The organism is Planobispora longispora, from assembly GCF_016863135.1.
Lineage (GTDB): Bacteria > Actinomycetota > Actinomycetes > Streptosporangiales > Streptosporangiaceae > Planobispora > Planobispora longispora.
This window is the reverse complement of sequence record NZ_BOOH01000063.1, coordinates 1-57,671: the sequence shown is the minus strand read 5'-3', so window position 1 is coordinate 57,671 and position 57,671 is coordinate 1. Positions and strand designations below refer to the sequence as shown.

Genomic DNA, 57,671 nt, shown 5'->3' with positions numbered 1-57,671 from the left:
AGTCCGGCCTGCGCCTCGCCTTCGCGGGAGGCGCGCGCGGCGCGAAGGGCGCGGAAGACGCCGCACGCCCGTCCCCCCGCACCGCCGGCTCGCACCGCTCCGGCGGCCGCCGGGCCCCGGGCCGCCGCCGCGCCACCCGGAACACCTCCCGCAACACCTCCGTGCTCCTCACCGCTCTGACCGCTCCCGAGCTCGTGGACGCCGGTTCCGCCGTCACGGAGACGTCCGTCACCCGCGAGTCCCACGCTTCCCAGAGCACTTCCCTCACCCGGGAATCCTTCGCCACCGAGAGCTTCTCCCTCACCGGAGAGGACGTCGCCCCCCGCAAGCCCCTCTCCGCGCCGGAAGCCCTCATCACCTCGGGCCTCTCCACCGCACGGGAGCTCCCGGCCTCCCCGGAACCCTTCCTCAGGGAAGGAGCCTCCGCTGTCCAGAGCCTTCCCGCCGAACGACCCCGGCTCCCCTACCAGGGCAGACGCCGTATCCGGGAGCGGCCGGTCGTGGAGTCCTCGACCTTCACCCAGGACGCGCCCCTGCGCGGCCGACGGCACCGGCGTTCCGAGTCCACGACCTTCGTCCAGGACGCGCCTCTGCGCGGGCGGCGCCACCGGCGGACCGAGCCTGCCGTCAGCACGACCATCCCCTCCGCGCCCGTTCCCGCTCCCTCCCCTCCCGCCTCGTCCCGTCCCACCACATCCGTCGACCTCCCGGCCCTCGGGGACTATCGGGGACGCCGCCGCAGGGAGGCGGTGCCCGCTCAGGCCCGATGACCGATCAGGGCGAGATTCCGGGCGACGCGGACACCGTGTCGGAGAGCTCGAAGCGGTGATCGGGCGCCAGAGGGTGCCACCCGTGTTCGACCGACCGGCGACACCGGTCGGGGTCGTCGCCCGCGCTGACGAACAGGGCGGTCAGCAGGGGCACGCCGTGGGCGAGCGCCTGGTGGGGCAGCGGGCCGGTCGCGACCAGTGACGCCAGTCCATGACCGATGGTCCAGCTCTGCGTGGCCAGTTCCAGCGGGTCGACGTCATCGCGGAAGCGACCGGCGGCCGTGGCCCGTTCGACGCCGCGCACCAGGCGGTGCAGCGTGTCATCCGCGGCCGCGGCGTCCTCGAGCTCGAACGCGGCGTCGAACATAACCCGGTAGAGATCGGGACCGGCCAGGGCGTTGGACAGATACGCGGCGCCGAGGGCGGCCAGATCCCGTACCGGATCCGCCGACGGCGAGACCGCGGCGAGCCGTACCGCCAGGCGGGTGAACCCTTCCTGCCGTACGGCTTTCCACAGCCCGTCCATGCCGCCGAAGTAGGTGTAGACGGCCATGGTCGAGACGCCGGTCCCGGCCACCAGCGAGCGGAGCGTCACCGGCTGCCGGGCGGCGAGCATCTGCGCGGCCTGGTCGATCAGCAGAGAGCGGACCGCCGGATCTTTCACCCTCACCATGGCGCCACAATACATAACGTTGCTATGTTTTCGGGGAGTGCCGAACCGCCTGCGCCGATTCGAGGAGCGGACATGACCGTGACGCTGGTCAACCCCGACGGACTGCCGAAGCCTGACGTCTACCGCCAGCTGTCGATCGCCACCGGGTCGAAACTGGTGTTCCTGGCGGGCCAGGTGGCCCGGGATTCCGAGGGCCGACGCGTCGGCGAAGGAGACCTGGCCGCCCAGGCCGAGCAGGCCTATCTCAATATCGGCACCGCCCTGGCCGCGGTCGGCGGCTCCTTCGACGACGTGGCCAAGCTGACCGTCTACGTCGTCGACTGGACGCCCGACAAGATGCCGCTGCTGGGAGAGGGCGTCGCCCGGGCGGCCGCGAAGCTGGGGATCGACCCGGTCAAGCCGATCACCCTGCTGGGCGTCGCGGCGCTGGGAGAACCCGACCTGCTGGTCGAGGTCGAGGCCACCGCGGTCATCGACTGAGTCGGGCGCCCCAGGATCCAGGCGAGCGCGATTCCCGGGAGCCGGCCGTTCCGTACGGGCGACGGCTCACGGAAGGCCGGAACGAGGAGGCGGGTTCAGGCGTCTCACAGACATGAGATCTTCTCGCCTGGCCGTCCGGTGGGCGGGGGGCGTGATAGCCGGTGTGCTCGCTCTCGCCGCGTGCGGCACGAACGGGGATCCCGTGCCCTCGCCCCAGGCGGGGCGGCCGGGTGGCACCGGCCCGTCGCCGCCCGGCACCAGGCTGCCGAGCCCGCCCGAGGTAACCGGGACGGAGACGATGTCCGTGTCCGCGAAGGGCGTGCCGCGGGGCGAGGGGAGCGCGCTGACGGACGACGTCAACGGGGACGGCTACCCGGACGCGGTGATCACCTCCGGCCATGATGAGGAGATCATCCCTGACCGGCCCGACCACATGAGATCCCTCGTCATCCTGTACGGCTCCCGCGGCGGCCTCGACCCGGAGAGACGGTCCGTCGTGCGGACGGAGGGCCGGACGCTGTGGCCCCACGGTCCCGAATGGCGCGCCCGGCGGCCGGACACCGCCGATCTCGACGGCGACGGGTACGCCGACATCCCGGTCCGGCTCGGATTCCCCCGCGCCGGGCAGCCCGTGCTGCAGATCGTGTGGGGTGGTCCGGACGGTCCCGTGACGGGCGGCCTGTCGACCGTGACGCCCGCCCAGCCCGGGCGCTTCCGCTCGGACTGGCCGGCCACCGGAGACTTCGACGGGGACGGTCACGCCGACCTGGCTCTCACCGCGTCGGGTCCGACGTCGCAGGACCAGGGCGGTTACGCCGTGCTCTACGGACCGTTCGGCCGGGACGGCGTGCCGAGCCGTACGCGCTTCCACGAACTCAAGGTGGCGAACGCGCCCTGGTACGACGTCGGCTGGATCGCCGCGGATCGGATCAGGCCGGGACGGCGGACCGGGCTCATCCTTCACCGCGACGGCGACGGCGAGCAGAGCGAGGGAGTCGTCATGCCGGAGGTCCCCTCCTCGCGGTTCCACCGTCTCGGACCGGGTAACGCGGTCGCCACCGGCGACTTCGACGGGGACGGCCGCAGGGACGTCGCGGTCGGCGACGACGGGAGCCGCAACGACGAACCGGGAGGCGAGACCGCCGGCGCCACCCGGGCGATCACGATCTACTACGGGCGCGCGCCACGGTCTCCGGCGGTGATCCGGATCCCCGGTCTCCGCGGCAAGCTCACCTCCGCAGACGTCGACGGCGACAACCGGGACGACCTGATGTTCCGCAACGGCGGACTGGTCGAGTTACTCAAGGAAGGGCTGTCCGCCAGGCAGGTGATCAGCCCGTTCCGCCGTCCCGACGGCGACTACGACTACGTGACGGGACCCGTGCGGGCCGGCGACTACGACCGGGACGGGCGCGCCGAGGTGCTGCTCGACTCCTGGGAGCACGACAGCTTCGGGCCGGATCCGCACCGCTGGTGGGTATGGGACGCGAACGCGCCCGCGACCGGCTTCGACACCACCGACTTCGTCTCCTGATCGGTGGGGACCCGGCCGCGGCATGACCTGTCCCGAGCGCCGGGCAGACCCGGGTCCGGAGCGACGAGCCGGACGTCAGACCCCGTAGTCGGCGGCGAAGGCGGCCAGGGCGGTGACCGCGTCGCGGCTGCGCCGCCAGGGGCGGACGATCATCCGGTCGACGCCGAGCTTCTCCCACTCGGGGATCTCGGCGGGGCCGGCGAGCTCGTAGGCGTGGACGGTGACCGAGAACGGACGGCCTCCGTCCCGGAGCGCCGCGAGCCGGTCGAGCTGGGGGCGGACGCTGCCGAGCGAGTGGGGCATGCTGATCCAGCCGTCGCACAGCCGCGCCGCGCGGCGCAGCGCGGCCCCCGACTCCCCCCCGGCCAGGATGGGCAGCCGCTCCTGGACCGGCTTGGGCTCGAAGGCCACCTCGGGGAAGGCGTGGAAGCGGCCCGAGTGCGCGACGACCGGCTCCGACCAGAGCCGCCGGGTCACCTCGATCGCCTCGTCCAGGCGGGCCCCCCGGGTGGCGAAGTCCACCCCGGCCGCCCGCCACTCCCCCTCGTACCATCCCGCGCCGACCCCGCAGATCGCCCGGCCGCCGGAGACCCGGTCGAGGGTGGCGAAGGCCCGGGCCGAGATGAACGGGTGCCGCAGGGCGTAGAGGTGGACGGCGGTGCCCAGCCGGACGCGCGAGGTCAGCCCGGCCAGCCAGCAGAGGTAGGCGGGGGCGTCGAACAGGGGGGTGCTCGGCGAGATGCCCGGCTTGTCGGTGCCCGGGTAGACCGCGAGCGACAGGTCCGTGGTGAAGACCAGGTGCTCGGGGAGCCACACCGACTCGAACCCGAGCTCGTCCGCCGCGACCGCGACGTCCTTCCACGCGTCGGGGTGGATCAGCCCGAGCGGTACCCCGAATCTCATCCCGCCTCCGTCTCCCGTGCGGATCCCCGTCCCATCTAACCAACCTAGCGCACGCTTGGTATCCTCGTACAGCACAGCGAGCCCACCCACCACCGGAGGCAGGCCGGATGCTGCACGGAAAGATCGCGGTCATCACCGGGGCGGGGCCCGGCCTGGGCCGGACGCTGGCCCGGACGATGGCCGCCGAGGGCGCCCGCGTGGTGGTCGCCGCCCGGACCGCCGCCACCGTCGAGAAGATCGCCGCCGAGGTCCCCGGCACGGTCGCCGTCCCCGCCGACGTCACCGACCCCACGGACGTCGAGGCCCTCGCCGCCGCCGTCACCGGGCGCTTCGGCCGCCTGGACGTCCTGGTCAACGCGGCCTTCCCGGGCACCCACCGCAAGAACGTACTGGAGATGTCCCCCGCCGACCTGGCCTCCTGGCGCGCGGCGGTCGACATCGGCGCGTACGGCACGCTGCTCGCCTGCCGCTTCCTCGCCCCCCTGATGGTCGAGCGGGGCGAGGGCGCGATCGTGAACGTGACCTCCATGTCGTCCCGGAAGGGCTACGCGGGCCGCAGCGACTTCGCCGCCGGCAAGGCCGCCGCGCACCTGCTCTCCCACTGCCTGGCCGACGAGCTCGGGCCGTACGGCGTGCGGGTCAACTGCGTGGCCCCCGGCTGGATCGCCAGCGAGGTCCTGGACGACTGGATGCGCACCCGGGCCGCCGCCGAGGGCGTCGCCTTCGAGGACGTCCTGGCCCGCGACGTGAGCGCGATGGCGCTGCGCCGGATCGCCACCGAGGAGGACGTCGCCCGCGCGATCGTCTTCCTCGCCTCCGACCGGGCCCGTTCCATCACCGGCGCCACCCTCGACGTCAACGCCGGCCAGCTCTTCACCTGAGCGTCCGCGCGACGGAAACGAAAAGGTAGGGAATCGCCTACGCTTGACAGGTAGGAAACACCCTACGTATCTTCGACCTCATGAACATCACACAGGTGGCACTGGTGACCGTTCCGGTCTCCGATCAGGACGTCGCGAAGGACTTCTACGCCGGCCTCCTCGGCTTCACGGTGCTCGAGGACCGCTCGATGGGGCCGATGCGGTGGCTCCAGGTCGCACCGGAGGGGGCGCAAACCGGCGTGGTCCTCGCCGCCCATCTGCCCGGCACGACCCCGGGCGACGTTCAAGGACTGATGTTGACCACCTCCGACATCGACACGGACTGCGCCCGGCTCCGGGAGGCGGGGGTGGCCGTCGAAGGTCCCCAGGACCTGCCGTGGGGCCGCCAGGCGACCTTCGCCGATCCCGACGGGAACGGAATCGTCCTGGCGTCCGCCGGCTGACGCCCGTGCCGGTGGACGTGTTCGCCGCGCTGGCCAGTCCCGTACGGCGGGACCTCGTCGCGCTGCTGCTGGACGGGCCGCGACCGGTCGGCGACCTGGCCGCCCATTTCGACATGAGCCGGCCGAGCGTCTCGGAGCATCTCAAGGTGCTCAAGGACGCCGGGCTGGTGAGTGAGCGACGCAACGGCCGGCACCGCCTCTACCAACTGGAGCCCGGGCCCTTCCACGAGTTGTCGGACTGGCTCGCGCCGTACGAGCGGTTCTGGCGCGGCAGGCTGGCCGCCCTGCGCGACCTGCTGGAGGAGTTGTGACCACAGAAGCCGGGACCGGGAAACGGTTCGGGAGCGCACCGGCTCCGGCCGGGCCGGACCCGGTCGCCGGTACCGCCGTACGGCGGTCCCATCATGTGCGACGGGAAGGGAGAGCATGACGACGATCGAGGTCGACGAGTTCCTGCCGCATCCACCGGCCAAGGTGTGGCGGGCGCTGACCGACTCGGACCTCCTGGCCCGCTGGCTGATGCCGAACGACTTCAAGCCGGTCGTGGGCCATCGGTTCACCTTCGCCACCCAGCCGGTCCCGCGCGTCGGCTTCGACGGGATCATCCGGTGCGAGGTCCTGGAGATCGACGACGGGCGGCTGCTGCGCATCGGCTGGGCCGGGGGCGCGCTCGACACCACGGTCACCTGGCGGCTGACCGCCGAGGGCCGCGGAACCCGGCTGTTCGTCGAACACGCGGGCTTCGACCTCGACGACCCCGTTCAGGAGTACGCGTTCCGCGGCATGAGCAGCGGCTGGCGCTCGCACGTCTTCCGGTCGCTGCTGGCGACCCTGGCCGGACTCCGGTGACGATCCGTCACGCTTGCGGCCCCCGCGGTGCGGACCCCACGGCACGGATTCGTCCTCAGCCGAGATAGGCCGCGCGCACGGCGGGGTCGTCGCGGATCTCGGCGGGGGTCCCGACGGCGATGACCTCGCCGAGGTCCAGGACGACGAGGCGGTCGCAGACCTCCATGACGAAGCCCATGTCGTGCTCGACCAGCAGCGTCGTGGTGTCCAGCGACCGGACGACCTCCCCGAGGCGGGTGGTCTGATCGGCGTCGAGGCCGGAGGTCGGCTCGTCGAGCAGGAGCAGCGCGGGGTCGTCGGCCAGGGCGCGGGCCAGCTCGACCAGGCGGCGCTGGCCGACGGGCAGGGAGGCCGCGTAGGCGTCGCGCAGCTCGGTCAGCCCGCACAGGGCGAGCACCTCGTCCACCCGCCGCCTGCGCTCACGCTCCAGCCTCCGCCGGGCGGGCCAGCCGGTCAGGTCCGCCAGGAGGCCGCCGCCGCCCCCGCGCCACTCCATCGCGGCCAGCACGTTGTCGGCCACGGTCAGCCGGCCGAACACCTGGGTCCGCTGGAAGGTACGGCGCAGCCCGGCGCGGGCCCGCCGTACCGCCGGGACGGCCGTGGTGTCGCGGCCCGCCACCGAGACGGAGCCGGAGGCCGGCCGGCGCAGCCCGGAGATGACGTCGAACAGCGTGGTCTTGCCCGCGCCGTTGGGCCCGATCACCCCGCACACCTGCCCCGGCGGCACCTCGAAGGAGACGTCGCTGAGCGCGCGGACGCCGCCGAAGGACACCGAGACCGCCTCGACCGCCAGCGCCGCGCCCGCTCCGCCGTCCGCCTTCACGCCCGTCACACCGTCCGCGCCCGCTCCGCCGTCCACACCCGTCCCACCGTTCATTCTCACGACACCCCCAGGTACGCGGCGGTGAGCCGGGTGTCGTCCACCTCGGCACGCGGCCCGCTCCAGGTGACCCGGCCCAGGCGCATGAAGGCCACCCGGTCCGCCAGCTCCAGCGCGGCGGTGGCCTTCTCCTCCACCAGCAGCAGCGCGACGCCGCGCTCCCGCAGCTCGGCGAAGACCTCGAAGATCTCCGCCACGACCAGCGGGGCCAGGCCCAGCGACGGCTCGTCGGCGATCAGCACCCGGGGCGGCCGGACCAGCGCCGGGGCGAGGGTGAGCAGCTGCTGCTCCCCTCCGGACAGGGCGCCCGCGGCGATCCCGCGCCGCCGGGCGAGCTGGGGCAATCGCTCGTAGACGGGGCCGGGGTCCGTCAGCCAGGTCCGCAGGTTCTCCTCGACGGTCAGGCTGGGGAACACGCCGCGCCCTTCGGGGGCGAGCAGCACGCCCTCCCGCGCGCGGCGGTGCGCGGGCCAGGCGGTGACGTCCGCCCCGTCCAGGAGCACCCGCCCGGCCGTCACCGGCAGGTCCCCCGCCGCCACCGCGCAGGTCGTGGACTTGCCCGCGCCGTTGGCCCCGAGCAGCGCCACCACCTCGCCGGGCCGTACGGACAGGTCCACCCCGCGCAGCACCGTCACGTCGCCGTATCCCGCGACCACGTTCTCCAGCCGGAACAGCGCGTCCGACTCCGGCACGGCGGGCTCGCCGGGGTGATCGGGGCCCGATGCCGCCGCGGCTCGCACGGCGGGCGCCGCCTCCGCCTGGATCGCGGCCGCCTTGGTGCGTTCGAGTCTGCGCCGCCGGCGGCGGTAGCGGCCCTCGGCCATCTGGGCGAGCACGCCGTCGGGGTGCCGGGCCAGGATCATGCCGCCGGTGCCGAACAGGATCGCGCCGACGTGCGCGGACACGTGCCACGTGGCCAGCAGCTCGGGGAAGATCGCGGCGATCAGGCCGCCGAGCACGGCCCCGCCGATCCGGCGGACGCCCTGCAGGACGACCACGGCCAGCCAGACGAACCCCGCGAAGGCGGGCAGGTCGGTGGCCGTCACCGATCCCTTGGAGATCGCGAACAGCACCCCGCCCAGGCCCGCGATCCCCGACGCCAGGGCGAACAGCAGGATCTTGGTGCGGGGCGCGGAGACGCCCGAGGTCGTCGCGGCGGCCGGGGCCGAGCGCACGGCCAGGATCGCCCGGCCCGAGGCCGAGCGTTCCAGGTTCCGCACCAGCAGGCCGACGAGCCCGATCAGGGCGAGCAGCAGCACGACCCGCACGCGCGGGTCGGTGGTGTCGGCGAACCCGAGGCCGAGCGCGGGCAGCGGCCAGCCGATGGTGCCGTTGCTGAACGCGTCGATCTGGAAGAGCACCTGGTCGGCGAGGAGGGCCAGGGCGAGCGTGGCCAGGGTCAGGATCCGCCCGCCCAGCCGGAGCGCGGGCAGCGCGACGAGCACGCCCACCGCCGTGGCGCCCAGCACGCCCAGGAGGATCGCCACCGGGAAGGGCAGCCCGGAGGAGAACGCCCACCCGCAGGTCAGCGCGGCCATCGAGGCGAAGGACGCCTGCGCGAGGTTGACCATGCCGCCGATGCCGGTGACCACCACGAACGAGCAGAAGATCAGCGCGAGGACCAGCCCCTGCGCCACCACGCCCACGTAGAAGTCGTCCGCCGGGCGGGTGAACGTCCAGACGAGCAGGGCGACGAGGGACACGGCCCAGGGCAGTCTCCGCCGCCACAGCGGCAGGTCGGCCAGGTAGTCGGGGGGCGGCGCGTCCTCGGCGGCGGAGCCGGCGACCCGGTCCCTGGACCTGTTGAGCACCACCAGCCCGGCGAACAGCAGGATCACCGGGACCGCCGTGCGCAGGCCGGTGACGTCCTCGGCGAAGTCGGCGTACCCGGCGACCAGGTTCTGCACCACGCCGAGGCCGAGCCCGGCGGCGAAGGTCACCGGGATCGAGCGCAGCCGCCCGAACACCGCGGCGGTCGCCGAGACGAACAGCATCACGGTGAACGCGGTGGAGTCCAGCCCCAGGGTCGGCACGGCCAGGACCCCGGCCAGCCCGGCGAGGGTGGAGCTGAGCGTCCAGGCCAGCGCCGAGGAGGCGTCGGCGTCGATCCCGCGCAGGGTCGCCAGCCTGCGGCGGTCGACCGAGGCCCGCATGCGCAGGCCGTACGGCGTGTGCCGCATGAAGGCCCAGAGCCCGGCGGCGGCCAGGAGCGCGAAGACGAACGTGATGATCTGGTCGGAGTCGAGGCGGACGCCCCCGAGGGTGACGTTGACCGCCGGGTACGGCCCCAGCCCGCGCGGGAGCGAGGTCGCGTCGGCGCGCGGCAGCCCGAACGGCTCGGCGATCAGGTCGACGATCCAGAGCCCCAGGGCGGGCAGCGCGATCGTCAGGCCGATCGTCCCGACGATCTGCGCGGTCTCCCCCGCCTGGGCCAGCCCGCGGAACATCGCCCGGTGCAGCACGTATCCGAGCAGGGGCGCGAACACCAGCACCGCGACCACCCCGGCAGGCCAGGCGGGCACGCCGAGGCCGACGGTGAGCTCGAAGAACAGCAGCGCGGACAGGAAGCCGATGGCGCCGTGGGCGAAGTTGAACACGCCCGTCGCCGCGTAGGAGAGGGTCAGGCCCGAGGCCATGACCGCGAAGACGGCCCCGGTGACCAGGCCGCTGATGATGTAGCCGACGAACTCCGACAAGGGTCTCCACCCCGAACTCTCGCGCCTGACGTATCGGCCGGGCCGGGTACGGCGAGGGCCGGGACCGTCTCCACGACGGTCCCGGCCGCCCGCGTCATGCCGCCCGCGTGGCCCGCCAGCTCGCGGGCGGCACGTCCGGCGCCGCTACTTCAGCGGCACGTTCTCGAAGCACTTCATGCTCTTGGCGACCTTGAAGGCGCCGCCCTCCAGCTTGACCAGGGCCCCGCAGCCGTTGGGCTCGCTGTGGTCCTTGGGGTACTGGATCCGGCCGAAGCCGGCGTTCTCGTAGGAGAACGAGCCGTTGGCGGCGGCCAGGAACCTCTCCCGGGTCAGGTCCTTGCCGGTCTGCTCCAGGACCTTCAGGAAGATGTCCGCCGACCAGTAGCCGATGGCCAGGTGCTGGGTCGGCACGGTGCCCGGGGCGACCTTCTCCACGTCGGCCTTGAGCTGCGCGATCTCCGGCGCGGTGGACTCGAACGGCTCGAACATCGGGGCCGCGATCACGCCCTCCAGCGCCTGGGCGGTGGCCGGGTCCTTCAGGATGGCCGCGTCGTAGCTGGTGGCGTCGGACAGCACACCCTCGTACCCGGCCTTCTTCAGCGCCGAGTAGAGCCCGACGTTGAACTTGGTCCCGGCGATGATGGAGACCACCACGTCCGGGGCCTTCCCGCCGTCCGAGGTCATGATCTTGTTGACGTACGGCAGCCAGTCGGGCGGCGGGGCCGCGGCGGGCAGGCCGGAGTTGATACCGACGATCTTGAAGCCCGCGGCCTCGAAGGACTGCGAGATGGTCTTGCCGCCGTACTTGCTGCCGCTGGAGTCGGTCGTCTGGACGTAGACCGTCTTGCCCTCGGAGCCGCCGAGCAGCTCGGCCATCTGGTTGCCCCACCAGGTCTGCGAGCCCGCGCCCGGCTTGGGGGCCAGGCAGCCGTTGTAGCCGAAGCCCGTCTTCGTCCCGCACCACTGCGGGCCGGTCGCCCAGCCGAACCACGGCACGCCCTGCTGCTCCAGGAAGACCGCCCCGCCGAAGTTGGGCCCGTGCACCGGGACCAGCGCGAAGACCCCGTCCTTCTGGACCAGCTTCTTGGCCGCCGCGTCGCCCTTGGCGGCGTCCTGGCCGTCGTCCTCGGCCCCGACGAACTCGATCTTCCGCCCGTGCACGCCACCGGCGTCGTTGGCCCGCTGGAACCGGGCCTTGGCCCCGATCTCGGCGTCCTTGGTGGAGTAGCCGCTCGCGCTGGTCTTGGTGAGCACGCCGCCCACCTTGATCGTGGTGTCGGTCACCCCGGCCGTCCCGCCGGAGCCGCCCGTGCCCGCCGCCTTCTGCTCGGCGGCGCAGCCCGCGGAGCCCGCGACGGCCAGCGCCGCCGCGGCCACCAGGCCGACGAGCCGTCCCGGCCGCCGTCTCACTGCCTGCCGTCCCATAGGTCACTCCGTCCCACAGGTCACTCCCTGCCGTGCCGTACGGTCCCCCGCCCGCTCCCCAATTTGGCCTAGCGCTCGCTTGGTTTTCGGTCAGCGTAGGTTTGGCCGCTCCGGGGTGTCAATGCGGCGTTACCGGAGCGTTGCACCGGCCTCCCACACCAATCGATTGCTTGCTTTCAGTCGTCGCGGGGGCTAGCGTGCGCAGCGGACTGGCCTCGGCGCGACGGGAGCGGACTGATGTTGATGCGGGCGGCCGTACTCACCGGATTCGACAGGCCGATGGAGGTCCGCGAGGTCGAGATCGCCGACCCCGGCCCCGGCGAGGTCCGCGTCAGGATCAAGGCGTCGGGCGTGTGCGGCTCCGACATCAAGGCGCTCGACGGCAAGAGCCCCGTCGTGCGGGAACTCCCCTTCGTCCTCGGCCACGAGAGCGCCGGAATCGTGGAGAGCGTCGGCGCGGGCGTGACGAGCGTCCGCCCCGGCGACCACGTGATCATCGCGATGAACGGCGCCTGCGGCCGGTGCCGCGACTGCGGGGCCGGCCGTTTCCACCTGTGCTCGGGCAAGGCCCGGATGGCCGCCATCATGGGCACCATGCACGACGGCACCACCCGCATCACGGTGGACGGCGCCCCCGCCCGGACGATGATCGGCATCGGCTCCTTCGCCGAGTACGCCGTCGTCAACGAGCCCATGTGCGTGAAGATCGCAAAAGACGCCCCGTTCGACACCATGTGCCTGCTGGCCTGCGGCGTCGTCACCGGCGTCGGCGCGGTGCTGAACGTGGCGGAGGTGACCCCGGGCTCCAGCGTCCTGGTGGCCGGCTGCGGCGGAGTCGGGCTGAACGTGGTCCAGGGCGCCGCCCTGGCCGGGGCCACCACGATCATCGCGGCCGACGTGGCCGAGCCCAAGCTGAAGCTGGCCCGGGAGTTCGGCGCCACCCACGCGATCCTCTCCGCCGACCTGCCCCGGCAGGTCGGCGAGATCGTCCGGGGCGGCGTGGACTACGCCTTCGACGTCACCGGCGTTCCCGGCGTGCTGGGTGAGGCGTTCGCCGCGACCCGGCCCGGCGGCACGACCGTGATGGTCGGCAGCCCGCCCCAGGGACAGCCGCTCTCCATCGAGCCCGGCCTGCTGTTCGCCTCCCGCCGCCTGATGGGCACCCAGGGCGGCGACGCCGCCCCGCTGCGGGACCTGCCCATGCTCGCCGGGCAGTACCTGCGGGGCCGCCTCGACCTCGACCGCCTGGTCAGCGAGCGGGTCCCGCTGGAGGAGGTCAACGAGGCCGTCCGGCACGTCCGCGAGGGCGCCGTGGCCCGCAGCGTGATCGTCTTCGACTGACGGGCCGCGGGCCGGGCGGGACGGAGGATCGGGAGCGGGACGGTGCGATCAGGAGCGGGCCGCGCCGACGAGCTCCTTGCGGGGCTCCTCCTCGACCATGGACTCCTCGTCGTGGCCCTCGACGGACAGGTCGGGCAGGATCCGGTCCAGCCAGCGGGGGCACCACCAGTTGTAGCGGCCGAGCAGCACCATGGTGGCCGGGACCAGGAAGCCCCGGATGATCGTGGCGTCCACCGCGATGGCCACGGCCAGGCCGACGCCGAAGATCTTGACCATGGGATCCGGGTAGGCGATGAAGGCCACGAAGACGGCCACCATGATCAGCGCGGCGGAGGTGATGACCCGGCCGGTCGTGCCCAGCCCCTCGGCCACCGCCCGGCTGTTGTCCCCGTGCTTGAGGTACGCCTGCCGCACGGCCGTGAGCAGGAACACCTCGTAGTCCATCGAGAGGCCGAACAGCACCGCGAACAGCATCAGCGGGATGTAGCTGTCGATCGGCACCGAGAAGAACAGCGTGGTCAGGTAGGAGTCGTCCGTGCCGACCGGCGGGTCCATGCCGACCAGGCCGCTGCCCAGGCCGAGGGAGAAGACCAGGGAGAGGGCCCCGAAGGCGGCGCCCAGCGAGATCAGGTTCATCAGCGCGGCCTTGATCGCCACGATCGGCGAGCGGAACGCCAGGAGCAGCAGCAGAGCGCTGAGCAGCACCACGACCCCGACCACCAGGGGGGTGCGCTCGGCGATCGTGTTGCCGGCGTCGGCCATGCCGGCCACCTTGCCGCCCACGTGCACGCTCATCCCCTCCAGCCGGAGCGCGCGGACGTCCTCGACCACGTCCAGGGCCCGGGGGTCGCTGGGCGCGTACTCGGGGACGGCCTGGACCAGCACCGCGGTGCCGGTGGTGTTGAGCAGCGGATCGCCGACGAAGCGCACGCCCTCGACGGCGGCGACCTGGTCCTTCAGCAGCTGGAGCGCGGCGGGGGCGGGCTCGCGGTCGGCGACCGCCTCCTCCAGTTCGGCCACCACGACCAGCGGGCCGTTCATGCCGGGCCCGAATCCGGCCTCGATGAGCTCGTAGGAGCGGCGGGTGTCGGTGCCCCGGTCGCTGTAGCCGTCGTCGATCGGGCCGAGCTTGAGCGCGAGGGCGGGCGCGGCCAGCGCGACGAGGACCGCGATGCTCAGCACGAGCACGCCCCAGGGGCGCCGGGCGACCCAGGAGCCCAGCCCGGCCCAGCCCGAGGAGCCGTCGGCGTCCTTGCGGCGGCGGCCCATGAACGGCAGGCGCAGGGCGTTCACCCGGTGCCCGAGCAGGCCGAGCAGCGCGGGCACGAGGGTGACCGAGGTGAGCACCGCGCAGACGACCGAGATGCCGGTGATCCAGCCGAGCGTGCGCAGCATCGGGAAGCCGGCGAGCATCAGCGCGCTGAGCGCGATGACGACCGTGCCGCCGGCGAACACCACGGCCCCGCCCGAGCTGGCGGACACCCTGCGGACCGCCTCGCGCACGGGCACGCCGTCGCCGAGCAGCTTGCGGTGCCTGCTGAGCAGGAAGAGCGCGTAGTCGATGCCGACGCCGAGGCCGATCATCGTCGCCATGATCGAGGCCTGCTTGGGCACGTCCACGAGGTGGCCGAGGAGGCTGATCACGCCCAGGCCGGTCGCGATGCTGACCAGCGCGGCGAAGATCGGGATCATCGCGGCCACCAGGGTGCCGAAGGCGAACAGCAGCACCAGCAGCGCGCAGACGACGCCGATGACCTCGCTGGCGCCGGTCTTGATCTCCTTGTCGGCCGGGGTCCCGGCGTTGGCGGGCACCGCCTCGATGCCCAGGCCGCGGACCGGCTCGGCCGCCGCGGAGATCGCCTTGGTCGTCTCGGCCAGCTTGTTGTTGTCGTGCCCCTGGAGCTTGACCGTGATGAGACCGATCTCCCTGTTGGGGGCCAGGCCGCCCATCCGGTACGGCGTCATCACCTCCACCACGTGCGGGAGGTCGCGGATCCGGTCCATCGCCCGGTTCACGGCGCGCGTCCGGCGCTGGGAGGTGAGGGGACCGTTCTCGGAGTAGAGGACGATCTGGATCGTCCCGCCCGGGTCGTAGCCGGGGCCGAACCCCTCGGCCATCAGATCGTGGGCGCGCTGGGCGTCCGTGCCCGGGATCGCGACGTTGTTGCTGACCGGGCCGGGGAAGAACACCGAGCCCGCGGTCAGCCCCGCCGCCAGGAGAATCCACAGCGTCAGCACGATCACGCCGTGCCTCGCGCACCAACCGCCTACCCGCCCGAGGAGGCCAGACATTGGGACCGCCCTATTAAACTCGATGACATCGGCCTGTAACACCGTTCTGTACGCCCGTACAGTACGGCTACCAAAAGCCTAATACCCCACATCTGGGAGTGCTCTCGCCACCCGTGGAAATGAGACGATGACCACACTCGATCCGCGTTACGACGCCCCGGGCCACGCCACCCGCGACCGGATCCTCCACGCCGCCCGCCAGCTGTTCGCCGAGCGCGGCTACGCCGCGACCTCCCTGGCCGACATCGCCTCGGCGGTCGGGGTCACCAAGACGGCCGTGGCCTACCACTTTCATCCTAAGGACCGCCTGGCCGCCGAGCTCATCGCCCCCGCCGCCAACGACATCATCGCCCTGATCGAGACCGAGTTCGGCGACGAACGCGCGTTCCTGGAGGCGCTGGTGACCTTCGTCATCCGCCACCGGGCGATCATCCGCCTGATCATGGAGGAGATCGGCGGCGCCGACGACGCCCCGCCCGGCTCCCCCGGCGAGGCCATCCGCGCCTTCCGCGACTGCATCTACGTCCGGCTCGCCGGCCCGGACCCCGATCCGGCCGGCCGGGTGCGCGCCTGGGCGGTGGTGGGCTCGCTCCAGTACGCCGCGGTCAAGACGATCGACCTGCCCGAGGAGGTCGTCCGGGAGACCCTGCTGACCGCCGCCCTGGCCGCCTACCACTCCTGATCCCAGCGCGGCCGCCCGGCCCCCTCACGGACCGCCGGTGGCCGTCGGGGAGCCGGTCGGGTCCGGTGAGGCGGTGGGGTCCGGACCCGGTCCGGTCTGTCCCGCGACGCCGACCGTGATGACGGCCGCCCCTCCCCGGCGGACGCACCCGCCGGGCGCCGGGTTCTGCCCCAGCACCACCCCGTCCTTCGACGGGTCGGTGACCAGTTTCGGCCGCACCCGTACGGCCAGGCCCGCCGCGGCCAGCGCGTCGCGCGCCCCGGCCTCGCCCCGCCCGACGACCGAGGGCATCTCCGTCCCCCGCCGGGACACGGTCAGCGCGACCGCGGTGCCCGCGGAGACGCGTTCGCCCGTGCCGGGGGCGCTGGAGAGCACCTCTCCCGCGGGCCGGTCCGAGCAGCGGACGGTCACCCCGCCCACGGCCAGCCCCGCCTGGGCCAGCAGCGCCTCGGCCGCCTTCCTGCGGAGCCCGGTCAGCCCGGGGACCGCCACCCCGGCCGAGACCTCCAGGGTGACCTCGGTCCCTCTGGCCACCCTGCTCCCCGCCTGCGGCCAGGTCCGCAGCACCCGTCCGATCGGCTCGCGGGAGTCGGCCCGGGTGACGGGTCCGACGGCCAGCCCGGCCCGCTTGACCGCGCGCAACGCTTCGGACCGCCCCATCCCCGCCAGCGAGGGCACCGTGACCTCGGCGCGGGCGAGAGGCGGTTTCGTCGCCCCCGGACTCCCTCCGTCCCCGCCCCCGCCGGTGTCCCCGCCGGCGCGGGTGCTCCCGTCGGGGCGCGTGGTCCTGTCCGGGCCGGGCGGGGAGGCGGACGGCGTCGCGGCGCCCGTCCCGCCGGGATGCGTCCCCGTCGTCGTCCCCGCCGGGGGAGCGGCCCGGCCGCCGTCCCGCGCGCCGCCGCCCAGGGAGGGGACCAGCACTCCCACCACCAGCACGACCGCGCTGACCAGGAGCGACCCCGACATCGCGACCGACGCCCTGGTGGCCGCCCGCCCCGGATGGGTCCGGGTCCCGCGCGGCTCGCCGGGGACGGCGCCCGGCACGGGAACGCCCTGTCCCGGCGGCCCGGATCCCGGCCACCCGCGGGTTCCGGGGCCGGAGACCGCCGGAGCGCGCGTCCCGGCCTCCCACAGGCTCCGCGCCCCGCCCGTGACGGCGGCGTGCGGGACGGCGGTATGCGGGACGGCGGTATGCGGGACGGCGGCGTGCGGGACGGCCTCCCAGGGCGCCGAGGCCGAGCGGATGGAGACCGGCTCGGAACCGGGCGTCCCCCGCCGGCCGCCCCCTCCCGGCCGCCCCCTCCCGGACGGCGCCGCCGGACGTCTCCCGCCGGGCGTCGTCCCCGAGCAGCGCGAGCAGCAGCTCCCGGCTCGTGGGCCGGTCATGAGGCTCCTTGCGCAGGCATTCGGCGACCAGCGCGCCGAGCCACCCGTCGAGGTCGCCCAGCTCCGGAGGGGCGGTGAGGATGCGGTGCAGCACGGCCGCGATCGAGTCCTGCCCGAACGGCGCCTGGGCGTTGGCCGCGAAGCACATGGTGGCGCCCCAGGCGAAGACGTCGGCTGCCGGGCTGATCTGGCCCCCCTCGACCTGCTCGGGCGCCATGTAGGCGGGGGTCCCCGCACCCCGTCCGGTCTGGGTGGCCGCCGCGTCCAGCGCCCTGGCCAGCCCGAAGTCGATCACTCGGGGGCCGTCGGGGCCGAGCAGGACGTTCTGCGGTTTGAGGTCGCGGTGGACGATCCCGGCCCGGTGGATCGCCGTGAGCGCGGTGGCCGTGCCGATGGCCAGCCGTTCCAGCGACCCGCCCGCCCGGGGGCCGCCGACGGCCACCTCCCGGTGGAGGGAGGGTCCGTCGACGTACTCGCTGACGATGTAGGGGCGGTCGCCCTCCAGCCCCGCGCCGACCACCTGCGCGGTGCAGAACCGCGCCACCTGCTTGGCCAGCTCCACCTCGCGCAGGAACGCGGCCCGTTCCTCCCCGACGGAGCCGTGGAGCAGCTTGACCGCGTACGGATCGGAGCCGGTGGCGGAATGCATGCCGAGATAGACCGCCCCCTGGCCTCCCTCTCCCAGGCGGCCGACGATCTCGTACTCTCCCAGCCGTTCGGGATCCCCCGGCTTGAGCGGCTGCGCATACGGCACGTGGGCCTCCCCTCGCCGCACCACTCCACTCAAGAAGAGGCACCGCGGCCAGTCAACGGGAATGCCGTCGTTCTATCCCGGACCGTGATATTTGTGTAATCATCCCGCCAGAACTAATCAGAGCAACCGGATATCCGACTCTAAACAGTGATGAACCCGGCGTAGTCGTCGAGCACCGGGAGCACCCGATCGGCGGGAGCGCTGGGCAGACTGAGCACGACCTCCTCGATGCCCATCTCCGCGTAGTAGGCGAGCTTCTCCTCACTCGGCACCGTGCCGAACGGGATCACCCGGGCCATCGGCCGCCCGGCCTTCTCACAGGCTTCACTCAGGGCCGGGAGGGCGGCCCGCACCCCCCTGCCGCCGATCGGCATCCAGCCGTCGGCGTACTCGGCGACGTGCGCGAACAGCTTCGGGCCCGCCGCGCCGCCGACGTAGACGGGCGGCCCGGAGACCGGCTTGGGCCAGGACCAGGACGGCTCGAAACGCACGTGGCGCCCCTCGAAGCCCGCCTCCTCCCGGCTCCACAGCTCCTTCATCGCGAGGATGTGCTCGCGGGCGACGTCGCGGCGGGAGCCGTACGGCACGCCGTGGTCCTCGATCTCCTCCACGTTCCAGCCGAACCCGACGCCGATGACCGCCCGGCCGCCGGAGAGGTGGTCGAGGGTGGCGATGGCCTTGGCGGTCACGATGGGCTCCCGCTGGGCGGCGAGCAGGATGCCGGTGCCGAGGCTGAGCCGCTCCGTCACGGCGGCGGCGTGGGAGAGGGCCACCAGCGGGTCGAGCGTGCGACAGTACTCCTCCGGGAGCGTCTCCTGGCCGCCGGCGGGGGGCGTGCGGCGCGAGACCGGGATGTGGGTGTGCTCGGGCAGGTAGAGGGAGACGAACCCGCGCTCCTCCGCCGACCGCGCCAGGTCGGCGACCGGCATCGCCGTGTCGGTGGCGAACATCGTGACACCCAGCCGCATGAAAGACCTCCGGTTCCGCTGCGTCCGCGCGACCAAGCGGATCCGCTTGGCGAACCAAGCGATTGCTCGGTTATCATTCCTAGGGTAGCTTGCTCACGTCGTGGATGACGAGGTCCCCGGACCCGGCCGTCCGCGGCGCGAGTGGGAGCGGGGCGACCCGGCGGGCCCGGCGGTCCTCAGGAAAGGGTGCTCATGGCATTCACCGACTTAGGCGACGTACGGCTGTTCCACACCGACGACGGCTCGGGGGACACGACGCTGCTGCTCGTCCACGGCCTGGGATCGGACTCCCACGAGTGGGTCCACCACATCCCGGCGCTGGCGGAGCACTACCGGGTGATCGCCGCCGACATGCGCGGGCACGGCTACTCGTCCGCCCCGGAGACCGGCAACACCCCCCGTGCCATGGCCGACGACCTCGCCCGGCTCTGCGCCGGGCTGGGGGTCGGGTCGTGCGTCGCGATCGGCCACTCGATGGGCGGGCAGATCGTCTCCCACCTGGCGGTCGAGCACCCCTCGCTGGTCAGCGCGGTGGTCGCGGTCGATCCCGGGTACGGCTTCGCGGGCCCGGTGGCCGACGCCTTCCCCTCGATGATCGAGCGGATGCGCGAGGACACGGTGGGCGTGTCCCTGGCCAACGACCGGTGGACCGCCAACCGGGCGACCCCCGAGTGGATACGCGAGTGGCACCGGCGCAAGATCCTCGGCACCCCTCCGCACGTGCTGCTCCAGGCGTTCGAGGCGATGTTCGGCGGCCCGGACGCGCTCGGGGTCCGGCACAACTCCGACGCCTACCTGGCGCGCCGGGAGTGCCCGGTGCTGAGTCTCTGGTTCGACCCGGCCCAGGCGGCCTGGGAGGCGGGACTGCTGAAGGACCCGCGCTCCAAGGTCGTCACCTGGGAGGGCAGCAGCCACCGGCTGCACGAGGAACGCCCAGCGGAGTTCCTGCTCGTCGTCACCAACTGGCTAAGGAGTCTGTCGTCGTGAAGTTCTCGATATTCCTCAACCCGCAGATTCCCGGCTCGGGCTACTCCCAGGAGGAGAACGCCGTCGCCAAGCGGCCGATCGGGCGGGACATCGAGTCCTACCAGGCGCTGCTGCACGAGGTGCGCGAGATCGCGGTCCACGCCGACCAGATCGGCTTCGACGCGCTCATGATGACCGAGCACCACTTCCACTCCGAGGGCTTCGAGTTCTCGGTCAACCCGCTGATGTTCCTCACCGACCTGGCCGCCAGGACCGAGCGCATCCTGCTGGCCCCGCTGGGCATCGTGCTGCCGGCCTGGGACCCGATCCGCGCCGCCGAGGACGTGGCGCTGCTGGACCACTTCAGCAGGGGCCGGCTCCGCCTGGGCGTGGCCCGCGGCTACCAGAACCGGTGGATGAACGTGCTCGGCCAGCGCTGGCACGCCGCCGCGGCCCGCTCCGACGGCTCGGCCTCCGACACCCGCAACTTCGACGTCTTCGGCGAGGTGCTGAAGATCATGAAGATGGCGTGGACCCAGGACACCCTGCGCTACAAGTCGGACGTGCTGGACTACGAGGTGCCCTCGCCGTACGAGGGGATCGAGGGCTGGCCGGCGCTGGAGTGGACGCGGACGTTCGGCGCCCCCGGCGAGGTGGACGAGCAGGGCCGCATCCACGCGGTCTCGGTCGGGCCCAAGCCGTACCAGAACCCCTACCCGGAGCTGTGGCAGCCGTTCACCATCTCCGACCGCTCGGTGATCCGCGCCGCCCAGGAGGACATCCTGCCCTGGATGTTCACCCCGAACCCGGACGAGCACGCCGCCAAGGCCAAGCTCTACCAGGAGGAGTCGGCCAAGTGCGGCCGGGACTACAAGCTGGGCGAGCACACCGGCATCCTCAAGATCGTCGGTATGGCCGACACCCGCGAGGAGGCCATCGCCACCTACGGCAAGGGCATGCAGAAGGACTTCGCCGCCTTCTTCGGCCCGTTCGGCTACCTGGAGGTCCTGCGCAAGCAGGAGGACGACAAGCACAAGCCGATCAGCCCGGAGAAGGGCGACTTCAAGCGCATGAACGAGGTCGAGATGGCCCTGCTGGGCGGCCCCGACGACGTCAAGCGCGGCATCCAGCGCATGCTCGACCGGATGCCCGACCTGGAGTGGTTCGGCCTGTTCATGCAGGGCCAGCAGGGCGTGCTCCCGCTCGACACCGTCAAGCGCAACCTCGAACTCTTCGCCACCAAGGTCATCCCCGAGTTCGCCGACTGACCCCGGAGACTCATCGCACCGAGTTCACCGACCGGCCCCGGAAACTCCTCGCACCGAGTTCACCGACCGGCCCCGGAGACTCCTCGCACCCCGGGTGCCGACGGGATATGTCCCCCGGCTTCGCCGTGTGACATATCCCGAAATTTCACCATTCACAGAAGGCGGAGTGACCCGTGCAGTTCTGGCTAGGGGCGTCATTCGTTCCGACCGACCAGTTCGTGGAGCTGGCCCGGGTGGCGGAGCGCTGCGGCATCCACACGCTCACGCTGTCCGACCACATCTTCTACGCCGACTTCGACTCCCCCTACCCCTACTCCGACACCGGCTCCCCCCGCTGGGACGCCGACACGCACTGGCCGGACGTGTGGGTGACGATCGGCGCGATGGCGGCGGTCACCTCGACGCTGCGCTTCTCCCCCAACGTCTACATCGCCCCGGCCCGCGACCTGTTCACCGTCGCCAAGCAGGTCTCGACGGCCGCCGTCCTATCCGGGGACCGGGTCTCCTTCGGGGTCGGGGTCGGCTGGTGCAAGGAGGAGTTCGTCCAGACCGGCCAGGACTTCCACACCCGGGGCCGGAGGCTGGACGAGATGATCCCGGCGCTGCGGGCGCTCTGGGCCGGAGGCACGGTCGAACACCACGGCGGGCACTTCGACTTCGGTCCGCTGTCGATCTGCCCCGTGCCCGCCGCGCCCGTGCCGTTCTTCGTCGGCGGCGACAGCGAGGCGGCGCTGCGCCGCGCGGCCCGGCTGGGCGACGGCTGGATCGGCAACCGCGTCTACACCGAGGAACAGCTCGACACGGTCCTCGCCGACCTGCGGCGCTATCTGTCGGAGTACGGCAGGCCGCAGGACGCCCTGGAGATCGTCGCCCCGCTGGCCGTGATGCCCGACGCCGACACCTACCGCCGCTTCGCCGACAAGGGCGTCACCGGGACGATGGCCGCCCCCTGGTGGCTGGCCACGCCGGAGGAGAAGGAGCGGTACGGCCGGGGCAGCCTCGCGCTCAAGACCGCCACCCTCGAACGCTTCGCCGAGGAGGTCGTCGCGAAGATGTGACCGCCCCTCCCGGCGGCGGATCACTCACGACCGTCAAGCGGGAAGCGCGCCCCCGGGTGTTCTCCGGAGGCGCGCTTCCCGTCTGGTCTCCCGGGGGGGCGCGCTTCCCGTCTGGTCTCCCGGGGGGCGCGCTTCCCGTCTGGTCTCCCGGGAGGGCGCGCTTCCCATCTGGTCTCCGGGGCGGGCTCAGGAGCCCGCGAGCCCCATCTCCGACAGGGCCAGGTCCATGAAGGCGCCGATGGGCTCGTCCACCGCGCCGACCCGGTGCAGCGAGGCCATGCCGAGGTAGACGCTGTAGCCCACCACGGCGCGTCCCCGGGCGAGCTCGGGCGGCTGCCCGGCCTCCTCCAGGACCGCCTGCATGAACTCCAGCCGCCGCGCGCTCACCCGGCGGGCCGTCTCGGCGACGAGCGGGTCGTCGGCCGCGCTGATCAGCTGGAAGGCGATCTTGGAGTCCACCGGGTCGCCGAAGGCGAACTCCAGCAGCGTGCGCATGCGCAGGACCGGGTCGGGGATCTCCGACAGCCCGGCGATGATCTCCTCGGTCCCGGCCTCCCAGCGGGTGAGCGCGGCCTCGACCAGCGCCCGGCGGTTGGCGAAGTGCCAGTAGAAGCTGCCCTTGGTGGCGCCGAGCCGTACCGCCACCGGCTCCACCGCGACGGCCGCCAGGCCGCCCTCGGCCAGCGCCTCCAGCGCCGCCGTCGCCCAGTCCTCCGCGCTCAACCGTGCCATCCGGCCAGTCTTCCATACGCGGGCGTATGGCCGGCTCGCGCGCGACCGCGCTGGAGCCGCCCACATTCCGCCGCCCGCGCCGGGCGTCACGTCCAGACGCGGTCGAGGAAGTCCGCGATCAGCGGGGCGATCTCGGGGAGTTTCTCCTCCAGCGCGAAGTGACCGGTGTCCAGGATGTGGAGCTCGGCCTCCGGCAGGTCGCGCAGGTAGGCACGGGCGCCCCGCTCGGTGAAGAACGGGTCGCCCCGGCCCCAGGCGATGAGCGTGGGCGGGACGTGCTCGCGCAGCCAGGCGTGCCAGAGCGGGTACATCCCGACGTTGGCGTGGTAGTCGAAGGCCAGCGCGACCTGGGCCTCCTTGCGCCCCGGCAGGTCGAGGAAGTGCTGGTCGAGCGTCCAGCCGTCGGGGGCGACCAGTTCGGCGTGGCCGGTCCCGCCCTCGTACTGGCCCCGGGTCGCCGGGAGCGTCAGCAGGCCGCGGACGGTCTCCTCGGCGCCGTCGTCCTCCGGACGCAGCGCGATGAAGTCGCGGGCCTGCGGCGACAGCCCCTCCTCGTAGGCGTTGCCGTTCTGGACGACCAGGCCCGCGATCCACTCGGGGCGGCGGGTCGCCAGCCGGAAGCCGATGGGGGCGCCGAAGTCGAAGACGTACATCACGAACCGGGTCAGGCCGAGCCGCTCGACGAAGCCCTCCATGACGTCAGCGAGCCGGTCGAAGCCGTAGGCGAACCCCTCCGGGACCTCGGTGTGCCCGAACCCGGGGTAGTCCGGAGCGATCAGGCGGTACCGCCCGCCCAGGACGTCGATGAGCCGGCGGAACTGGTGCGAGGCCGACGGGAAGCCGTGCAGCAGCAACATAACCGGCGCGTCGGGCCGGGCCGGCGACGAGTCGCGGTAGAAGACCCGCACCCCGTCGACCTCGATGTGGCGGTGCGCGGTGCGGGGGACGTCCAGGAGCCTCATCTCAACGCCTTTCACGGGCCTGCCGGAGGGACTGACCCGATCAGTTCTAACGGATGAGCATCTAACGGGTCAATAGATATTTTGCCGTTAGAAAAATCACTCTCCCCACGTGTCCCGGGGTCATGACCACGCCGCGCGACCGGGCCGCCGCCCGGCTCCCCACCTCGGAGGCGGCGCGCGCACGCCCCGACCCGGGGCCCCTCCGCACCCCTTCCATACGCGGGCGTATAGTCGAACCATACGCAACCGTATGGAGGTGGCTCGTGGTCTACAACATGCACGAACGCGTCGTCCCCGCGTCTCCCGAGCGGGTCTGGGAGCTGCTCATGAACCTCGGCGGCCCGGGAGACCCGCTCTGGCCGCAGGAGAAGGGCCGCTTCCACCTCCCCGAGGGCGTCAAGCCCGGCGCCCCCGTCGAGCACGACCCGATGCGCTACCGGGTGGGGGCCGTCGAGCCCTGCCGCAGGATCTGGTTCGACACCAAGGAGATGACCGGCGGGCACGGCTTCACGCTCCACCCCGCCGAGGGCGGCACCCTCGTCCGGCACGAGATCAAGGGACGCACCACGGGCCTGTTCCGGCTGCTGTGGCCGGTGCTGATCCGCTGGCAGCACGACGCCGTCCTGGAGCGGCTCCTGGACAACCTGGAGCGGGAGGCCAGCCGTGCGGACGTTGACTGACCAGATCATCGCCCGCCCCGACTTCGCCGAACGGCACGAGATCACCATCACCGCCTCGCGCGAGCGGGTCTGGGACGCGGTGACCACGCTGAACCCGACGGACCTGCGGGCGGCCCGGCCGCTCTTCGCCATCCGCGAGCTGGCCTCCCGGCTCCGCGGCGGCCACGGGCGGCGGGGCGGGCACGGACAGGAGAACGGCCGCGGACCAGGGAACGGCCTCGGACCAGGGGACGCCCGCGGTCAGGGGAGCACTCCGTCCTTCCCCTTCACCCAGCTGGCCGCGGACTCCGGCCGCGAGACGGTCCAGGGACTGATCGGCCAGTGGTGGCGGCTGGGCGGCTCCCACGACCCCTCCTTCGGGGACCTCGACGCCTTCCGGGCGTTCGACACGCCCGGCTACGCCAAGGCGACGTTCAACTTCCTGCTCCTCGACGACGCCGGGCCGGGCCGGATCCGTCTGGTGACCGAGACGAGGATCCTGGCCACCAGCCCCGACGCCCGGCGGGCCATGGGCCGATACTGGCGGATCATCCGGCTGGGCAGCGGCCTGGTCCGGCTGGTCATGTTGCGTGCCATCCGGGACCGGGCCACCCGATAGCCTGGCCCGGTGCTGGAAGAGATCACGGCGACCCGCTACGTCACGCCGCTGCGTGAGGGCGGGTCGCTTCCCGGGGTGATGGAGGCCGACGACCTCGGCACCTACGCCGTGAAGTTCCGAGGCGCCGGGCAGGGGCGCCGGGTGCTGGTGGCGGAGATCGTCTGTGCCGAGCTGGCCCGGCGGCTCGGCTTCCGCACCCCCGAGCTGAAGGTGGTCGACGTCGATCCGCAGCTCGGCGCCCGCGAACCCGACGAGGAGATCCAGGACCTGCTCAAGGCCAGCGCCGGGCGCAACCTCGCGGTCGACTTCCTGCCCGGCGCGCTCGGCTTCGAGCCGCTCACCTGGCCGCCCGATCCCGCCTTCGCCTCCCGGCTGCTCTGGTTCGACGCGCTGATCCACAACGTCGACCGGAGCTGGCGCAACCCCAACCTGCTGCTCTGGCACGGCGACGTCTGGCTGATCGACCACGGCGCCGCCCTCTGGTTCCACCACAATTGGCGCACCGCCGACCCGCAGCGCGGCTTCGACGCGGGCGACCACGTCCTGGCCCCCTTCGCCACCGCGATGGCCGAGGCCGACGCGGAGCTGAGCGAGCGGATCACCCCCGGGCTCCTCGGCGAGGTGCTGGCCGAGGTCCCGGACGAATGGCTGGCCGACGAGCCGGGGTTCGACGACGCGCAGGCCGTGCGGGAGGCGTACACCGGGCACCTGCTCGCCCGCGCGCACGGGCCGCGGGCCTGGCTGCCGGAGCCCTCCGCGGCTCCCCGGCAGGAGAAGAAGTCCGGTTCGGTCGGTGCGTTCTGGAAGGGCACCCGATGAGAGACGTCTACGAGTACGCCGTCATCCGGGTCGTCCCCCGCGTCGAACGCGGCGAGCTGATCAACGCGGGCATCCTGCTCTACTGCCAGCCGCGCGACTACCTGTGCGCGCGGGTGGAGCTGGACGAGGCACGGCTGCGCGCGCTCGACGCCCACGCCGACGTCGACGGGGTACGGCACGCGCTCGACGCCTACCGGATCTCCTGCGACGACGACACGGGCCCGCTGTCCAGGGAGTCGCTCGGCAGCCGGTTCCGCTGGCTCACCGCGCCGCGCAGCACGATCGTGCAGGCCGGCCCGGTGCACGCCGGACTGACCGACGCCCCCGAGGGCGAGCTGGAGCACCTGATGGACCGGCTGGTGCGGCCCTCCTGAGACTCCGGGCCGCCGCACCACGGGACCGGGTCAGAACCGCGGGACCGGGTCAGAACCGCGGGACCGGGTCAGAACCGCGGGACCGGGTCAGAAGAGCACCGACATGAAGGTGTCGACCTCTTTGAAACCCGCCCTGCGGTAGGCGGCCCTGGCCGGGGCGTTGTAGTCGTTGACGTACAGCGTGACCGTCGGGGCGAAGCAGTCGAGCGCCTGCCGGACCACCGCGGCCATCCCGGCCGCCGCGTGGCCCCGGCCGCGCAGGTCGGGGTGGACCCAGACGCCCTGGATCTGGCAGGCCAGCGGGGTGACCGCGCCGATCTCGGCCTTGAAGACCACGGTGCCGTCGTCGATCCGGGCGTAGGAGCGGCCGATCCTGATCAGCTCGGCGACCCGCGAGCGGTAGAGCGCTCCGCCGTCGCCCGCCTCCGGGGAGACGCCCACCTCCTCGGTGAACATCGCCACGCAGGCCGGCAGGACGGTCTCGAAGTCCTCCATCCGCACCCGCCGCACCAGCGGGTCGTACGGGATCGGCGAATACGCCGAGGTGGCCATGACGGGCTGGGCCCAGCGGACGGCGCGGGCCGGCCCCCAGTGCGGCTCCAGCCGCTCCCAGAGCAGCTCGACCGCGTCGATCGGACCGACGACCGAGGAGCAGCGGCGGCCCTGCCGGCGCGCCCGGTCGGCGAAGGCGTGCACCGCCTCGGGACCGGCGTTCACCGGAACCAGGTTGGCCCCGGAGTAACAGAGGGATGTCAGGGTCCCGCGTGACCCGAATCCCCACATCTGGCCGCCGAGCCGGGCCGGATTGAGCCCGACGGACCGGACCCTGGAGGCGACGAAGACATTGGCGACGGGGTCGGCGTCGAGAAGCGCCAGAACCTCGTCACGGTCGTTGTCGTCGAGTACGCGCGACGCCGTTGTGCGCAGCATCACGGGCCCAGCCTACGCGACCTCCTCGATTTTGGCAGGAACCGACGCAGAGACCGACACACAACGTCACACGGGGCGTCACGTGGCGATCGGTGCGAGGGGTCCCTCATCTCCCCAGTCCGGGAGATGCCGGCATGCGCGCGGCCTGCCGTACGGGCTCGGCGGGCTGGGGCGCGGGAGTGGTGGCGCAGCGCGCGTCGGGCCCGCTCGGGGCGCGGCGGGCCGGACCGGGCACGACGCCGTCCCTGAGATAGGCGGCCAGGTGCCGGTCCACGCACGCGTTCCCGGCGAGGGAGACGCCGTGGTTGCCGCCGGGCTCGGTCACCATGCGGGAGCGGGCGAAGACCCGGCGCAGCTCCAGCGCCCCGGGGTAGGGGGTGGCGGCGTCCCACCGGGACTGGATGATCAGGGCGGGCGGGAGCCTGCGGTCGTTCCGGATGGGCACCGGGGTGGCGCCCCGCCCGGACCAGAATCCGCACGGCGCGTTGAACCAGGTGTTCGACCAGGCCATGAAGGGACTGCGGGCGTGGATCGCGGTCGTGTCCGCCTTCCACCGCCGCCAGTCACGCGGCCAGTGGGCCTCGCCGCACTGCACCGCGAGGTAGACGGCGTAGCCGTTCTCCTCCTCGGCGTCGCCCGCGGCGTAGCGGCGGTGGGCGCTCACCAGGGGCTCCGCGTCGCCTCTGCGCACGTAGGCCGAGAGGGCCTGGGCCAGCTGCGGCCAGACCGTGTCGGAGTAGCCGCCGACGGTGTAGACGTCGTCGAACTCGCTGGGGCCGATCACGCCCCCGGCGGGACGGGCGCGCAGGCGCTGCCGGGTGGAGTACCACGCGAAGGAGACCTCCCGGCCGGTCTTGCCCAGCCGGTAGACGTCGTTGTGCCGCGCCGTCCACCGCAGGAAGTCGCGGTGCCGCCGGTCGAAGGCGGCGTTCTGGCGGAGGTTGGACTCGTACCAGACGTGGCGGGGGTCGACCGCGCTGTCCAGGACGAGGCGCTTGACGCGGCCGGGGAAGAGCGTCGCGTAGACCGAGCCGAGGTAGGTGCCGTAGGAGTAGCCCAGGAAGCTGATCTTCTCCTCGCCCAGCGCCTGCCTGATCCGGTCCATGTCCCGGGCGGTGTTCTCGGTGGTCACGTGGGGCAGCAGCCAGCTCCACCGCATCGCGCACGCGTCGGCGTACCGGCGGGCGCGGTCGAGCAGGACGGACTCCTCTTGGGCGTTCCTCGGCACGTTGTCGGGACGCGGGGCGGCGTAGTGCTCGGCCGGGTCCGCGCACCGCAGCGCCGGCTCGCTGCGGCCCACCCCGCGCGGGTCGAAGCCGATCACGTCGAAGCGCTCGGCCAGCCGGGCGGGGAGCTTCGCCGCGACGTACTGGGCCATGAGCAGCCCGGAGGCGCCCGGCCCCCCGGGGTTGACCAGCAGCGCGCCCAGGTGGTCGCGGTCGCGGGAGGCCGTCCCCTTGATCCGGTTCAGCGCGATGGAGATGGTCTGGTACGGCTCGCGGTAGTCGAGCGGCACCCGGAGCGTGGCGCACTCCACCACCCGGTCGGAGGGCACGAGCGTGGTGTCGCCGGCCCGGCCGTCCCCCGTCTCGCAGGGCCCCCACGTCAAACCGTCGTGGTGGGTGCGGGCGACCGCCTGCGGCGGCGCTCCGGCGGTGGCGGCGAGCAGCATGGCTCCCGTGACGACCCCGACGACCCTCTTCACTGGACTCCCTCTCCTCATCCGGCAGAGGAGATGGTCCCCCGGGCGGCCTCGCGGCCACGGCCGCCCGGCCAGACGCTTACCAATGTGTAGTCAACTGATTGCTCTCTGTAATAAGAGTGCCCGCGGCGGGGGCGGATCCGCCCGCGCGGGGGTCAGCGGACGACGACCTCGGGGCCGGGGGCGTCGGCGTCGTCCAGGTCGACCTCGACGCCCATCTCCTCGGCCAGGCGCAGGGCCTCCTCGATCAGGGTCTCCACGATCTGCGACTCGGGCACGGTCTTGATGACCTCGCCCTTGACGAAGATCTGGCCCTTGCCGTTGCCGGAGGCGACGCCGAGGTCGGCCTCGCGGGCCTCGCCGGGGCCGTTGACCACGCAGCCCATGACCGCCACCCGGAGCGGGACCTTCAGCCCCTCCAGGCCGGCCTGCACCTGCTCGGCCAGGGTGTAGACGTCGACCTGGGCCCGGCCGCACGACGGGCAGGAGACGATCTCCAGGCCGCGCTCGCGCAGGCCCAGCGACTCCAGGATGCCGATGCCGACCTTGATCTCCTCCACCGGCGGGGCCGACAGCGAGACGCGGATGGTGTCGCCGATGCCCTCGGCCAGCAGCGCGCCGAAGGCCACGGCGGACTTGATGGTGCCCTGGAAGGCCGGACCGGCCTCGGTGACGCCCAGGTGCAGCGGGTAGTCGCACTTCTGCGCGAGCAGCCGGTACGCCTGGATCATCACGACCGGGTCGTTGTGCTTGACCGAGATCTTGATGTCCCGGAAGCCGTGCTCCTCGAAGAGCGAGCACTCCCACAGCGCCGACTCCACCAGCGCCTCGGGGGTCGCCTTGCCGTACTTCTGCAGCAGGCGCGGGTCGAGCGAGCCGGCGTTGACGCCGATCCGGATCGGCACCCCGTGGTCGGCGGCGGCCTTGGCGATCTCGCCGACCTTGTCGTCGAACTTCTTGATGTTGCCCGGGTTGACCCGGACCGCCGCGCAGCCCGCCTCGATCGCGGCGAAGACGTACTTCGGCTGGAAGTGGATGTCGGCGATCACCGGGATCTGCGACTTCTTCGCGATGATCGGCAGCGCCTCGGCGTCGTCCTGGGACGGCACCGCCACCCGGACGATCTGGCAGCCGGACGCGGTCAGCGCGGCGATCTGCTGGAGCGTGGCGTTGACGTCGGCGGTGACCGTGGTGGTCATGGACTGCACCGAGACCGGCGCGTCACCGCCCACCGGGACGGAGCCGACCATGATCTGGCGGGAACGGCGTCGCTCGGCGATCGGCTTGGTCCTGACCGAGGGGATCCCGAGAGCAACAGAAGTCATTTTCAGCCCTTTGAAGAGTCGACGACGCGTCCAGTCTAGGTAGTCGCGGTGAGCTCGCGTGCCCGCGCCCGCGCCCACGCGTCGGCCGCCAGGACCTCCTCGACCGAGCCCGCCCCGGTGACGTCGTGCTCGGCGACGACCGCGGCCACGGTGTCCACGATGCCGAGGAACGGCAGCCGTCCGGCCAGGAAGGCGTCCACGCACACCTCGTTGGCGGCGTTGTAGACGGCCGGAGCCGTGCCGCCCGCGGAGCCGACGTGGCGGGCGAGCGCGACGGAGGGGAACGCCTCGTCGTCGAGCGGCTCGAAGGTCCACGTGTGGGCCTTCGTCCAGTCGACGGCGGAGGCGGCGCCGGGGATCCGGCCCGGCCAGCCGAGGGCCAGCGCGATCGGCAGCCGCATGTCGGGCGGACTGGCCTGGGCGATGGTCGAGCCGTCGACGAACTCCACCATCGAGTGGATGATCGACTGCGGGTGGACCACGACGTCGATCCGGTCGAAGCCGATGTCGAAGAGCAGGTGGGCCTCGATGACCTCCAGGCCCTTGTTGACGAGTGTGGCGGAATTCACCGTGATGACCGGCCCCATCGACCAGGTGGGGTGGGCCAGGGCCTGCTCGGGTGTGACGTTCTCCAGCTCCGCGCGGGACCGGCCGCGGAAGGGCCCGCCGCTCGCCGTGACGACCAGTTTCCGTACGGCCGACGCGTCCGGCCCGGCCGGTCCGGCGGCCCACAGGCACTGGGCGAGCGCGGAGTGCTCGGAGTCGACCGGGATCAGCTGCCCCGGCTCGGCCAGGCGCTTGACCAGCGGCCCGCCGACGATCAGGGACTCCTTGTTGGCGAGGGCGAGCGTGCGTCCCGCCTCCAGCGCGGCCAGCGTCGAGGTCAGCCCGAGGGCCCCGGTGACGCCGTTGAGCACGATGTCGCACGGCCAGGCCGCCGCCTCGGCGACCCCCTCGGGGCCCGCGAGGATCTTCGCCGTCACGCCGTGCACGGCCAGGGCCTCCTTGAGCGCCGGCACGGCCGCCGGATCGGCCACGGCCACGGCCTCGGGCCGGAACTCGGCCGTCTGGCGGGCCAGCAGGTCGATCCGGCCGCCTCCGGCGGCGAGGGCGACGACCCGGAGGCCCCCGGGGTCGCGGGCGATGACGTCGAGGGACTGGGTGCCGACGGAGCCGGTCGAGCCGAGCAGGACGACGGAGCGAGTGATGTCTGGCTGCACCGTCCCATTCTCCCGGCCGCCGCGGACATGTCGAATCGGCATGGAAATCCGTTACCTACGAAACGGGGGATAAAAAACGTTATTTACGCCCGAATCTTGCTATATCAATAGTTGCAAATCTTGAGAAATGCGGACATCCAGCGCACTAGCTTCCCGAGTCAGCATCAGGTTTCGGGAGGTATACATGCGCCGCAAGGCACGCCTGGTCCCCATTCTCACCCTCGCCGTCGGAAGCGCCCTGCTGCCCGCGACGATCGCGTACGGCGACACCGCCGCCGTGGCGCCCGCCACCCCGCAGCCCGCCGAGAAGGAGGCCGCCGACACCGCAAGCGAGCAGCGCGTCGTCCAGCGCTACTGGACCGAGGCCAAGATGGAGGCCGCCCAGCCACTCGACAGTCTCGCCCCGAAGAAGGAAGGCATCCGCCTCACCGCCGAGACGCTCGCCGCCCAGACCGCGGCCCGCCCCGTCTCGATCCCCGCGACGACCGCGAGCGGCGACGCCGTCACCCCCCTCCAGGCCGAGGCCGCCGCGGCCCGCGCCACCTCCGGATCCCCCTGGACGCGCGGCGGAGCGATCACCAAGACCGCCGGCCGGGTGTTCTTCACCTACCAGGGCAGAAACGCCTCCTGCTCCGCCAATGCCGTGACCAGCGAGAACAAGAGCACCGTGATCACCGCGGGGCACTGCGTGAAGATGGGCGGCTCCTTCCACGGCAACTGGGTCTTCGTGCCCGGCTACGACAACGGCAACCGGCCGTACGGCACGTGGGTGGCCACCACCCTCTACACCACCCCCCAGTGGAACAACTCCGAGGACATCAACTACGACGTCGCCGCCGCCGTGGTGGCCCCGCTGAACGGCCAGCGGCTGACCGACGTGGTCGGCGGCCAGGGCGTCGCCTTCAACCAGGCGCGGCGCCAGCAGATGCACGCCTTCGGCTACCCCGCGGCCGGCCCGTACGACGGCTCCAGGCTGATCTACTGCAGCGGGCGGGCCTTCGACGACTTCCTGCTCAGCCGCGACCTCGGCCTGAGCTGCAACATGACCGGCGGATCGAGCGGCGGCCCCTGGTTCCTCAACTTCAACGAGAGCACCGGGCTGGGCACGCAGAACTCGGTGAACAGCTTCAAGTACAACTTCGCCGCCAACTGGATGTTCGGCCCCTACTTCGGCTCCGAGGCCCGCGCCGTCTACGACGCCGCGCAGCGCACCGACACGCCGTAGAATTCACCGAAAGTAGCAGCAAGAACACATCTGGTAGTGCACACTCGGCTCCTATGACTTCGAGCCTCGTCCTGTTTGCGGTCGCCTCGCTCGTCACCGGGCTGGCGGGTGTCTCACCGACCGGCGCGACGGTCACGGAGCATCCGGGCCGGGCTGCCGCCGCCGCCCGGGCGGTCCAGTCACTCACGGCCGCGCCGGGATCCGGCGAGACCCCCGTCGTCGAGCACGCGGCCGCCCGCAGCGCGGCGGAGCAGCGCCGTGTGCTCGACTACTGGACCCCCGTGCGGATGGCCCGGGCTCTCCCGATCGACCTGCTCGGAACGGTGACCGGGACGCTCCGGCGCCCGGACGCCCCCGGCGGATCGGGCGCCCCGGGCTCCCGGAAGGCCCCGGCCGCCCCGGAGCGCCGGCCCGCGGCCGCCGGGCCCGGCACGTCCACCAGCGGATCCCGCTGGACCGCAGGCGGGCTGGTGGGCAGGACCACCGGCCGCGTGTTCCTCACCCTCAACGGCGTCGACTTCGTGTGCTCGGCGAGCTCGGTCAGGAGCGCCAACAAGGACCTCGTGGTCACCGCCGGGCACTGCGTCAAGGACGGCACCGGCGCCTGGGCGGACAACTGGACCTTCGTTCCCGGCTACGACCAGGGCCGCCAGCCGTACGGGCAGTTCACCGCCCGCCGCATGTTCGTCGCGGGCCCGTGGTCGAGCAGCGCGGACGACAGCCACGACATCGGCATGGTCGCGCTCAACGCGCGCGACGGCGCGCACCTGACGGAGGCCGTCGGCTTCCAGGAGATCGCCTTCGGCTCGCCCCGGGGTCGCCACACCTACGGCTTCGGCTTCCCCGTGGACCCTCCCTACAACGGCGAGCATCTGATCTACTGCGCCGGCCCGCTCCGCCAGGACCCCCACGACCAGACCCGCAACCAGGGCCTGCCCTGCGGCATGACCGCCGGATCCAGCGGCGGCCCCTGGTTCACCGGCTTCGACCCCTCCACCGGCCGCGGCACCGTCACCTCGGTGAGCAGCTTCAAATACAGCAACGACCAGGGCACGATGTACGGCCCCTACTTCGGCGACATCGCCAAGAACCTCTACGCCACCGCCCAGAACGCATAGCGGGTTGCGCCTACGGCACCGGTCACGTTCGTGCGGCGGCTCGCCGTACCGGCGCCACGAGGGATAAGCCCATCGGTGGCAGCGGGTGGGGTGATGGCGCGCCGTATCGGCGCAGCCCGCGCCGTACCCACGAGCGCCGTACGGCGCAGCCCGCGCCGTACTACAGGGACAGGCCGGTGAGGACCATGACCTTCTCGTAGGTGTAGTCGGCGATGGCGGAGCGGATGCCCTCGCGGCCGACGCCGGAGTCCTTGACGCCGCCGTAGGGCATCTGGTCGGCGCGGTAGGACGGGACGTCGCCGATGATCACGCCGCCGACCTCGAGTTCGCGGTTGGCGCGGAAGGCGAGGTCGAGGTTGCGGGTGAACACGCCGGCCTGCAGGCCGTACTTCGAGGCGTTGACCGCGGCGAAGGCCTCGTCGGGGCCGGAGACGGTCTGGACGATCATGACGGGGCCGAAGACCTCCTCGCAGGAGACCTTGGCGTCGGCGGGCACGTCGGCCAGGACGGTCGGGGTGACGGTGGCGCCGTCGCGGGCGCCGCCGGTCAGGACGCGGGCGCCGGCCGCGACGGCCTCGTTGACCCACTGCTCGACGCGCTCGGCGGCCTCGACCGAGACGAGCGGGCCGACCTGGGTCTTCTCGTCGGCCGGGTCGCCGGTCACCAGGGCCTCGACGGCCGGGACGAGCTTGGCCAGGAAGTCCTCGCGCACGGACTCCTCGACGATGACCCGCTGGACCGCGATGCAGCTCTGGCCCGCCTGGTAGTTGGAGAACAGCGCCACCCGGGAGGCGGCCCAGTCGAGGTCGGCGTCGGCGAGGACGACCGCGGCGGCGTTGCCGCCGAGTTCCAGGGTGACGTGCTTGCGCGGCACCTGGTCCATGATGGCGTAGCCGACCGGGCCGGAGCCGGTGAAGGAGACCACCGGGAGGCGGGGGTCGGCCACCAGCGCGGCGGCGCGGTCGTTGGGCACCGGGAGCACGGAGAACATGCCGGCGGGCAGGTCCGTCTCGGCGAGGATCTCACCGAGCACCAGGGCGGAGATCGGGGTCGCGGGGGCGGGCTTGACGATGACCGGCGCGCCGACGGCGACGGCCGGGGCGACCTTGTGGGCGACCAGGTTGAGCGGGAAGTTGAACGGCGTGATCGCCAGGATCGGGCCGTGCGGGACGCGCGAGACATAGGCGAGGCGGCCGGCCGCGGCGGGCTCGGTGTCCAGGCGCAGGGCCTCGCCGCTGAGGCGGCGGGTCTCCTCGGCGGCGAACCGGAAGGTGGAGATCGCGCGGTTGACCTCGCCGCGGGCCCAGAAGAGGGGCTTGCCGTTCTCCTCCATGATGAGGTGGGCGATCTCGTCGGCGCGCTCGGCCAGGCGGCGCGAGACGTGCGCGAGGGCCTCCGCCCGCACGTGGATCGGGAGCGCGGCGGCCTCCTTCCGCACGGCGTCCGCCGCGGCGACGGCCTCCTCGACCTGGCCGGGGGTGGGCACGGAGCAGACGCCGACGACGCGGCCGTCATGGGAGTTGGTCACGGTGAGCTCGGCGTCCCCGGTCGCGGGGCGGCCGGCGAGCCAGAAGGGGCGCACGTCCATGCCTTCGACCGTATGTCACCCGCCCGGGCCCGGCCTTACTCCACTCCGCACAAGACCGTCACCCCCGCTCGACGATCCGCATAAAAGTGTCTACCACCTGCTTATGTAACGAAATCAGGATCTTTTCAGGATATTTATGCGTACAGCGGTTTGAAGGATCTTCACCCTGGCTACGTCTCTCGGGTGGCCACCCCCGAGCGGAAAGGAGCGTCCCCATGACCTCCCCGGCGCCGCTCGGACTGCAGGGCGCCTACCTGCTCGGCGAGCGCGCCGGCTACGACGAGCTCCGCGCCCGCCTCCTCGACGTGGCCAGCCAGCTCCTGGTCACCGTCGGACCGGAGAGCCTGTCGATGCGGCGCATCGCGGCCGAGGCCGGGTGCTCGACGACCGTCATCTACACCATGTTCGGCAGCAAGGAGGGCCTGGCGGAGGCGCTCTACCTGGAGGGTTTCGAGCGGTTCCGGCGCCGGCTGGACACCGTGCCCCCGAGGAAGAACGCCCTGGAGCACCTCACCGCCCTCGGCCCCGCCTACCGGGAGGCCGCGCTGGCCGAGCCCGGCTACTACGGGCTGATGTTCGAGAAGGCGATCCCCGGCTTCACGCCCAGCGAGCGGGCCAGGACGCTGGCCCGGGCCGCGCTCAACATCTTCGACCGGGTGATCTCCGACTGCATCTCGGCGGGGTACCTCATCCCCACGCAGCCCAGGAAGATCGCCGACTCCCTGTGGGCCGCGGCCCAGGGCGCGATCAGTCTGGAACGTGCCGGGCACCTGCGCGACGGGCGCGCCTACGAGGGCGTCACCCACGCCGTCATCTACCGCTACCTGACGGAGGAGGGCAGGGAGACGGCCGCCCGGCTCTGAGGCCGGCCCCCTATGCGGTCTCGTCCCCCACGTTCAGCGCCACCCAGAGCTCGGCGCGGGCCGCCGGGTCGTCGAGGTCGCGGCCCAGGATCTCGGCGACGCGGCGCATGCGGTAGCGCAGGGTGTGCCGGTGCACGCCGAGCCGCTGGGCCGCGGCGTCCCAGTGCCCGTTGCACGCCAGGTAGGCGCGGAGCGATTCCAGCAGGTCCGCGCGGGAGCCGTACTCCCGCAGGGGGGCGAGCAGCGCCGCGGAGAACGCCTCGGCCGCCTCGGCGTCCAGCAGGGCGAGCAGGCCCTGACCGGCGAGGTCGGAGAATCGCATGACGGGCTCGGCCCCGCGGCGGGCCGCGGCGAGCGCGCGGTCGGCCTGGGCGAACCCCGTCCGCAGTTCCTCCGGGGCCGCCGGGGCGCCGACGCCGACCGGGCCGTGCCCGGCGAGGGCCGCGGCGACGGCGTCCGCCCGCGCCGCGGGCACGACGGCGACCACCCGGCCGTCGGCCACCGCGGCGAACTCCTCCCCCGCGGCCTCCAGCACCGCCTCGGGATCGCCTCCGGCGGCCAGCACCGTCAGCGGGCCGTCGGGGAGCCGGTCCCCCAGCAGCTCCAGCACCTGCCGTCCCGCCTCCATCTCGCCCGCGAGCAGCAGCCGGAGCACCGCCGAACGCACCCTGCGCTCGGCGGCGAGGTTCTCGCGGCCGTGCTCCAGGACCAGGGTGAGCAGGGACCCGGCCGCGTTGACCACGGTGTGCTCGACCGGCGTGAAGGGCTTGCCGAGCCCGACCGCGAAGAAGCCCCTGGCCCGGGGGGCGCCGAAGGGCTGGACGACGACGTGCTCCCCCGGGGTGGAGAGCGCGAGGCTGGCGGGGGCGCCGCCCGGGGAGCGGCCCCGGAGCCGGCCGAGCTCGGGCAGGACGCCGGCGACGGCGTCCGCGCCCCGGCCCGCCGCGTGCCGTACGGCTCCCGCCTCGTCGAGCAGCGCCGCCCAGCCGCCGAGCTCCCGGGCCAGCCGGTCGATCACCGCCCGCGGCCCCTCGGGGCGGAGCGCCGCGCGGGTGAGACGGCCCTGCGCGGCGAAGGCCCGGGTGATCTCCTCGTACTGCTCGGCGGCCAGCAGGTCGCTGACCGCCTTGCCGATCGCGACGAACGGGGTCTCGCGCGGCACCTCCAGGAGCGGGAGCCCGGCCCGGGCGGCGGCGTCCAGCAGCTCGCCGGGGATGGCCTCGTGGCCCAGCCCGACGCCGAACCCCAGCCCGGCGATCCCCCGGGCGACCAGGCGCTCGACGTACGGCGCGGCGTTCGCCCCGGCCAGGCGCATCCCCGTGGTGAGAACGAGCTCGCCCCCCTCCAGGAACGGGGTGGGGTCCTCCAGCTCGCTGACCGCGACCCAGCGCACCGGCCGGTCGAGCGCCTCCTGCCCGGCCAGGACGGCGAGCCCGAACGGCAGCCGCCGCACGACGGTGCGGAGCGTCGGCGCCACAACCACCCCCGGTTTGTACGTTACGGCCAGAGCGCTCCCTGCGATTTTGCCATAGTGCATCATCGGCATCACGGCATGCCCGACATACCGTCACAGCATGAGCACCGTCACCCAGGGCGGCCCGTCCCTCCCGCAGGAGCGCCGCGTCGTCACCGAGATCCCCGGGCCGAAGTCCCGCGAGATGTTCGCCCGCAAGCAGGCCGCCGTCCCGCCGGGCATCGGCACCACACTGCCGGTCTTCGTGACGCACGCCGGTGGCGGTGTCGTCGTCGACGCCGACGGCAACTCCCTGATCGACTTCGGCTCGGGCATCGCGGTGACCAACGCGGGCAACTCCGCGCCGCGCGTGGTCGAGCGGGTCCAGCGGCAGGTGGCGAACTTCACGCACACCTGCTTCATGGTCACGCCGTACGAGTCGTACGTGCAGGTCGCCGAGAAGCTCAACGAGATCACCCCCGGCGACCACGAGAAGCGCACTTTCCTGCTCAACAGCGGCGCCGAGGCCGTGGAGAACGCGGTCAAGGTCGCCCGGCACGCCACCGGCCGCCAGGCCGTCGTCGTCTTCGACCACGGCTACCACGGCCGGACCCTGCTGACGATGTCGCTGACGGCCAAGAACATGCCGTACAAGCACCGCTTCGGCCCGTTCGCCCCCGAGGTCTACCGGGTGCCGCTGGCCTACCCGTTCCGCTGGCCGACGGGCCCGGAGAACTGCGCCGAGGAGGCCGCGGCCCAGGCGATCGACCAGATCAACAAGCAGATCGGCGCCGAGAACGTGGCGGCGGTGGTGATCGAGCCGATCGCGGGCGAGGGCGGCTTCATCGAGCCGGCCAAGGGCTTCCTGCCGAGGATCGCCGAGTTCTGCGCGGCCAACGGGATCGTCTTCATCGCCGACGAGGTGCAGACCGGCTTCGCCCGCACCGGCGACCTGTTCGCCTGCGAGGACGAGGGCGTCGTCCCCGACATCATCGTCACCGCCAAGGGCATCGCCGGCGGCCTGCCGCTGGCGGCCGTCACCGGCCGCGCCGAGATCCTCGACAAGGTCCACGTCGGCGGCCTGGGCGGCACCTACGGCGGCAACCCGCTCGCCTGCGAGGCGGCGCTCGGCGTCCTGGAGACGATCGAGGCCGAGGACCTGGTCGGCAAGGCCCGCCGCATCGGCGAGGTCATGCTCCCGCGCCTGCGCGCCATCGCGGAGAAGGCCCCGATCGTGGGCGACGTGCGCGGCCGCGGCGCGATGATCGCCATCGAGCTGGTCGTCCCCGGGACCAAGGAGCCGCACCCCACGGCCGCCGGTGAGATCGCCAGGAGGTGCCACGCCGAGGGCCTGCTGGTGCTGACCGCCGGCACCTACGGCAACGTCCTGCGCTTCCTGCCGTCGCTGGTCATGCCTGACCACCTCCTGGAAGAGGGCTTGACGATCCTGGAGAAGGTCATCAGCGAGATCTGAGGTTTACGCCTGCGGGTGATCGCCGGACGGTTTCCGAGCGGTCTCCGAGCAGAAGGGGCACCCGGCTTGATGCCTGGTGCCCCTTTTGTCATTGCGCGAATCGCACGCTGGGGGCGATTTAACCCTCACTTGGCCTCCAGCAAAGCGATCACCGAAGGTGCTGGCGTTATAACGGTTCCGACAGGTGGCTGAGCGGTCAGGACAGGAGGCGTGGTGGACTGGAGGCCGACCAGAACGGTACGGACCATGGTGACGTTCGATCCCGAAGGCCTGACCCCCGCCCAGTGTGACGGTGACGCCTGCGTGGCCTGCCACAAGAAGTGGCCCCGCCCGAGGGCCAGGATCGGCCGGCTGCCCAACGGCGCGGCCCTGTTCGCCTGCCCGGAGTGCGCCGCCGCGCTGACTCCCGAGCCGGTGGGGAACGTCTACCCGCTCCCCTTCAGGGTGGCCTTCTCCTGAAGAAGGCCGGGAGCCTCCTGAAGGTCCGGGAACTCCTGTGAGGCCGGGAACTCCTGAGAGGCCGGGAAACGGGAAAAGGGACGTGCCCTCCCCCGCCGGATCGGGGAAGGGCACGCGGGGTGAGCGGGTCGGGCTCACCCGGGTTCGCCTGGCGGACTACTTGGTGAAACCGACAGCGGTCCAGTCCTTCGGGTCGGCGTAGCCGAAGGCGCCGTAGTTGGCCAGGTTCTTCTTGGTCGCGTAGATGCTCGGACGCTGGTACATCGGGAGGGTGTGGACCAGGTCCCAGATCAGCTTGTCGGCCTGGTTGCCCAGGTCGATGGCCTTCTGCGGGTCCATCTCGCCGGCCGCCTGCTCGATCAGGGCGTCCAGCTCGGGGGTGCCGACGCGCGGGAAGTTGCTGCCGTAGTTCTCGGCGCTCTCCGGCGTCTTGTAGATCTGCGGCAGGGCGCCGTTCGGGAACGGCGTGCCCAGCCAGGAGAACGGCGCGATGTCGAAGTTGCCGGGGATGACGTAGTCGTCGAAGAACTTGTCGTCCGGGACCGGCTCGACGTTGACCTTGACGCCGATCTCCTTCAGCATCGCCTGGGTGAGCTCACCCTCCTGCTTGGCGACGGCGATCGAGGACGGGTAGGTGAAGCGGATGGCGAACTCCTTGCCGTCCTTCTTGCGGTACTCGCCCTCCTGCTTCCAGCCCGCGGCCTCCAGCAGCTGCTTGGCCTTCTCCGGGTTGTACTTGCCGACCTCGCCGGAGTTGTCCACGTAACCTTTGTGGGTGTTCATGTACAGGTGGTTGTTGAGCGTCTGGATCGGCCAGTCCATGTCCTTGAGGTCGGACGCGGCGATCGTCTCGCGGTTGATGCCCATGGAGATGGCCTGCCGGACCGACTTGTCCTTCAGCAGCTCGGCCGAGCCGTTGACGGTGAAGTGACGCCAGTTCGGGGCCGCCGCCTTGCGGATGTCGACGTTCGGCACCTCCTTGGCCCGCTTGAGGTCGGAGGCGTTGGCCGGGATCTCGAAGGCGTCGATCTCGCCGTTGGCGAAGGCGTTCATCGTCGCGCCGTCCTCGATGGCGCGGAAGAGCACCTTGTCGAGCTTGGCCTTGCGGCCCCACCAGTTGTCGTCACGGACCAGGGTGACGGTCTTGGTGGTCTCGTCGAGCTTCTCGACCTTGAACGGGCCCGCGGTGACCGGGATCTTGCCGACCCAGCCCTTGTTGAAGACCTCGGGGTCTTCGTTGGTGGAGGCCGGGTAGAGGGGCGAGAACATGCCCTTCCAGTCCGGGTAGTTCTTCTCGAAGGTCACCACGACGTCCTTGTCGGTGGCGCCCTTCTCCACCGACTTGACCCGGTCGTAGCCGTCGGTCGAGGAGACCTGGTACTTCTTGTCGGAGCCGTTCAGGGCCTTCCACTGCGCCTGGAAGTCCTTGTAGGTGATCGGCGTCCCGTCCGACCAGGCGGCCTTCTCGTGGATCTTGTAGGTGACGACCTGGACGCCGTCCTTGATCTCCATGTTCCACTCGGTCACGTAGTCCGGGTGGTTGTTGACGTCGGCCTTGTCGTCGGAGAGGAAGGCGCTCGGCATGACGGCTTCCATGACGTTGTCGGTGTTGTCGTGGGTGCCGTTGACCTGGTTGTAGTTCCAGTTGGCCTGCCACGAGCTGAGCGCCAGGGTCACGGTGCCGCCGTCGGCGACCTGCTCGTAGGGGACGGGGTTGATGGTGCTGCCCGGGAGCTGCGCCGCGGCCTCCTTGGCGGCCTCGGTCGAGGCGGCCTTGGGCTTGTCGGCGGCGCCGCCGCCGCAGGCGGTGAGGGCCATGGCCAGGAGCGCGGCTCCGGCGGCGGCCTTGTAGCCAACCTTCACGTGTTCCTCCAACACAGGGATTTCACACACCCGGGGCCGCGACGGCCTCGGTGTTCTCGGGGTAGTGGCAGGCGGCGCCGTGGTCTCCGGCGGGCGCGAGCCGTACGACGGTGGGCTCCACCTCCGCGCACTTGCGTGCCTCCGCCTCGTCCAGCAGGGCGCGCTTGGGGCAGCGGGTGCGGAAGCGGCACCCCGACGGGGGGTCCGCCGGGCTGGGCAGGTCGCCCTCGAGCAGGATGCGCGTCCGGGAACGCTCCAGCTCGGGATCGGGGAGCGGGATCGCCGACAGCAGCGCCCGCGTGTAGGGGTGCGCGGGCGCGCCGTACACCTCGTCCACCGCGCCGATCTCGGCGATCTTGCCGAGATACATGACCGCGACCCGGTCGGCGAGGTGCCGGACCACCGACAGGTCGTGCGCGACGAACAGGTAGGACAGGCCCAGCCTGACCTTGAGGTCCTCCAGCAGGTTGATCACACCCGCCTGGATGGACACGTCCAGGGCCGAGACCGGCTCGTCCAGCACGATCAGCTTCGGCTCCAGCGCCAGGGCGCGGGCGATGCCGATGCGCTGGCGCTGACCGCCGGAGAAGTGCTGCGGGTAGCGCTCGGCGTGCTCGGGGGCCAGGCCGACCAGGGTGAGCAGCTCGTCGATCCTGGTCCTGATGGCCTTGGCGTCCTTGTACCCGTGCGCGCGCAGCGGCTCGGCGAGGATGTCGCCGACCGGCATGCGCGGATCGAGCGCGGCCATCGGGTCCTGGAAGACGATCTGCAGGTCCCTGCGGAGTGCCTTGCGCTCGGCCTTGCCCAGCTTCGCGCTGTCCTTGCCGAGCACCACGACCGTGCCGCCCTCCGGCGCCTGCAGCTGCATGATCTGCTGGAGCGTGGTGGTCTTGCCGCAGCCCGACTCGCCGACCAGGGCGAGCGTCTCGCCCTGGGCGATGTCGAAGCTGATGCCGTCCACCGCGTACACGGTGCCGACCTGGCGCTTGAAGACCGCGCCCTTCATGAGCGGGTAGTGCCGGACCAGGTCGTCCGCCTTCAGCACGGTCTCCCGCTCGGCACGCGGCGTGCGCTCGCCCGGATCGGCCGGAGCCTCCGGCACGGGGTAGACGGTCGCGCCGTCCAGGCCCTTGAGGTCGATCTCGTGCGAGCGGATGCAGGCCGACATGCGACCGCCGGGGCCGATCCGCTCCAGCTCGGGCTCGACGTCGTCGCACGCCTCCACCTTGAGCGGGCAGCGCGGCGCGAACGGGCAGCCCGGCGGGAGCGCCGCCGGCGAGGGCGGGTTGCCCTCGATCGGGATCAGCCGCTCGGTCGGGCGGTCCATGCGCGGGATCGAGGCGAGCAGGCCCATCGTGTACGGCTGCCGCGGGCGGTAGTAGATCTCGTCCACGGCGCCCGTCTCGACGGGCCGGCCGGCGTACATCACCAGCACCCGGTCGGCCAGGCCCGCGACGACGCCCAGGTCATGGGTGATCATCACGATCCCGGCGCCGGTCTCCCGCTGCGCGGTCTTGAGCACCTCCAGGACCTGGGCCTGGATGGTGACGTCGAGCGCGGTGGTCGGCTCGTCGCAGATCAGCACGTCGGGGTCGTTGGCGACGGCCATGGCGATCATCGCGCGCTGGCGCATGCCGCCGGAGAACTCGTGCGGGAACGCCTTGGCCCGCAGGTCCGGACGCGGGATGCCGACCAGGTCCAGCAGCTCGACCGCCCGCTTGGCGGCCTGGTCCTTGCCGACCTTCTGGTGGATCCGCACGGCCTCGGCGATCTGGTCGCCGATGGTGTAGACGGGGGTGAAGGCGGAGAGCGGGTCCTGGAAGATCATGCTGACGCTCTTGCCGCGGAGCCGGGTGAGCTCCTCTTCCCGCGCGCCGATCAGCTCCTTGCCGTGGAGCTTGACCGAGCCGCTGATCTCGGTGCCCTCGGGGAGCAGGCCCATCACCGCGAGCGAGGTGACGGACTTGCCGGAGCCGGACTCGCCGACGATGCCGAGGACCTCACCCCGGTCGAGCCGGTAGCTCACGCCGCGCACGGCCTTGATGCCGCCGCGGAAGGTGACGTTGAGGTCGTTCACCTCGAGGATGGGCGCGTCGCGCCCGGTGGTCGGCTCGTTCACTTGTTGCTCCCCGGGTCGAGCGCGTCGCGCAGGCCGTCGCCGATGAGGTTGACGCTGAGCACCAGCAGCACGAGCAGGCCGGCCGGGAAGAGGAACAGCCAGGGATAGCCCGTGACCTTGTCGCTTCCCGCGGCGATCAGCGTGCCCAGCGAGACGTCGGGCGGCTGGATGCCGAACCCGAAGAACGAGAGGGCGGCCTCGCCGATGATCGCGCCGCTGACGTTGATGGTGGCGTCGATGATCAGCAGCGAGGAGAGGTTCGGCACGATGTGCCGGAGGATGATCTTCCAGGCGGGGATGCCCATGTACCGGGCCGCCAGCACGAATTCACGTTCCCGCAGCGAGAGGGTCATGCTCCGGACCACCCGGGAGGTGATCATCCAGGAGAAGAGCGCGAGCAGGAGCACGAACCAGAGCCAGGAGCCGCCCTTGAGCCTCGGCGAGATGATCGCGATGATCAGGAAGCTGGGCAGTACGAGCAGCAGGTCCGCCCCCCACATCAGGGCCTTGTCCGCCCAGCCGCCGAAGTAGCCGGCGGCGGCGCCGACCAGGGCGGCCAGGCCGGTGGAGACCAGGGCGACGAGGAAGCCGATGACGATCGACTTCTGCATGCCGCGCAGCGTGATCGCGTAGACGTCCTGGCCGATCTGGGTGGTGCCCCACCAGTGATCGGCCGAGGGCGGAGAGAGGAAGGCCATGAAGTCCTTCTCGGTCCAGTCATAGGGACCGAAGAACGGGCCGAGGTAGGCCAGCGCCAGGAGCAGGACCAGCGCGAGCAGGCCGTAGCGGGCCTGGGGGTTCCGCACCAGGCGGGCGAGAGTGACCTTGGAACGCATCTAGCTCACCCGCACCCGGGGGTCGAGGGCCGCCACGATCAGGTCCGAGAGGAACCCGGCCACCAGGACGCAGACGGCGGCGAACAGGCTCACCGCGGCGACCGCGTTGGTGTCGTGGGTGTGGATCGAGTCGACCAGCCAGGCGCCCATGCCGTGCCAGCCGAAGATCTTCTCGGTGAAGGTCGCGCCGGTCAGCAGCGTGCCGAACGCGAAGGCGAAGTAGGTCGCGGCCGGGACCAGCGAGGTCCGCAGCGCGTGCTTGAACAGCGCGGCCCGGCGGCTGAGCCCCTTGGCCCGGGCGGTCCGGACGAAGTCCTGGCCCAGCACGTCGAGCATCATGTTCCGCTGGATCCGGCTGTAGAAGGCGATCTGCCCGAGGGCGAGGGAGATCGTCGGCAGGATCAGGTGGTTGAGCCGGTTGGTGAACTGGTCCCAGCCGCTCAGCGCCGGGTTGTACTCGCCGGTGTACTCCAGGAGCGTGAACCCGAGGGTGTCGTTGATCCCCACCGCGACCAGGGTCAGCATCGTCGCGAGGACGAAGACGGGGACCGCCATGATGACGAAGGCGCTCACCCCGATCACCCGGTCGCTGAGCCGGTACTGCTTGACCGCGGCGTAGGCGCCGACGGTGACGCCGACGACGCAGCCGACGAGCGTTCCGACGAGCAGCAGTCGCAGGCTGACACCGATGCGGCGGCCCATCTCGTCGTTGATGGACTTGCCGTCCCAGGTCTTGCCCAGGTCGCCCGTGACGACCCCGGAGGCCCAGGTGACGTACCGCTCGAAGACGGGCGTCTTGTCGTTGAGGTTGTAGTCGTCCAGCGTCGCGTCGATGACCGACTCCGCCACCTTGGTCGGTCGGCCTTCGTACTTGGCGCGCGGGTTGAGGCTGGTCGCGGCGAGGAAGTAGGCCATGCTCGCGGCGATCGCCACCAGCAGGACATTGCTGACCAGCCGCTTCAGCAGGTAGGCGCCCATCATCCTCCCCTCGTGTATCGCCGAGAGCGTGCGGGGCGACGTGAGTGGCCCGCTATCCGGGCACGTCAAAACCCCATGAAACGCACGATTGATCCCGCTTTTTACGTTTTATGCGGGATGTTGGAAACGATACCTGCGGCCAAGGCAAAGATAGGACGCGCCATGTAACGATCAGGCGTAACAGTGTCCGGATTCTGTAACACAACGGGCCTTCCGCACGATGTGACCTTCGGCACCTGATCGACATCACCGTAAACATCGGTTGTCCCTGTACGCCGGAGGGCGGCGGCCGGGACAACCCGGCCGCCGCCCTCGGTGAGCAGCGAGAAGATCGGTATGGGGATCGGCCGACGAAATCAGGCCGAGAGGAGCACCTCGCGCCGCTGCGCCACCTCACGGTCCCTGTCGGCCTGCTCGGCCTCGCGCGCTCCCGCCTCCTGCCGGGCCCTGCCGGTCCCGGGAGTCTCCTCGCGCATGCCCCACGGGGAGCCGTACTCGTTCAGCAGGTCCAGGAACGGCACCGCGTCGAACGCCTCCGGCCCCAGCACGCCGGCGTCCTTCCAGACGCCGGTGGCCAGCAGCTCCAGCGCGACCACGGGGTGCACGGCCGTCTGCCAGACCACGGCCTGGCAGCCGTACTCGCGCATGGACCATTCGTTGTCGACCACGTGGTACAGGTACACCTCGCGCGGCGCGCCGTCCTTGCCGGCGCCCTTCACCCACGTCCCGGCACAGGTCTTGCCGCGCATCCGGTCACCGAGCGTGGCCGGATCGGGCAGCCGGGCCGCGACCACGTCGCGCGGCGCGGCCTCGACCCCGCCGACCCGGATCTTGTCCGCGCTGTCCAGGCCGAGCTTGCGCAGGGTCTTCAGGACGCCGATGAACTCCTGGCCCAGGCCGTACTTGAACGTCACCCGCTTGGCGTCGATCCAGCGCGGGACGAGCAGGACCTCCTCGTGCTCGACGTTCACGCACTCGACCGGGCCGATGCCCTCGGGGAAGTCGAACACCTCCGGCTCGCTGAACGGCTCGGTGGTGTGCCAGGCCCCGTCCTCCCAGACGACCGGCGGGTTGAGGCACTCCTCGATGGTCGTCCAGATGGAGAAGGTCGGCGCGAAGTCGTAGCCCTCCACCACCAGGTTCGATCCGTCGCGGACACCGAGCTCCTCGATCTCCGAGAACAGGTGGTCGGCGGCGTAGCGGGCGAACACGTCGGCCAGGCCCGGCTCCACGCCCATGCCCACCAGGGCCAGCCGGCCGGAGTCGCGCCACGCGCCGTCCATGGCGAACTGCTCGTCGCCCAGCTTGACATGGGTCAGCTCGTACGGCCGCTGCGGGTGGGGCCGCGACAGGGACATCGCCATGTCCAGATAGTGCGCGCCGGCGTTCAGGGCGGCCCGGAACAGCGGCATGGTGAAGCGCGGGTCGACGGCGTTGAAGAGCACGTCACAGCGGTGCTCGGCGAGGGCGGCCTCCACGGCGGCCTGGTCGGAGGCGTCCAGCGCGATGGCGCTGAAGCGCGGGTCCCCGATCGCGGCCACCACGTCGGCGGCCCGGCTCTGTTTAGAGTCCGCCACCACGATGTGTTCGAAGAAATTTCGGCGGGCGGCGATCGGAACGACGGCGGAGCCGACGCCGCCGGCTCCCACAAGAAGGATTCTCATGGCGGGACTCTATCCACTGACTGACTGACCAGCCAATAGCGCGACCATGATTTTCTACCGAATCCATCGCTTGCGGGGACGCGGGCCACGGAAACCGTGGCGATACAGGGGGAAATGGCACGCGGAGGCGGCTCGTGGGCAGGCAGGCGGCTCACACGCGGGCGTGCGGGCGGGGCGCTCCGGGGTCGGGGGAGCGCCCGGAGCGCCCCTGGCAGGCCGCGCCCAGCGGGGGGACGGACGCGCCCGCAGCTCGATCGAACCCCGGCCGGGTCAGCTCACCAGCTTGCGCCAGCGGTTCACCCAGTCGGTGTAGTCAGTGCATTCCCCGTCCAGGCCGCCGCAATCCCGTGACGGGCGGGCGGCGAAGAAAACGCGCTTCGACCAGATCTCGTCCCCGACGTGGTGGAGGTCGCAGATCGGGCGGGCCTGGCCGGTGCACGCCGCGGGGTTGGCCGGGGCCAGTCCCGTCCAGGCCGCGGCCTCCTGCTGCACCGCGGGCGAGGTGACCCAGTTCAGCCACCGGTAGGCGCAGTTCGGGCTGGCCGGCCTGGCTGTGATCATCCAGGAGTCGGCCCACCCGGTCATCGGCGCGTCGCCGAAGGCCCGGACCGGGCTGTCCGCACGCTTGAAGAGGTCGGCGTGGTACGGCCACGCCTGCGCCAGCCGCACCGATCCGCCCGCGACGGCGCGGATCAGCTCGATCGGGTCCCGCCAGTAGACCCGGTCGGCGCCGTCCTTCTCGGCCAGCAGCTTCTCCGCCGCGCCGAGCTGGTCGGGGGTGAGCTGGAACGGGTCGTCGATCCCGAGGGCGGGCTCCGTCTCCTTGAGCACGAGCGCGGCGTCGGCGATGCTCAGCGGGGTGTCCCTGATCGCGGCGGGGCCGTCCGCGTAGAGGGCCCGGGGGCCGTCGTGGCGGCCCTCGCCGTGCAGGACCAGGTTGACCCCCCACAGGTAGGGGATGCCGTAGACCTTCTCCCCCGATCGCAGGGCGGGCAGCTCGCGCAGCCGGGCGGGGATGTCGTCGTAGCCCTCGACGAGAGCGGTGTCGAGCGGGGACGCGCCGCCCTCCGCGATCAGCGCCCCGGCCAGGTCGGGGGAGGGCGAGACGACGTCGTAGACGCCGGCGCCGAGCTTGTCCGCCATCTCCGCGCTCGTCCGGACCCGGTCGAGCGTGGCGACCCGGCAGCCGCTCTCCTGCTCGAACGACGCCACCCAGTCGGCCTCCGAGCTCGTCCCGCCGTACTCGACGTGGCCCTGGAAGGTGAGCACCCGCAGGGCGCCCTCGGACGCGCCGATGGACGCCGAGGGCGTGGGGCTCGGGCTGCCGGCCGCGGTGGAGGGGGCCGGGGTGGGCGAGGCCGAACCGGACGGAGCGGGGGTGGGCGAGACCGTGCCGGACGGGTCCGCGACCGGGGACGCGGCCGCGATCGGCCGGGCGTTCCCGGGCCCGGCCGCGAGCCGGGCGCCGTCGACCCCCGTCGCGCAGGCCGCGAGCGCCAGGACTCCCGCCCCGGCCACCGCCGCCAGGCGGGTACGGCGAAGCCTGTCCCTGCCCACGAAACCCCCTCACGACCCCGCCGTCCGGTTCTCCTGGGAGCCTACCGGCCCGGAGGATACCTCCGGATGACCTGCGGCATACCCGGGCTCGACCCGGACGGGCGGGGCCGCGCCCGGGTCACCTGTTCGTGGGGAACCCCAGGTTGACGCCGCCGTGGCTCGGGTCGAGCCAGCGCGAGGTGACGACCTTGCCGCGGGTGTAGAAGTGCACGCCCTCGGTCCCGTGGACGTGGGTGTCCCCGAAGAGGGAGGCCTTCCAGCCGCCGAAGCTGTAGAACGCCATCGGCACCGGGATCGGCACGTTGATGCCGACCATGCCGACCTCCACCTCGTTCTGGAAGCGCCGGGCGGCGCCGCCGTCGTTGGTGAAGACGGCCGTGCCGTTGCCGTACTCGCCGCCGTTGATCAGCTCCAGGCCCTCCTCGTAGGAGGAGACCCGCACGATCGACAGGACCGGGCCGAAGATCTCCTCGGTGTGCACCCGGGAGCCCGGCCGGACGTGGTCGAGCACGGTGGGGCCGAGCCAGAATCCGGGGGTCTCCTCCGCCGCGGCGCCGCCCAGGACCTGGGTCTTGCGGCCGTCCACCACGATCTCGAAGCCCTCGTCGAGGTCGAGGTAGGAGGCGACCTTGTCCCGGTGGACCTGGGTGACCAGCGGGCCCATCTCGGACTTCGGGTCGTCGCCGGGGCCGACGACCAGCCGCTCCACCCGCTCGACGATCTTCCTGACGAGCTCGTCGCCGACCGGGTCCACCGCCAGCACGACGGAGATCGCCATGCAGCGCTCCCCCGCCGAGCCGAAGCCCGCCGAGACGGCGGAGTCCGCGACGAGGTCGAGGTCGGCGTCGGGCAGGACCAGCATGTGGTTCTTGGCCCCGCCGAGCGCCTGGACCCGCTTGCCGTGGGAGGTGCCGGTCTCGTAGACGTACTTGGCGATGGGGGTCGAGCCGACGAAGGAGACCGCCTTGACGTCCGGGTGCTCCAGCAGCCGGTCCACGGCCTCCTTGTCGCCCTGGACGACGGTGAAGATCCCGTCGGGCAGCCCCGCCTCCTTCCAGAGCCGGGCCATCAGCAGCGACGCCGACGGGTCCCGCTCGGACGGCTTGAGCACGAACGCGTTGCCGCAGGCGACGGCGATGGGGAACATCCACATCGGCACCATGGCCGGGAAGTTGAACGGGGTGATCCCGGCCACCACGCCGAGCGGCTGGCGGATCGAGTAGGAGTCGACCCGGGTGGAGACGCCCTCGGAGAAGCCGCCCTTGAGCAGGTGCGGGATGCCGCAGGCGAACTCCACGACCTCCAGCCCGCGGGCGACCTCGCCGAGCGCGTCGGAGTGGACCTTGCCGTGCTCGGAGCTGATCAGCGCGGCGAGCTCGTCGCGGTGGGCGTACATCAGCTCGCGGAAGCGGAACAGCACCTGCGCCCGCTTGACCAGCGAGGCGTCCCGCCAGGCGGGCCAGGCGGCCGCGGCGGCGGCCACCGCCGCGTCCACCTCCGCGGCCGAGGCCAGGTGGACCCTCCCGCTGACCTCCCCCGTCGCCGGGTTGAAGATCTCGGAGGTGCGGCCCTCGCCCTCGACGGGGGTCCCGTTGATCCAGTGGGTGACGTTCTTCACGATCCTGTGCTCCTAAGAGGTTGTCCGGTGCGCCCGGGTCGCTCCCCGCGGCGCGACGACCTCTGTCTAGATCTCTGCGTTGATGACTTCGAGCGCGTTGACGATGATGCCGAGGCCCTCGGCGGCTTCCTCCGTCGTCAGCGTGAGCGGCGGCGCCATGCGCAGCACGTTGCCGTGCAGGCCGCCCTTGCCCGCCAGCAGGCCGGCCTTCTTCGTCTCCTCCATGAACCGGGCCGCGAGCGCCGGGGAGGGCGCGCCGGTGGCGGGGTCGACCAGCTCGACGGCGAACATCAGGCCCTTGCCGCGCACGTCGCCGACTATCGGCAGGCGCGCGGCGGCCTCGCGGAGCCCGTCGATGATCAGCGCGCCGGTCCGGGCGGCGTTGGCCTGGAGGTCGTGGTCGAGGACGTAGTCGAGGGTGGCGTTGGCCGCGGCCATGGAGATCGGGTTGCCGCCGAAGGTCGCCAGGCCGGTGGCGTGCAGGCCGTCCATCAGGTCGCCCCGGGCCACGACGCCGCCGACCGCGAAGCCGTTGCCGATCCCCTTGGCGAAGGTCATCATGTCCGGCGTGACGCCGTGGTTCTGGATGCCGAAGAAGGCCGAGCCGGTACGGCCCCAGCCGGTCTGCACCTCGTCCGAGATGAACAGGATGCCCTGCTCGTCGAGGACCTCCTTGTAGGCGGCGAACAGGCCGTCGGGAGCCATGGTGAACCCGCCCACGCCCTGGATCGGCTCGGCGATCAGCGCGGCGACGTCGCCGCCGACCGCGGTGGACAGCACGTGGCGCAGGTCCTCGACGCAGACCTTGACGTAGTCGGCGTCCGACAGGCCGCGGAACTGGGTGAGGTGCCGGTCGGCTCCGTGCAGGAAGTGCACGTTCAGCGGCGAGAGCGAGTTGTTCTTCCAGGAGCGGTTGCTGGTCACGCCGAGCGCGCCGAAGCTGCGGCCGTGGTAGCTCTGCCGCATGGCCAGCACCTGGTCGGACTTGCGCGCGTAGGTCGCCAGCAGCAGGGCCGTCTCGTTGGCCTCGGTGCCGGAGTTGGTGAAGAAGACCTTCGCGTTCTCGATCCCGGAGAGCTTGGCGATCTTCTCGGCCAGCTCGATCTGGCCGCGCAGGAGGTAGACGGTGGAGGTGTGCACGACGCCGGTGGCGATCTGCCGCTCGACGGCCTCGCGGACCTCGGGCACGTCATACCCGATCATGTTGGTCAGGATGCCCGCGAAGAAGTCCAGGTAGCTCTTGCCCGACGCGTCGACGACCCGGTTGCCCTTGCCGCTGACGATCTCGATGGGCTCGTTGTAGTAAAGGGCCACCCAGTTGGGCATGACCGCCCGGTGGCGCGCAAGAAGGTCCGACATGCATTGAGTATGTCGGTTCACGGCCACCGCTCCTACCGCCAACCTGTCGGGACATGAAGATTAAACCCGTCATGTTGTCAGGTGGAGCGGTGGCCGCGCGTCCCCCGTCACCCGGCCCGCGCCGGATCAGCCCGGAATGCCGGAGGTCTCGGCGACCGGCTCCGCGCCCGGAGCCGCCGCGGGCTTCGGCAGGGGACGGATCACCGTCAGGGCCAGGACGGCCGCGGCCAGGCAGAAGATGACGCCGACCCAGGAGCCGAACGACATGGCCGAGACGAACGACTCGCGGGCGGTCTCCAGCAGTCCCGGGTCGCCGAGCCGGATCGCCCCGGCGATCGAGTCGCGGGCGGCGGCGGGCGCGTCCTGCGGCATCGAGGAGGTGTAGACCCCGGCGAGCACGCTGCCGAGCGCGGCGACGCTCAGCGCCATCCCGACCTGCTGGACGGTGTCGTTCAGCGCCGAGCCGACGCCCGCGTGCGCCGGCGGGACCGCGCCCATCAGGGTCGCGTAGGCCGCCGGGCCCGCGAGGCCGCCGCCGATCCCCATGACCATCAGGCCGGTGATCAGCATGCCGTACCCGCTCTCGGCGGTCATGAAGGCGAGCACGCCGAAGCCGAGCGCCATGACGCCCAGGCCGGCGGCCATGAGCGCGCGGTTGCTCACCTTCTGCCCCAGGCCCGCGCCGACCGCGTTGAACAGGGCGGCGGCCACCGCGTACGGCAGCAGCGCGAGCCCCGCCTTCATGGGGTCGTAGCCCAGCACGAACTGCAGGTACTGGGTGAGCATCAGCAGCAGGGCGCCCGTGCCGAACGACAGCAGCACGATGGAGAAGCTCGCCCCGCTGAAGTTGCGGTCGCGGAAGAGCTCCAGCGGGAGCATCGGGTGCTCGGAGCGGCGCTCCCAGAGCACGAACCCGCCCAGGGCGAGCACGGTCAGCGCCGCCGCGGTCAGCACTTCGGCCGAGCCCAGCCCCTTGGCCGGGGTGGAGATCACCACGAAGACCAGCGCGCTCATGCCCACGATGGACAGCACCACGCCGAGCGGGTCGAGCCGCCGGACCAGGCCGCGCGACTCGGGCATCAGCGCGACCGCCGCCACGATCGCCACGGCGGCCACCGGCACGTTGAGCAGGAAGATCGATCCCCACCAGTAGTGCTCCAGCAGGAAACCGCCCAGCGTGGGCCCGGCGATCACACCGACCATGGCCACGGCGCTCCAGGCCGCGATGGCCTTGCGGCGCTCACTCTCGTCGAAGACGGTGATCAGGATGGACAGGGTGCTCGGCATCAGGATGGAGCCGCCGACGCCCATCAGCGCGCGCACGGCGATCAGGTGCCAGGGCTCGGTGACCACCAGCGCCAGCGCCGAGGCCCCGCCGAACAGCGCCAAGCCGATGATCAGGAAGCGGCGGCGGCCGTACCGGTCGGAGAGGCTGCCCGAGGTGAGCAGCAGACCCGCGAAGACCAGGATGTAGGCGTCGAGGATCCACTGGATGTCCGAAGGGCTGGCGCCCAGGTCGGTCATCAGGGCCGGGATGGCCAGGTTCAGGACGGTGTTGTCCACCACCAGGACCAGCAGGCTCAGGCAGAGGACGCCGAGGATCCACCAGCGCCGGGGGTCCCGCTCGTCCCGCACATCGTTCGATTCGGATCGTACAGTGTTCGATTCCACTCACACAGCGTACGACAACAGTCGAACAGTGTGCGAGGGGATTTATGCTTGAACGGTGAAAGAGCCCTTCACCTCCGTGTGGACCCGCGAGAGCCGGCCCGCCAAGAGCCCCGGCCTGAGCCGCGACCAGATCGTCCGCGCGGCCATGGAGATCCTGGACGCCGAGGGGGTGGACGCGCTGAGCATGCGCCGCCTGGGCGCGAAGCTGGGCTCCGGCGCCACCAGCCTCTACTGGCACATCGCACACAAGGACGAGCTGATGGAGCTCGTCATGGACGAGGTCTACGGCGAGGTCCCGCTCCCCGATCCCGCGGTGACCTCCTGGGAGGACATGGTCTCGATCTTCGCGTACGGCCTGCGCACGACGCTCTCCGAGCACCCGTGGGTGATCTCCCTCATCGGGAGCAGGCCGTCCCTCGGCCCCCGGGCGATGAACCTGTCCTCCCGCATGCAGCAGGTCTTCGAGCGGGCGGGCTTCACGGGCCCGCTGCTGGACTACACGCTCTCCACCGTGCTGGCCTTCGTCCTCGGCTGGACCGGGCCCGAGATCGCCTGGCGGGCCGCCCGCGAGCGCTCGGGGCTGACCGGCGAGGAACTGGACGCCGCCATGAAAGAGACCGTGCACCGGGCCGCCCGCGACTACCCGGAACTCGTCAAGCGCTACGACGAGCACCAGGCGCAGGATCCCGAGGTCATCCAGGCGCTCGCCTTCGACTTCGGCCTCACCTGCCTCCTCGACGGGCTGCGGGTGCGGCTGGCCGCGGGCAAGGAGGACAACCAGCGTTTCGCACCCCCGTCCACGGCAGAGCATGACGAATCAACCAAAAACATGATGTAAGACAACAAGTGGGCGTAGTTACACTCTGCATGGATATCCTCGGTTATCCTCGGTGAGTGCTGCCCACCATCGCCGACGTCCTGGCCCTGGACACCGTCCGCCGGGGCAATCCCCGCGTCGTCGCCGGCGCCGACCGGCTGGACACCCGTGTGCGCTGGGTCCACGTCGGCGAGGTCACCGACATCGCCCACCTGCTGCGCGGCGGTGAGCTGGTGCTCACCACCGGCATCGCGCTGCCCGACGACCACGACAAGCTCGCCGCCTACGTCGCCGAACTGGCCTCGGTCGGCGCGTCCGGGCTCATCGTGGAGCTGGGCCGCAAGTTCGTCAGGGAGCTCCCCCGGTGCGTGGTCGACACCGCCGAGGAGCACGGCCTGCCGCTGATCACCCTGGCCCGCGAGACCCCGTTCGTGCAGATCACCGAGTCGGTCCACGCCCGGATCATCGACCGCCAGCTGGAGGAGCTGCGCGCCTCCGAGCAGCTCCACGAGGTCTTCACCGAGCTCTCGGTCGAGGGCGCGTCCCCGGCCGAGGTGCTCAGCCAGGTCGCCCGGCTCTCCGGCCGACCCGTGCTGCTGGAGAACCTCGCCCATCAGGTCCTCGCCTGCGAGACCGCGGGACGCGACACCGGCACGCTGCTCGCCAGCTGGGAGAGCCGCTCCCGCGCGGTCGTGCTCCAGCAGCGCACCGCCTACGACGCCGCCTCCGGCTGGCTGGTGACCGTGGTCGGCGCCCGGGGTCAGGACTGGGGCCGGTTGATCCTGCTCTGCGACGCGGAGCCCACCCCCCGCGACATCGTGCTCGCCGAGCGCGCGGCGACCACGCTGGCCCTGGGCCGGCTGCTGGAGCGGCACCAGGAGTCGCTGGAGCGCCAGGCCCACGGCACGATCATCACCGGCATCCTCACCCACGCCTACGCCGACCCCGACGAGGCCGCGGCCCGCGCCCGCGCGGTCGGCGTGCCGCTCACCGGGCGCAAGCTGATCAGCGCGGTGCTCCGCCTGGCGGAGTCGCCCGAGGGCGCGCCGGACGGGCAGGAGCAGCTCGCCCGGCTCGGCGAGCTGGCCGACGCCACCGCCGCCGCCTGCCGCGACGCCCGCCTCCCCTCCCTGGTCGGGGCCCTCGACCAGAACCGCGTCGGCGTCCTGCTCCCGCTGCCCCCGCGGACCTTCGCCGAGCCGGCCCTGACCTCCCTGTCCGAACGCCTGCGCGCGCTGTTCGCCATCCCGTTCGTGCTCGCCGCGGGTTCGGTGGTCGAGTCCATCCGCGACGTACGGCGCAGCTTCCTGGAGGCCGAGCAGGTCGCCGACGTCGCCGTCCGGCAACCCGACGGCCGGCCCTTCTACCGCCTGCCCGACCTGCGCCTGCGCGGCCTGCTCCACCTGCTGCGCGACGACGCCCGGCTGCAGACCTTCGCCGAGCGCGAGCTCGGCCCGCTGCTGGCCCACGACGCCCAGCGCGGCGGCGACCTGGCCCGGATCCTCCGCATCTATCTGGACGCCGGACGGAACAAGGCCGTCGCGGCGCAGAAGGCCCACCTGTCCAGACCCGCCTTCTACGACCGGCTCCGCCGGCTGGAGCGCATCCTCGACACCGACCTCGACGACGCGGAGTCGTGCCTGTCCCTGCACGTCGCCCTGCTGGCCTTGGAGTCCTTCCGCAGGGACGCCCCCCGCATCTGACCTCCCGCTGAGGGCGCGTCCCGGGGGCGCACCAGGGGGAATACCATTTCCCGCTATTTCTCGCATTCCGGCCACATTGCCAGGTGGATCCCGCAACGATGGTTCACCGAAGTTTGACCATTAACGGGGAGACACATATGTCACGACGTCTTGTCGCCGGTTTGTCGGTAATGGCGCTCACCGCCACCGCGCTTCCCGCGTGGGCGGGGAGCGTGGAGAGCCCGCCGTTCCCAGGCTCGGCGTTCCCGCTCGGCGAGCGTGCCGCTCCGCTGAAGAGCCAGCGCACGGTGGCCCGGGGCGTCGATCTCTTCAGCGTGATGCACGGCAAGTCCACCCAGGGATGGACGGTGTCGGTGCTGATGCCCAACGGGCACGACAACGGCACCCTGCCCGTCGCCCAGGCGAAGGCCGCGGAGGTCGAGGCCGCCGGATTCACCCCCAGCGTCCTGCGGATCGTACAGCCCGCCGCGGCGGACGCCCCGGCCGTGGAGCGGTACATGGTCCGGATGGGGCTGTGGCCGTTCAAGCAGCGCGCCAAGGCGGACAAGCTGGTGAAGGAGCTCAAGGAAGCCGGCATCCGGGCCAAGACCGACTACCTCGGCGACGACGGGGACGCGGGCACCGGCCCGTGGGAGATGCGCGTGGTGATGGTGGACCCGAGGACGTTCCGGGGGTCCTACAAGACCAGCGTGGGAGTCAACGTCGCCAAGCGTGAGACCACCAGCTCCATGTCCAAGCGCGTCAAGGCCATCGCGGGCGTCAACGGCGGATTCTTCAACATCCACACCGCCAGGGCGCTCCAAGGCGACCCGGTCGGCGTCTCGGTGGTGGGCGGGAAGCTGCTCAGCGAGGGGGTTCCCGGCCGCAGCGGGCTGGTCATCACCGGCCGCAAGGCGCGCATCACCGAGCTGAAGACCACGGTCACCGCGATCTCCTCGGACGGGGCGAGAATCGAGGTGAAGGGCGTCAACCGGGCCGCCGGCGCCGAGGAACTGGTCCTCTACACCGAGGAGTTCGGCGCCAAGACCGCCGCGGACGGCGGGACCGAGATCGTGGTCGACGCCCAGGGCAGGATCGTCACGGCCCGCGCCGCCGGGGGCGCCGTCCCCCGCGGCCACTACGTCCTGCACGGCACCGGCGCCATGGCCGAGTGGCTCTACGAGCACGCCTGGGAGACCTGGACCATGAAGCTCGACACCAGGGTCGCCGACCTGCGGACGCGGCGGGCCGTACCCCTCACCCCGGACACGTACGTGATGGGCGGCGGCGTCGGGCTGGTCAGGAACGGCCGCGTCCGGATCACCGCGGGGGCCGACGGGCACGCCTCGGTCAACATGATGCTCCGCCGCCACCCGCGCACGATGGTCGGCGTCACCAGGTCCGGCGGGCTGATCCTGGTCACCGTCGACGGCCGCAACCCCGGCGTCTCCGTCGGCGCGTCGATGGTCGAGGCCGCGCAGCTCATGCGCTGGCTCGGCGCCAAGCAGGCCATCAATTTCGACGGCGGCGGCTCCACCGCGATGGTCGTCGGCCACAAGGTCATCAACCGTCCCTCCGACGGCCGGGAACGGACCGTCGGCGACGCCCTGTTCATCACCCCCTGACGGTCATTCCCTGACGGTCCCGCGGCCCGTCGCGGAGGGGCGGCCGTCCCGGAAGGGATGCCGGAAAACAAAAAAGGGGCCGCCCCACACGGGGCGACCCCTTTCAAAAGA

General features: G+C 71.9%; 49 protein-coding genes and 1 pseudogene (1 of these 50 running past the window's edge). 24 read left to right on the top strand and 26 right to left on the bottom strand.

Going from position 1 to position 57,671, the window contains the following annotated elements; genetic code table 11:
• Window positions 1-770, top strand: partial view of a CHAP domain-containing protein gene (locus tag Plo01_RS40695; protein WP_239317700.1) — the final stretch only. Its footprint begins 1,030 nt before the window's first position; the window shows 770 of its 1,800 coding nt (coding positions 1,031-1,800); the start codon falls outside the window, past its left edge; its stop codon occupies window positions 768-770.
• Window positions 771-774: 4 nt separating this feature from the next.
• On the opposite strand, the gene Plo01_RS35435 is transcribed toward Plo01_RS40695, so the two are convergent.
• Complete coding sequence (locus tag Plo01_RS35435; protein ID WP_203895145.1) at window positions 775-1,443, bottom strand: TetR/AcrR family transcriptional regulator; 669 nt, start codon at window positions 1,441-1,443, stop codon at window positions 775-777.
• A gap of 72 nt (window positions 1,444-1,515) precedes the next feature.
• Here Plo01_RS35435 and Plo01_RS35430 point away from each other — a divergent pair, with 72 nt between their 5' ends.
• Window positions 1,516-1,923, top strand: coding sequence for a RidA family protein (locus Plo01_RS35430; RefSeq protein ID WP_203895144.1), 408 nt, complete (start codon window positions 1,516-1,518; stop codon window positions 1,921-1,923).
• Window positions 1,924-2,221: 298 nt separating this feature from the next.
• Window positions 2,222-3,457 carry an FG-GAP-like repeat-containing protein gene (locus Plo01_RS35425; RefSeq protein WP_203895143.1) on the top strand — a complete coding sequence of 412 codons (1,236 nt, stop codon included), beginning with the start codon at window positions 2,222-2,224 and terminating at the stop codon, window positions 3,455-3,457.
• A 75-nt stretch (window positions 3,458-3,532) separates the two neighbouring features.
• Here the strand turns inward: Plo01_RS35425 and Plo01_RS35420 are convergent, their stop codons facing one another.
• The gene (locus Plo01_RS35420; protein ID WP_203895142.1) at window positions 3,533-4,360 is read right to left on the bottom strand and encodes a TIGR03619 family F420-dependent LLM class oxidoreductase; all 828 of its coding nucleotides are present in this window, start codon (window positions 4,358-4,360) and stop codon (window positions 3,533-3,535) included.
• A 107-nt stretch (window positions 4,361-4,467) separates the two neighbouring features.
• Between Plo01_RS35420 and Plo01_RS35415 the strand changes: the two genes are divergently transcribed.
• From Plo01_RS35415 to Plo01_RS35400, 4 genes are all read left to right on the top strand, one after another.
• Window positions 4,468-5,241, top strand: coding sequence for an SDR family oxidoreductase (locus Plo01_RS35415; protein WP_203895141.1), 774 nt, complete (start codon window positions 4,468-4,470; stop codon window positions 5,239-5,241).
• Window positions 5,242-5,321: 80 nt separating this feature from the next.
• On the top strand, window positions 5,322-5,684 hold the full coding sequence (locus Plo01_RS35410; RefSeq protein ID WP_203895140.1) for a VOC family protein: 363 nt from the start codon (window positions 5,322-5,324) through the stop codon (window positions 5,682-5,684).
• A 5-nt stretch (window positions 5,685-5,689) separates the two neighbouring features.
• The gene (locus Plo01_RS35405) at window positions 5,690-5,995 is read left to right on the top strand and encodes an ArsR/SmtB family transcription factor (RefSeq protein ID WP_203895139.1); all 306 of its coding nucleotides are present in this window, start codon (window positions 5,690-5,692) and stop codon (window positions 5,993-5,995) included.
• Window positions 5,996-6,110: 115 nt separating this feature from the next.
• On the top strand, window positions 6,111-6,533 hold the full coding sequence (locus Plo01_RS35400) for an SRPBCC family protein (RefSeq protein ID WP_203895138.1): 423 nt from the start codon (window positions 6,111-6,113) through the stop codon (window positions 6,531-6,533).
• 55 nt (window positions 6,534-6,588) lie between these two features.
• Here Plo01_RS35400 and Plo01_RS35395 read toward each other — a convergent pair whose 3' ends face one another.
• The 3 genes from Plo01_RS35395 to Plo01_RS35385 all read right to left on the bottom strand — a co-directional run bounded on the left by Plo01_RS35395 (window position 6,589) and on the right by Plo01_RS35385 (window position 11,534).
• The gene (locus Plo01_RS35395) at window positions 6,589-7,410 is read right to left on the bottom strand and encodes an ABC transporter ATP-binding protein (protein ID WP_203895137.1); all 822 of its coding nucleotides are present in this window, start codon (window positions 7,408-7,410) and stop codon (window positions 6,589-6,591) included.
• A gap of 2 nt (window positions 7,411-7,412) precedes the next feature.
• Window positions 7,413-10,109, bottom strand: coding sequence for an ABC transporter permease subunit (locus tag Plo01_RS35390; protein WP_203895136.1), 2,697 nt, complete (start codon window positions 10,107-10,109; stop codon window positions 7,413-7,415).
• 144 nt (window positions 10,110-10,253) lie between these two features.
• On the bottom strand, window positions 10,254-11,534 hold the full coding sequence (locus tag Plo01_RS35385; RefSeq protein WP_203895135.1) for an ABC transporter substrate-binding protein: 1,281 nt from the start codon (window positions 11,532-11,534) through the stop codon (window positions 10,254-10,256).
• Between the two features lie 237 nt (window positions 11,535-11,771).
• On the opposite strand from Plo01_RS35385, the gene Plo01_RS35380 reads away from it, so the two are divergent.
• Window positions 11,772-12,875: an alcohol dehydrogenase catalytic domain-containing protein gene (locus Plo01_RS35380; protein ID WP_203895134.1), complete on the top strand. Its 1,104-nt coding sequence runs from the start codon at window positions 11,772-11,774 to the stop codon at window positions 12,873-12,875.
• A 48-nt stretch (window positions 12,876-12,923) separates the two neighbouring features.
• Here Plo01_RS35380 and Plo01_RS35375 read toward each other — a convergent pair whose 3' ends face one another.
• A complete protein-coding gene (locus tag Plo01_RS35375) occupies window positions 12,924-15,119 on the bottom strand; it encodes an MMPL family transporter (protein WP_239317698.1) in 2,196 nt (731 codons plus the stop codon).
• Window positions 15,120-15,294: 175 nt separating this feature from the next.
• Here Plo01_RS35375 and Plo01_RS35370 point away from each other — a divergent pair, with 175 nt between their 5' ends.
• Window positions 15,295-15,849 (top strand): TetR family transcriptional regulator, encoded by a 555-nt coding sequence (locus Plo01_RS35370; RefSeq protein ID WP_203895132.1) that lies wholly within the window; start codon window positions 15,295-15,297, stop codon window positions 15,847-15,849.
• A 24-nt stretch (window positions 15,850-15,873) separates the two neighbouring features.
• Here Plo01_RS35370 and Plo01_RS35365 read toward each other — a convergent pair whose 3' ends face one another.
• The 3 genes and pseudogenes from Plo01_RS35365 to Plo01_RS35355 form a co-directional block, all read right to left on the bottom strand.
• Window positions 15,874-17,235, bottom strand: coding sequence for a PASTA domain-containing protein (locus Plo01_RS35365; protein ID WP_203895131.1), 1,362 nt, complete (start codon window positions 17,233-17,235; stop codon window positions 15,874-15,876).
• 31 nt (window positions 17,236-17,266) lie between these two features.
• A pseudogene (locus tag Plo01_RS35360) lies at window positions 17,267-17,884 on the bottom strand (serine/threonine-protein kinase); the annotation flags it as partial.
• Window positions 17,885-18,129: 245 nt separating this feature from the next.
• On the bottom strand, window positions 18,130-18,957 hold the full coding sequence (locus tag Plo01_RS35355; protein WP_203895130.1) for an LLM class F420-dependent oxidoreductase: 828 nt from the start codon (window positions 18,955-18,957) through the stop codon (window positions 18,130-18,132).
• A gap of 192 nt (window positions 18,958-19,149) precedes the next feature.
• Here Plo01_RS35355 and Plo01_RS35350 point away from each other — a divergent pair, with 192 nt between their 5' ends.
• From Plo01_RS35350 to Plo01_RS35340, 3 genes are all read left to right on the top strand, one after another.
• Complete coding sequence (locus tag Plo01_RS35350) at window positions 19,150-19,944, top strand: alpha/beta fold hydrolase (protein ID WP_203895129.1); 795 nt, start codon at window positions 19,150-19,152, stop codon at window positions 19,942-19,944.
• A complete protein-coding gene (locus Plo01_RS35345; RefSeq protein WP_203895128.1) occupies window positions 19,941-21,191 on the top strand; it encodes an LLM class flavin-dependent oxidoreductase in 1,251 nt (416 codons plus the stop codon). The genes Plo01_RS35350 and Plo01_RS35345 overlap by 4 nt, the downstream gene beginning before the upstream one ends.
• 173 nt (window positions 21,192-21,364) lie before the next feature.
• Complete coding sequence (locus tag Plo01_RS35340) at window positions 21,365-22,249, top strand: TIGR03619 family F420-dependent LLM class oxidoreductase (protein WP_203895127.1); 885 nt, start codon at window positions 21,365-21,367, stop codon at window positions 22,247-22,249.
• A 186-nt stretch (window positions 22,250-22,435) separates the two neighbouring features.
• On the opposite strand, the gene Plo01_RS35335 is transcribed toward Plo01_RS35340, so the two are convergent.
• Both Plo01_RS35335 and Plo01_RS35330 read right to left on the bottom strand, forming a co-directional pair.
• Window positions 22,436-22,981, bottom strand: a complete 546-nt coding sequence (locus Plo01_RS35335; protein WP_203895126.1) for a TetR/AcrR family transcriptional regulator — start codon at window positions 22,979-22,981, stop codon at window positions 22,436-22,438.
• A gap of 86 nt (window positions 22,982-23,067) precedes the next feature.
• Window positions 23,068-23,943, bottom strand: coding sequence for an alpha/beta fold hydrolase (locus tag Plo01_RS35330; RefSeq protein ID WP_203895125.1), 876 nt, complete (start codon window positions 23,941-23,943; stop codon window positions 23,068-23,070).
• 263 nt (window positions 23,944-24,206) lie between these two features.
• Between Plo01_RS35330 and Plo01_RS35325 the strand changes: the two genes are divergently transcribed.
• From Plo01_RS35325 to Plo01_RS35310, 4 genes are read left to right on the top strand one after another with little or no spacing between them, the layout of a single operon-like run.
• Window positions 24,207-24,623, top strand: a complete 417-nt coding sequence (locus tag Plo01_RS35325; protein WP_203895124.1) for an SRPBCC family protein — start codon at window positions 24,207-24,209, stop codon at window positions 24,621-24,623.
• Window positions 24,607-25,221, top strand: a complete 615-nt coding sequence (locus Plo01_RS35320) for a hypothetical protein (protein ID WP_203895123.1) — start codon at window positions 24,607-24,609, stop codon at window positions 25,219-25,221. The genes Plo01_RS35325 and Plo01_RS35320 overlap by 17 nt, the downstream gene beginning before the upstream one ends.
• 9 nt (window positions 25,222-25,230) lie before the next feature.
• A complete protein-coding gene (locus Plo01_RS35315; protein ID WP_203895122.1) occupies window positions 25,231-26,040 on the top strand; it encodes a HipA family kinase in 810 nt (269 codons plus the stop codon).
• Window positions 26,037-26,414: a DUF3037 domain-containing protein gene (locus tag Plo01_RS35310; protein ID WP_203895121.1), complete on the top strand. Its 378-nt coding sequence runs from the start codon at window positions 26,037-26,039 to the stop codon at window positions 26,412-26,414. Before Plo01_RS35315 ends, Plo01_RS35310 begins: the two co-directional genes overlap by 4 nt.
• Window positions 26,415-26,501: 87 nt before the next feature.
• Here Plo01_RS35310 and Plo01_RS35305 read toward each other — a convergent pair whose 3' ends face one another.
• From Plo01_RS35305 to dxr, 4 genes are all read right to left on the bottom strand, one after another.
• Entirely contained in the window at window positions 26,502-27,344 is an 843-nt protein-coding gene (locus Plo01_RS35305; RefSeq protein WP_203895176.1) for a GNAT family N-acetyltransferase, read from the bottom strand.
• Between the two features lie 106 nt (window positions 27,345-27,450).
• Entirely contained in the window at window positions 27,451-29,049 is a 1,599-nt protein-coding gene (locus Plo01_RS35300) for an alpha/beta hydrolase (protein WP_203895120.1), read from the bottom strand.
• Window positions 29,050-29,201: 152 nt separating this feature from the next.
• The gene (ispG, locus tag Plo01_RS35295) at window positions 29,202-30,371 is read right to left on the bottom strand and encodes a flavodoxin-dependent (E)-4-hydroxy-3-methylbut-2-enyl-diphosphate synthase (protein WP_203895119.1); all 1,170 of its coding nucleotides are present in this window, start codon (window positions 30,369-30,371) and stop codon (window positions 29,202-29,204) included.
• Window positions 30,372-30,406: 35 nt separating this feature from the next.
• Complete coding sequence (gene dxr / locus Plo01_RS35290; protein ID WP_373871757.1) at window positions 30,407-31,591, bottom strand: 1-deoxy-D-xylulose-5-phosphate reductoisomerase; 1,185 nt, start codon at window positions 31,589-31,591, stop codon at window positions 30,407-30,409.
• A 184-nt stretch (window positions 31,592-31,775) separates the two neighbouring features.
• Here dxr and Plo01_RS35285 point away from each other — a divergent pair, with 184 nt between their 5' ends.
• The gene (locus Plo01_RS35285; RefSeq protein WP_203895117.1) at window positions 31,776-32,816 is read left to right on the top strand and encodes a trypsin-like serine peptidase; all 1,041 of its coding nucleotides are present in this window, start codon (window positions 31,776-31,778) and stop codon (window positions 32,814-32,816) included.
• Window positions 32,817-32,869: 53 nt separating this feature from the next.
• Window positions 32,870-33,934, top strand: a complete 1,065-nt coding sequence (locus Plo01_RS35280; protein WP_203895116.1) for a trypsin-like serine peptidase — start codon at window positions 32,870-32,872, stop codon at window positions 33,932-33,934.
• 160 nt (window positions 33,935-34,094) lie between these two features.
• On the opposite strand, the gene Plo01_RS35275 is transcribed toward Plo01_RS35280, so the two are convergent.
• Window positions 34,095-35,522, bottom strand: a complete 1,428-nt coding sequence (locus Plo01_RS35275) for an aldehyde dehydrogenase family protein (protein WP_203895115.1) — start codon at window positions 35,520-35,522, stop codon at window positions 34,095-34,097.
• A 215-nt stretch (window positions 35,523-35,737) separates the two neighbouring features.
• On the opposite strand from Plo01_RS35275, the gene Plo01_RS35270 reads away from it, so the two are divergent.
• Window positions 35,738-36,385: a TetR/AcrR family transcriptional regulator gene (locus tag Plo01_RS35270; RefSeq protein ID WP_203895114.1), complete on the top strand. Its 648-nt coding sequence runs from the start codon at window positions 35,738-35,740 to the stop codon at window positions 36,383-36,385.
• 10 nt (window positions 36,386-36,395) lie between these two features.
• On the opposite strand, the gene Plo01_RS35265 is transcribed toward Plo01_RS35270, so the two are convergent.
• Window positions 36,396-37,868 (bottom strand): PucR family transcriptional regulator, encoded by a 1,473-nt coding sequence (locus tag Plo01_RS35265; RefSeq protein ID WP_373871756.1) that lies wholly within the window; start codon window positions 37,866-37,868, stop codon window positions 36,396-36,398.
• A 91-nt stretch (window positions 37,869-37,959) separates the two neighbouring features.
• Here Plo01_RS35265 and gabT point away from each other — a divergent pair, with 91 nt between their 5' ends.
• Window positions 37,960-39,312, top strand: a complete 1,353-nt coding sequence (gene gabT / locus Plo01_RS35260; RefSeq protein WP_203895113.1) for a 4-aminobutyrate--2-oxoglutarate transaminase — start codon at window positions 37,960-37,962, stop codon at window positions 39,310-39,312.
• 213 nt (window positions 39,313-39,525) lie between these two features.
• Complete coding sequence (locus tag Plo01_RS35255; RefSeq protein ID WP_373871755.1) at window positions 39,526-39,771, top strand: hypothetical protein; 246 nt, start codon at window positions 39,526-39,528, stop codon at window positions 39,769-39,771.
• Window positions 39,772-39,927: 156 nt separating this feature from the next.
• Here the strand turns inward: Plo01_RS35255 and Plo01_RS35250 are convergent, their stop codons facing one another.
• From Plo01_RS35250 to Plo01_RS35210, 9 genes are all read right to left on the bottom strand, one after another.
• A complete protein-coding gene (locus Plo01_RS35250; protein ID WP_203895112.1) occupies window positions 39,928-41,634 on the bottom strand; it encodes an ABC transporter family substrate-binding protein in 1,707 nt (568 codons plus the stop codon).
• A gap of 22 nt (window positions 41,635-41,656) precedes the next feature.
• Complete coding sequence (locus Plo01_RS35245) at window positions 41,657-43,753, bottom strand: ABC transporter ATP-binding protein (protein ID WP_203895111.1); 2,097 nt, start codon at window positions 43,751-43,753, stop codon at window positions 41,657-41,659.
• Entirely contained in the window at window positions 43,750-44,589 is an 840-nt protein-coding gene (locus Plo01_RS35240) for an ABC transporter permease (protein ID WP_203895110.1), read from the bottom strand. The genes Plo01_RS35245 and Plo01_RS35240 overlap by 4 nt, the downstream gene beginning before the upstream one ends.
• Window positions 44,590-45,567 carry an ABC transporter permease gene (locus Plo01_RS35235; RefSeq protein ID WP_203895109.1) on the bottom strand — a complete coding sequence of 326 codons (978 nt, stop codon included), beginning with the start codon at window positions 45,565-45,567 and terminating at the stop codon, window positions 44,590-44,592.
• A gap of 356 nt (window positions 45,568-45,923) precedes the next feature.
• The gene (locus Plo01_RS35230) at window positions 45,924-47,231 is read right to left on the bottom strand and encodes a saccharopine dehydrogenase family protein (protein WP_239317696.1); all 1,308 of its coding nucleotides are present in this window, start codon (window positions 47,229-47,231) and stop codon (window positions 45,924-45,926) included.
• A 270-nt stretch (window positions 47,232-47,501) separates the two neighbouring features.
• Complete coding sequence (locus tag Plo01_RS35225) at window positions 47,502-48,788, bottom strand: extracellular solute-binding protein (protein WP_203895108.1); 1,287 nt, start codon at window positions 48,786-48,788, stop codon at window positions 47,502-47,504.
• A gap of 118 nt (window positions 48,789-48,906) precedes the next feature.
• A complete protein-coding gene (locus Plo01_RS35220; protein ID WP_275415452.1) occupies window positions 48,907-50,409 on the bottom strand; it encodes a CoA-acylating methylmalonate-semialdehyde dehydrogenase in 1,503 nt (500 codons plus the stop codon).
• A gap of 63 nt (window positions 50,410-50,472) precedes the next feature.
• Window positions 50,473-51,765, bottom strand: a complete 1,293-nt coding sequence (locus tag Plo01_RS35215; RefSeq protein ID WP_203895106.1) for an aspartate aminotransferase family protein — start codon at window positions 51,763-51,765, stop codon at window positions 50,473-50,475.
• 126 nt (window positions 51,766-51,891) lie between these two features.
• Window positions 51,892-53,436 (bottom strand): MFS transporter, encoded by a 1,545-nt coding sequence (locus Plo01_RS35210; protein ID WP_203895105.1) that lies wholly within the window; start codon window positions 53,434-53,436, stop codon window positions 51,892-51,894.
• 55 nt (window positions 53,437-53,491) lie between these two features.
• Here Plo01_RS35210 and Plo01_RS35205 point away from each other — a divergent pair, with 55 nt between their 5' ends.
• The 3 genes from Plo01_RS35205 to Plo01_RS35195 all read left to right on the top strand — a co-directional run bounded on the left by Plo01_RS35205 (window position 53,492) and on the right by Plo01_RS35195 (window position 57,560).
• Window positions 53,492-54,274, top strand: coding sequence for a TetR/AcrR family transcriptional regulator C-terminal domain-containing protein (locus Plo01_RS35205; RefSeq protein WP_203895104.1), 783 nt, complete (start codon window positions 53,492-53,494; stop codon window positions 54,272-54,274).
• Window positions 54,275-54,330: 56 nt separating this feature from the next.
• Window positions 54,331-55,956, top strand: a complete 1,626-nt coding sequence (locus tag Plo01_RS35200; protein ID WP_203895103.1) for a PucR family transcriptional regulator — start codon at window positions 54,331-54,333, stop codon at window positions 55,954-55,956.
• 137 nt (window positions 55,957-56,093) lie between these two features.
• The gene (locus tag Plo01_RS35195) at window positions 56,094-57,560 is read left to right on the top strand and encodes a phosphodiester glycosidase family protein (RefSeq protein WP_203895102.1); all 1,467 of its coding nucleotides are present in this window, start codon (window positions 56,094-56,096) and stop codon (window positions 57,558-57,560) included.
• Window positions 57,561-57,671: the final 111 nt, after the last annotated feature.

Bases quoted from the DNA above. Each gene is read 5' to 3' on its own strand.
- Plo01_RS35435 (WP_203895145.1), bottom strand. From the start codon at position 1,443: ATGGTGAGGGTGAAAGATCCGGCGGTCCGCTCTCTGCTGATCGACCAG.
- Plo01_RS35430 (WP_203895144.1), top strand. From the start codon at position 1,516: ATGACCGTGACGCTGGTCAACCCCGACGGACTGCCGAAGCCTGACGTC.
- Plo01_RS35425 (WP_203895143.1), top strand. From the start codon at position 2,222: ATGTCCGTGTCCGCGAAGGGCGTGCCGCGGGGCGAGGGGAGCGCGCTG.
- Plo01_RS35420 (WP_203895142.1), bottom strand. From the start codon at position 4,360: ATGAGATTCGGGGTACCGCTCGGGCTGATCCACCCCGACGCGTGGAAG.
- Plo01_RS35415 (WP_203895141.1), top strand. From the start codon at position 4,468: ATGCTGCACGGAAAGATCGCGGTCATCACCGGGGCGGGGCCCGGCCTG.
- Plo01_RS35410 (WP_203895140.1), top strand. From the start codon at position 5,322: ATGAACATCACACAGGTGGCACTGGTGACCGTTCCGGTCTCCGATCAG.
- Plo01_RS35400 (WP_203895138.1), top strand. From the start codon at position 6,111: ATGACGACGATCGAGGTCGACGAGTTCCTGCCGCATCCACCGGCCAAG.
- Plo01_RS35395 (WP_203895137.1), bottom strand. From the start codon at position 7,410: ATGAACGGTGGGACGGGTGTGGACGGCGGAGCGGGCGCGGACGGTGTG.
- Plo01_RS35385 (WP_203895135.1), bottom strand. From the start codon at position 11,534: ATGGGACGGCAGGCAGTGAGACGGCGGCCGGGACGGCTCGTCGGCCTG.
- Plo01_RS35380 (WP_203895134.1), top strand. From the start codon at position 11,772: ATGTTGATGCGGGCGGCCGTACTCACCGGATTCGACAGGCCGATGGAG.
- Plo01_RS35370 (WP_203895132.1), top strand. From the start codon at position 15,295: ATGACCACACTCGATCCGCGTTACGACGCCCCGGGCCACGCCACCCGC.
- Plo01_RS35365 (WP_203895131.1), bottom strand. From the start codon at position 17,235: ATGACCGGCCCACGAGCCGGGAGCTGCTGCTCGCGCTGCTCGGGGACG.
- Plo01_RS35355 (WP_203895130.1), bottom strand. From the start codon at position 18,957: ATGCGGCTGGGTGTCACGATGTTCGCCACCGACACGGCGATGCCGGTC.
- Plo01_RS35350 (WP_203895129.1), top strand. From the start codon at position 19,150: ATGGCATTCACCGACTTAGGCGACGTACGGCTGTTCCACACCGACGAC.
- Plo01_RS35335 (WP_203895126.1), bottom strand. From the start codon at position 22,981: ATGGCACGGTTGAGCGCGGAGGACTGGGCGACGGCGGCGCTGGAGGCG.
- Plo01_RS35330 (WP_203895125.1), bottom strand. From the start codon at position 23,943: ATGAGGCTCCTGGACGTCCCCCGCACCGCGCACCGCCACATCGAGGTC.
- Plo01_RS35310 (WP_203895121.1), top strand. From the start codon at position 26,037: ATGAGAGACGTCTACGAGTACGCCGTCATCCGGGTCGTCCCCCGCGTC.
- Plo01_RS35305 (WP_203895176.1), bottom strand. From the start codon at position 27,344: ATGCTGCGCACAACGGCGTCGCGCGTACTCGACGACAACGACCGTGAC.
- ispG (WP_203895119.1), bottom strand. From the start codon at position 30,371: ATGACTTCTGTTGCTCTCGGGATCCCCTCGGTCAGGACCAAGCCGATC.
- Plo01_RS35285 (WP_203895117.1), top strand. From the start codon at position 31,776: ATGCGCCGCAAGGCACGCCTGGTCCCCATTCTCACCCTCGCCGTCGGA.
- Plo01_RS35280 (WP_203895116.1), top strand. From the start codon at position 32,870: ATGACTTCGAGCCTCGTCCTGTTTGCGGTCGCCTCGCTCGTCACCGGG.
- Plo01_RS35275 (WP_203895115.1), bottom strand. From the start codon at position 35,522: ATGGACGTGCGCCCCTTCTGGCTCGCCGGCCGCCCCGCGACCGGGGAC.
- Plo01_RS35270 (WP_203895114.1), top strand. From the start codon at position 35,738: ATGACCTCCCCGGCGCCGCTCGGACTGCAGGGCGCCTACCTGCTCGGC.
- gabT (WP_203895113.1), top strand. From the start codon at position 37,960: ATGAGCACCGTCACCCAGGGCGGCCCGTCCCTCCCGCAGGAGCGCCGC.
- Plo01_RS35240 (WP_203895110.1), bottom strand. From the start codon at position 44,589: ATGCGTTCCAAGGTCACTCTCGCCCGCCTGGTGCGGAACCCCCAGGCC.
- Plo01_RS35235 (WP_203895109.1), bottom strand. From the start codon at position 45,567: ATGGGCGCCTACCTGCTGAAGCGGCTGGTCAGCAATGTCCTGCTGGTG.
- Plo01_RS35230 (WP_239317696.1), bottom strand. From the start codon at position 47,231: ATGAGAATCCTTCTTGTGGGAGCCGGCGGCGTCGGCTCCGCCGTCGTT.
- Plo01_RS35215 (WP_203895106.1), bottom strand. From the start codon at position 51,765: ATGTCGGACCTTCTTGCGCGCCACCGGGCGGTCATGCCCAACTGGGTG.
- Plo01_RS35195 (WP_203895102.1), top strand. From the start codon at position 56,094: ATGTCACGACGTCTTGTCGCCGGTTTGTCGGTAATGGCGCTCACCGCC.